Annotated in this window: 35 protein-coding genes and 1 pseudogene; 25 read left to right on the plus strand and 11 right to left on the minus strand. The window is 40.8% G+C overall.

The window, feature by feature from the left end:
* Positions 1-268: hypothetical protein (locus BV372_RS37015; RefSeq protein WP_143844949.1), on the minus strand; the 268-nt coding region annotated here is incomplete at its 3' end.
* A gap of 394 nt (positions 269-662) precedes the next feature.
* On the opposite strand from BV372_RS37015, the gene BV372_RS03095 reads away from it, so the two are divergent.
* The 10 genes and pseudogenes from BV372_RS03095 to BV372_RS03150 form a co-directional block, all read left to right on the plus strand.
* Positions 663-1,373 carry an NYN domain-containing protein gene (locus tag BV372_RS03095; protein ID WP_086683120.1) on the plus strand — a complete coding sequence of 237 codons (711 nt, stop codon included), beginning with the start codon at positions 663-665 and terminating at the stop codon, positions 1,371-1,373.
* 210 nt (positions 1,374-1,583) lie between these two features.
* Positions 1,584-2,294: a response regulator gene (locus BV372_RS03100; RefSeq protein WP_086683122.1), complete on the plus strand. Its 711-nt coding sequence runs from the start codon at positions 1,584-1,586 to the stop codon at positions 2,292-2,294.
* A 2-nt stretch (positions 2,295-2,296) separates the two neighbouring features.
* Positions 2,297-3,412 (plus strand): cell wall metabolism sensor histidine kinase WalK, encoded by a 1,116-nt coding sequence (locus BV372_RS03105; RefSeq protein WP_086683124.1) that lies wholly within the window; start codon positions 2,297-2,299, stop codon positions 3,410-3,412.
* Between the two features lie 184 nt (positions 3,413-3,596).
* On the plus strand, positions 3,597-3,944 hold the full coding sequence (locus tag BV372_RS03110) for a hypothetical protein (RefSeq protein WP_086683126.1): 348 nt from the start codon (positions 3,597-3,599) through the stop codon (positions 3,942-3,944).
* Positions 3,931-5,949, plus strand: a complete 2,019-nt coding sequence (locus BV372_RS03115) for an ATP-binding protein (protein ID WP_086683128.1) — start codon at positions 3,931-3,933, stop codon at positions 5,947-5,949. The genes BV372_RS03110 and BV372_RS03115 overlap by 14 nt, the downstream gene beginning before the upstream one ends.
* Before the next feature lie 10 nt (positions 5,950-5,959).
* Positions 5,960-9,346, plus strand: coding sequence for a PAS domain S-box protein (locus BV372_RS03120; RefSeq protein WP_086683130.1), 3,387 nt, complete (start codon positions 5,960-5,962; stop codon positions 9,344-9,346).
* Between the two features lie 63 nt (positions 9,347-9,409).
* Complete coding sequence (locus tag BV372_RS03125) at positions 9,410-9,787, plus strand: response regulator transcription factor (protein ID WP_086683132.1); 378 nt, start codon at positions 9,410-9,412, stop codon at positions 9,785-9,787.
* A 2,219-nt stretch (positions 9,788-12,006) separates the two neighbouring features.
* Complete coding sequence (locus BV372_RS03140) at positions 12,007-12,447, plus strand: hypothetical protein (RefSeq protein ID WP_086683137.1); 441 nt, start codon at positions 12,007-12,009, stop codon at positions 12,445-12,447.
* A 135-nt stretch (positions 12,448-12,582) separates the two neighbouring features.
* Positions 12,583-14,253, plus strand: coding sequence for an ABC transporter ATP-binding protein (locus tag BV372_RS03145; protein ID WP_086683140.1), 1,671 nt, complete (start codon positions 12,583-12,585; stop codon positions 14,251-14,253).
* 213 nt (positions 14,254-14,466) lie between these two features.
* A pseudogene (locus BV372_RS03150) lies at positions 14,467-14,763 on the plus strand (universal stress protein); the annotation flags it as partial.
* A 219-nt stretch (positions 14,764-14,982) separates the two neighbouring features.
* Here BV372_RS03150 and BV372_RS03155 read toward each other — a convergent pair.
* Positions 14,983-15,327, minus strand: a complete 345-nt coding sequence (locus BV372_RS03155) for a hypothetical protein (RefSeq protein ID WP_086683143.1) — start codon at positions 15,325-15,327, stop codon at positions 14,983-14,985.
* A 32-nt stretch (positions 15,328-15,359) separates the two neighbouring features.
* On the opposite strand from BV372_RS03155, the gene BV372_RS34990 reads away from it, so the two are divergent.
* The gene (locus tag BV372_RS34990) at positions 15,360-15,626 is read left to right on the plus strand and encodes a hypothetical protein (RefSeq protein ID WP_143844951.1); all 267 of its coding nucleotides are present in this window, start codon (positions 15,360-15,362) and stop codon (positions 15,624-15,626) included.
* Between the two features lie 242 nt (positions 15,627-15,868).
* On the opposite strand, the gene sppA is transcribed toward BV372_RS34990, so the two are convergent.
* Both sppA and fni read right to left on the minus strand, forming a co-directional pair.
* Positions 15,869-17,704, minus strand: a complete 1,836-nt coding sequence (gene sppA / locus BV372_RS03160) for a signal peptide peptidase SppA (protein WP_086683146.1) — start codon at positions 17,702-17,704, stop codon at positions 15,869-15,871.
* 415 nt (positions 17,705-18,119) lie between these two features.
* Positions 18,120-19,169: a type 2 isopentenyl-diphosphate Delta-isomerase gene (gene fni, locus BV372_RS03165; protein ID WP_086683149.1), complete on the minus strand. Its 1,050-nt coding sequence runs from the start codon at positions 19,167-19,169 to the stop codon at positions 18,120-18,122.
* Positions 19,170-19,181: 12 nt separating this feature from the next.
* Between fni and BV372_RS37370 the strand changes: the two genes are divergently transcribed.
* A complete protein-coding gene (locus tag BV372_RS37370) occupies positions 19,182-19,307 on the plus strand; it encodes a hypothetical protein (RefSeq protein ID WP_256973075.1) in 126 nt (41 codons plus the stop codon).
* A 34-nt stretch (positions 19,308-19,341) separates the two neighbouring features.
* On the opposite strand, the gene BV372_RS03170 is transcribed toward BV372_RS37370, so the two are convergent.
* Both BV372_RS03170 and BV372_RS03175 read right to left on the minus strand, forming a co-directional pair.
* Positions 19,342-24,072 (minus strand): ATP-binding protein, encoded by a 4,731-nt coding sequence (locus BV372_RS03170; RefSeq protein WP_086683152.1) that lies wholly within the window; start codon positions 24,070-24,072, stop codon positions 19,342-19,344.
* A gap of 467 nt (positions 24,073-24,539) precedes the next feature.
* Positions 24,540-24,830, minus strand: a complete 291-nt coding sequence (locus tag BV372_RS03175) for a CTB family bacteriocin (protein ID WP_086683155.1) — start codon at positions 24,828-24,830, stop codon at positions 24,540-24,542.
* Positions 24,831-25,210: 380 nt separating this feature from the next.
* On the opposite strand from BV372_RS03175, the gene BV372_RS03180 reads away from it, so the two are divergent.
* Positions 25,211-25,930: a Uma2 family endonuclease gene (locus BV372_RS03180; RefSeq protein WP_086683157.1), complete on the plus strand. Its 720-nt coding sequence runs from the start codon at positions 25,211-25,213 to the stop codon at positions 25,928-25,930.
* Between the two features lie 80 nt (positions 25,931-26,010).
* Here the strand turns inward: BV372_RS03180 and BV372_RS03185 are convergent, their stop codons facing one another.
* The gene (locus BV372_RS03185) at positions 26,011-27,129 is read right to left on the minus strand and encodes a ferrochelatase (RefSeq protein ID WP_086683161.1); all 1,119 of its coding nucleotides are present in this window, start codon (positions 27,127-27,129) and stop codon (positions 26,011-26,013) included.
* Between the two features lie 556 nt (positions 27,130-27,685).
* Here BV372_RS03185 and BV372_RS03190 point away from each other — a divergent pair.
* From BV372_RS03190 to BV372_RS03215, 6 genes are all read left to right on the plus strand, one after another.
* Entirely contained in the window at positions 27,686-31,141 is a 3,456-nt protein-coding gene (locus BV372_RS03190) for a hypothetical protein (RefSeq protein ID WP_218776674.1), read from the plus strand.
* Positions 31,138-33,246, plus strand: coding sequence for a hypothetical protein (locus BV372_RS03195; RefSeq protein ID WP_086683165.1), 2,109 nt, complete (start codon positions 31,138-31,140; stop codon positions 33,244-33,246). Before BV372_RS03190 ends, BV372_RS03195 begins: the two co-directional genes overlap by 4 nt.
* Positions 33,247-33,323: 77 nt before the next feature.
* The gene (locus tag BV372_RS03200) at positions 33,324-33,896 is read left to right on the plus strand and encodes a hypothetical protein (protein ID WP_086683168.1); all 573 of its coding nucleotides are present in this window, start codon (positions 33,324-33,326) and stop codon (positions 33,894-33,896) included.
* A 148-nt stretch (positions 33,897-34,044) separates the two neighbouring features.
* Entirely contained in the window at positions 34,045-35,307 is a 1,263-nt protein-coding gene (locus BV372_RS03205; RefSeq protein ID WP_086683171.1) for an MFS transporter, read from the plus strand.
* A gap of 134 nt (positions 35,308-35,441) precedes the next feature.
* On the plus strand, positions 35,442-37,337 hold the full coding sequence (ilvB, locus tag BV372_RS03210) for a biosynthetic-type acetolactate synthase large subunit (protein WP_086683174.1): 1,896 nt from the start codon (positions 35,442-35,444) through the stop codon (positions 37,335-37,337).
* A 233-nt stretch (positions 37,338-37,570) separates the two neighbouring features.
* The gene (locus BV372_RS03215) at positions 37,571-38,038 is read left to right on the plus strand and encodes a tellurite resistance TerB family protein (protein ID WP_086683177.1); all 468 of its coding nucleotides are present in this window, start codon (positions 37,571-37,573) and stop codon (positions 38,036-38,038) included.
* Between the two features lie 161 nt (positions 38,039-38,199).
* Here the strand turns inward: BV372_RS03215 and BV372_RS03220 are convergent, their stop codons facing one another.
* Entirely contained in the window at positions 38,200-38,667 is a 468-nt protein-coding gene (locus BV372_RS03220) for a hypothetical protein (RefSeq protein WP_086683180.1), read from the minus strand.
* A 1,026-nt stretch (positions 38,668-39,693) separates the two neighbouring features.
* On the opposite strand from BV372_RS03220, the gene BV372_RS35910 reads away from it, so the two are divergent.
* The 6 genes from BV372_RS35910 to BV372_RS03250 all read left to right on the plus strand — a co-directional run bounded on the left by BV372_RS35910 (position 39,694) and on the right by BV372_RS03250 (position 44,311).
* Entirely contained in the window at positions 39,694-39,831 is a 138-nt protein-coding gene (locus tag BV372_RS35910; RefSeq protein ID WP_179197961.1) for a hypothetical protein, read from the plus strand.
* A 320-nt stretch (positions 39,832-40,151) separates the two neighbouring features.
* Complete coding sequence (locus BV372_RS03225; protein WP_086683183.1) at positions 40,152-40,466, plus strand: S-layer protein; 315 nt, start codon at positions 40,152-40,154, stop codon at positions 40,464-40,466.
* Between the two features lie 1,028 nt (positions 40,467-41,494).
* Positions 41,495-41,749: an RNA-binding protein gene (locus BV372_RS03230; protein ID WP_086683187.1), complete on the plus strand. Its 255-nt coding sequence runs from the start codon at positions 41,495-41,497 to the stop codon at positions 41,747-41,749.
* A gap of 1,051 nt (positions 41,750-42,800) precedes the next feature.
* Positions 42,801-43,109: an RNA-binding protein gene (locus tag BV372_RS03240; RefSeq protein WP_086683192.1), complete on the plus strand. Its 309-nt coding sequence runs from the start codon at positions 42,801-42,803 to the stop codon at positions 43,107-43,109.
* A 240-nt stretch (positions 43,110-43,349) separates the two neighbouring features.
* On the plus strand, positions 43,350-43,682 hold the full coding sequence (gene trxA, locus BV372_RS03245; RefSeq protein WP_086683195.1) for a thioredoxin: 333 nt from the start codon (positions 43,350-43,352) through the stop codon (positions 43,680-43,682).
* A 119-nt stretch (positions 43,683-43,801) separates the two neighbouring features.
* Positions 43,802-44,311 (plus strand): hypothetical protein, encoded by a 510-nt coding sequence (locus tag BV372_RS03250; protein WP_086683198.1) that lies wholly within the window; start codon positions 43,802-43,804, stop codon positions 44,309-44,311.
* A gap of 26 nt (positions 44,312-44,337) precedes the next feature.
* Here BV372_RS03250 and BV372_RS03255 read toward each other — a convergent pair whose 3' ends face one another.
* The 3 genes from BV372_RS03255 to BV372_RS03265 form a co-directional block, all read right to left on the minus strand.
* The gene (locus BV372_RS03255) at positions 44,338-44,751 is read right to left on the minus strand and encodes a hypothetical protein (protein ID WP_086683201.1); all 414 of its coding nucleotides are present in this window, start codon (positions 44,749-44,751) and stop codon (positions 44,338-44,340) included.
* A gap of 192 nt (positions 44,752-44,943) precedes the next feature.
* Complete coding sequence (gene rpsU / locus BV372_RS03260) at positions 44,944-45,132, minus strand: 30S ribosomal protein S21 (protein ID WP_086683204.1); 189 nt, start codon at positions 45,130-45,132, stop codon at positions 44,944-44,946.
* Between the two features lie 119 nt (positions 45,133-45,251).
* Complete coding sequence (locus BV372_RS03265) at positions 45,252-45,551, minus strand: RNA-binding protein (protein WP_086683214.1); 300 nt, start codon at positions 45,549-45,551, stop codon at positions 45,252-45,254.
* Positions 45,552-45,594: the final 43 nt, after the last annotated feature.

A 45,594-nucleotide genomic window follows, 5' to 3' on the forward strand; every position in this document is an offset into this window, starting at 1 on the left:
TTGGTTTGTGTAGCCGCGAATTCCATTCGCCAGATGTTTCTTCCAAAGTGGGATGCTCCCAGGGCGTGTCATCAATTAAAGTGCTGACTACGAACGCCGATTCAGTAAGAAACTTCTTGGATAAGTCGATAAATACCACAATACAATTAATGAAGAAGAAAGAAGCAAAGTCTCCTTCTTTCTTTTTTTTGATACAGAGGTTTTCCTCCAGATTCAATACGATTTTATCTGTATTTATCTGGAGTTGAATTTTATTCTTGGTATACACAATTCACCTGTTCAATATACAAAAATCATTTTAAGTAAGCTTCTTTAAATATAGATGTACAATACAAATAAATGCCGATAGACCACTCAAGCGTTTACCCCAAAGGAATGTGAACGCATTGAATGCTGCATTTTCTGTGCAAAGCCAACAGTTAGCAGTATTGGGTTTATAGTGGTCTATTTAAATATATTGGGGATATTTCGATAAATCTGTCTCGATACCAGTCAAAAACTCAGGCTTTTCAATTTGAAATCTGCACAATCAACAGTAGTGCGGTTTATTAGCAGTAATTAACAGCATGGGATTTTTTGCTAGGCTAATAAATCAGCACAAAGTCTTTAGTGCTAATTTGCCCAATAACTCTTTGTGATCGAAAATCTAGAGGTATCAAACAATGGATATGAATACATTTACGAAAGAAAAAGATAAAGATAAACCCCTTAACGAGGTGACAGCTTGGCAAGGGCAACAGTTAATGAATCATAATAACGAATCAGAAGAAATTAAACAACAAGATTCTGCGGTATCAAGTTTACTTTTTCAAGGTATTCACCGTGGCAGAGTGGCTATTTTTATTGATGGAATAAACTTATTTCATGCAGCTTTGCAAATTGGTTTAGAAATTGATTATCTCAAATTACTTTGTTGTTTAACCGAAAATTCGCGGCTATTGCGTGCCTTTTTCTATACGGGAATTGATATCTCACGACCACCTGCTATTCGTCTACGTTCCCATGAAAAGCAACAAGGTTTTCTCTTCTGGATGCGTCGGAATGGCTATCGTGTAGTTACTAAAGAATTCCAACTTTCCGAGCATTATAAAAAACCTAATTTGAATGTAGAAATTGCTGTAGATATGATCAATTTATCTCCTTATTATGATACGGCGGTCTTAGTAAGTGGAGATGGAGATTTAGCTTATGCAGTGAATGCTGTTAGCAGCACAGGAGTCCGGGTAGAAGTTATCAGTTTACGGACAATAACCAGCGATAGCTTGATTGATGTAGCTGACTATTTTATTGACTTAGATAGCATTAAACAATACATCCAAAAGGATTCTAAGTTTGGCTACAATTATCGCACTCTATCAAATTCTGGTGTTTAAACTTCAATGCTATATTCATGAGATAGAGTACATAAATATCTTGAGAGTTAGTTATTACTAATTGCTCATTGGGTTGGTGTATACTCTGCAAGTAAAGTATTACAACTTACAAATAACTGTTAGTAGGCTACTGGCATACTATTAGCAAGTTTCTGGAGTAAAATTACAAGCCAGGAAATAACTCTGCGTATTCTGCTCCCCTTAATTGACATGGATATTTTAATTGTTGAGGATGAACCAGAAATTGCTCAATTAATCCAACTTTCTTTAGAAAAAGAAGGATTTATTTGCCGGATTAGCCGTGATGGTATAAATGCCTTGCGGATGTTTCAAGAGCTACCACCAGATTTAATCATTTTAGACTTAATGATCCCTGGTTTGGATGGGCTAGAGGTTTGTGCCAGAATTCGCCAGAAACCAGGTGCAAAAGACCCTTATATTTTGATGCTCACAGCTAAAGGTGAGGAAATCGATCGCGTGATTGGCTTATCCACTGGTGCTGATGATTACATGGTCAAGCCCTTCAGCCCTAGAGAATTAGTTGCGAGAGTGCGGGCCTTGTTACGGCGTAGTCTCCGCCAAGGTGGACAACATCAAGTTAATCGCAGCCAACACTTTATTGTAGATATAGACCAGCGCACTGCCAGTCGCCAGTTAGATTCTCAGCCACCAGAAATGTTGGACTTAACGACTTTAGAATTTAACTTGCTAAGTACCTTTGTGAGCAATCCTGGTCGAGTTTGGAACCGCACCCAACTAATTGACAAACTTTGGGGTGATAACTTTTTTGGTGATGAGCGCGTAGTTGATACTCACATAGCTAGGTTGCGTAAAAAAATTGAGCCTGATCCTGCTAATCCTACTTTTATTAAAACTGTGGTGGGAGTAGGCTATAAATTTGATGACTCAACTATGGCGTAAAGATTATGAAAAAAGGCTGGCGTTGGACAAAGTCCTTGCCTTTAGCATCGCGCCTATTATTCTCCCACTTGGTGGTGATGATAGTAGGGGTCTTTAGCCTGGTAATCATTAGTAAAATCTCTTCTCCCCGTTTCTTTGTGCTCCACTTAGAACGGCTAGAAAATGAAGGGTTGGATTTGATTGATATCCGCACTGAACTAGTACAAGGATTTGAGACCGCTTGGCAAAGAAGCACTCTCTGGTCGGTGATAGTTGGAACTACTGCTGCTGGCGGATTGAGTTACTGGGTATCGAAACGGATTATGCAGGGATTGACCGAGATGGAACAAATTACCCGACAGTTTGCGGCGGGTCATTTTGAAGCACGGCTCCCCATGTCTGATATTCCAGAAATTAACCAACTAGGTGCTAGTTTTAACCGCATGGCAGCCAGTATAGAAGGGGTGGAAGCGCGGCGACGGGAACTGATTGGAGACATGACCCATGAGTTACGAACACCTCTAACAGTTGTACGCGGTTACTTAGAGCAACTGGCTGATGGGGAAATTGAACCATCTCCTGATGTTTATCGACGGCTAGCAAAAGAAACTAAGCGCTTAGAGCGGTTAGTCAATGATTTGCAAGAACTATCTAAGGCAGAGGCTGGTTATTTAGCAATTAATATACAGCGCGTAAATTTACGCCCTTTGTTAGAGTCATTAGTAGAAAAATTTACAGACCAGTTATTAGAAGATGGCCCGGTTTTGCGTTTGGAATGTCCATCTTCATTGCCTTTTGTCTTGGCAGATTTGGATCGCACAGAACAGGTATTAGTGAATCTCCTTGGTAATGCCGTGCGTTACACTACCAAAGGCTCAATTACCATTCGTGTTTGGGCTGACTCATTCCAACTCTGGATTGTTGTTGTGGATACAGGTATTGGTATCGCTCCAGAAGAACTACCTCACGTATTTGAACGTTTTTGGCGTGCTGACTCATCCCGCGATCGCCATTCGGGGGGAACAGGTATTGGTTTAACTATTTCTAAGCGCTTAGTTGAACTACAAAGCGGTCAGATTCAAGTTGAAAGCCAGAAAGGATCGGGTAGTAAATTTCAATTTTCTTTGCCTTTGGCTTAATCGTTTGATCGCGTAACTGACCAATTTCGGATAAATTTTTGGCAAATTCGATTATCTATGCAGACAAGCAAGCTCTAACGCTGAATTTAAAGATTATTTGTTGCTGCTTAATTTTACCGTTACGCCCCCAAAGTTTCTGGGAAAACTAGTCTTAATTAATAAATTAGTATATTCCTAGACTTTTATGACAATTCCTCTGTTTTCCAGAGATGCTAGGCGAACGGATAGCTACGCTGAAGCAACTGTTCAGATTTCCGACTATCAAATCACTAAAGAAGTTGATTGGGCAGTTTGCAATTCTCACCAATTCCTTTTTGTCATCACACAGTCTACAGAAGCTTTTAATAGCGATCGCATGTCCCTAAAAAATGCACAGATCGATCAAAAGATAAGACAGCAACAAGTGCAAACAAAGATAATGTTCGCCTTAGAAAACTTAGTGGTAGGGGTAGCGGATGCAACTAATAACTCGATTAGTTTGAATCCGGTTATGCAACCTGCTCTAGATGAGGTGTTTCATGTCCGCAGTTAACCTCAGAAGGATTCTCAATAAAAAAGAATTGCCGTCTCTACTGCAAAATTTAGTCTCTCATCTCAACATCGCAATTAGTGTTGAACTGGTAGATGGTACGAAGCTGATCAGTATGGGACAGCAAACCTCAGGAAACCGCTATCCCATCGAGGTATCAGGAGAAATCATCGGTTGGGCTATTGGGGAAGAACAGGCAACTCTAGTAGCAGACTTGCTCTCATTTTTAGCAAAACAGGAAGCTGAAAAGAAAGAACTCGCTAAAGAACTACTGGAGAGATACCAGGAAATTGATTTGTTTGAGGATATTTCGACTCAACTGACAACAAGCTTGGATACACGACATATTGCCCAACTCGTGCTTCAGGAAATGAGTCAATTGATGGAATCGTCTGCGGGAATGATTCTACTCCTCAGTTCAGATGGAACTGCATTTGAAATCATTGGCGAATTTGGTCAGTTTTTTGACCAAAATCAGCCGGAACCAGGCAAGGGTATTATTGGCGACATTGTACAATCTGGCCGGGCAGAACTGGTCAATGATGTGCAAGCCGATCCGCGATTAAGAGGGCAGAAAAACATTAATGCTCTAATTTGTGTACCGTTAAGAGCAAAGGAGCGAGTACTGGGAGCGATCGCCATTGGAACGCCCAAAACTGATGCCTACAAGGCCGAACACCTCAAACTTGTAAGTATCTTTGCCTCGCAAACTGCGATCGCCATTGAAAAAGCTTTACTTTACGAGCAAAGCACTGATGCAACCGCCCAAGCAAAAGCCCAGACAGAAAAGCTTCAGCAAGCTCTGCATGATTTACAACTGGCACAAACCCAGTTAATTCAAAGTGAGAAAATGTCGAGTTTAGGGCAACTCATTGCCGGAGTTGCTCACGAAATCAACAACCCAGTGAATTTCATTTGCGGCAATTTAAAGTATGTTGCCGATTACTCCCAAGACTTGTTGCACCTGCTGCAAGAATATCAGAAATTTCTATCTGTGACTCCGCCAGATCTGGAATCAGAGCTAGACAGTATCGATTTGGAATTTATCATGGAGGATCTCCCCAAGCTGCTGGATTCGATGAAAGTAGGCAGCGATCGCATTGTGGAAATTGTCCAATCCCTGAAAAACTTCTCTCGCCATGATGAATCTCGAATGAAAGCAGTCAACATCCACGATGGCATCGATGGTACGTTGATGATTCTTCGCCATCGCCTGAAAGCAGCTATTCGCCGCCCGGAGATTGAAATCGTTAAAGACTATGCAGAACTTCCCCTAATTGAATGCTACCCGGGACAGTTGAATCAGGTGTTTATGAACATCTTGGTAAATGCTATTGATGCTTTAGAAGAGTCATCAGTTATTGGTGATTCGTCATTGGCAAACGAATCACCAATGACACTTCCGATGATTACCATTCGCACCGAAGTCCTCGACAACCAGCAGATTGTGATTCGGATTGCCGACAATGGTCCAGGGATGAAGGAGGAAGTAATCCGACGCATTTATGACCCTTTTTTCACCACAAAAGAAATTGGCAAAGGAACCGGGTTAGGCATGGCAATTAGCCACCAAATTGTTGTGGAAAAACACCAAGGAGTTCTTAAGTGTCGTTCTCAACTAGGTAAAGGCACAGAATTCTGGATTCAGATTCCGGTGAATTGTTCAATGGTGGAAGCTGTTGAAGAGCAGAGTAGTACGATTTCTGCCCCTGCGTTCCCCAAAGGGGTTGTCGAAGACATCGCTCCGCCAATTTCCACAACTGAGTCATCTCCCACTCCCGATGCAGACGGCTTCATTCCCTCAACAACTCCCATGCTCAAACCGACGGAGTTGCTACTGCGCCATACTCAACTGCTGCGACGACTTTCGCAGCAGAATCCAGAGGTTAGCACTGCATCACCCGCTCAAATTTACTACATGTTCCAACGCCACCCAATTTCTTTAAAACTTTACGCCACCTTATTGTCCTGGTTCTGTTGCCCTCACCCTAGCCAACTACACCACTAAGGAAATCATCATGTCTAGCCAAGAGGAATACAATCGTCAGCTATTGGAAAAATGCCCCGTTGGTCTGGTACTTTGCCGGATAGATGGAACGCTGATTGACATCAACCCCGCCTATGCTGCGATTTTGGGGCGTACTGTCCCGGAATCCCTAAATCTTAGTTACTGGCAGATGACTTCTGAAAATTATACAGTCAAGCAAGCCATACTCGAGAACCTAGAACGGACTGGTCGCTACGGGCCTTATGAGCAAGAATACATTCACAAAGACGGGCATTTAGTTCCAGTTAGGGTCTCCGGACAGATAATTGAGCAGGATGGGCAAAAACTGATCTGGTCAAGTGTCGAGGACATCAGCGACCTCAGACGTGCTCAACTAGAGCACCAACACTCCGAAAAAATTTTAAAACAGAGCGAAGCAAGATACCGCTCTCTGATCAAAACTAACACGCAAATTATCTGGGTTAGCACACCAGAAGGAATTTGCTTTGAACTTAAAGACTGGATAGCCTACACAGGGCAAACTTTAGCTGAAGCTGAGAACGGAGGCTGGATTGAGGCCGTTCATCCCGATGATCGTGGCTATACCGGAGAAGCTTGGAGTATTGCTGTAGCAAACCTGAGCCAATATCAAATCGAATACCGAATTCGTGGCAAGGATGGCAACTATCGCTACTTTTGGGTATGGGGTGCCCCTGTCATCGAAGAAGATGGCAGCGTTCGGGAGTGGATTGGCACCTGTACTGATATTCAAGATCGCAAGCTAGCAGAAGCTGAGAATCAGCGACTTAAAGAACGATATCGCTCTTTAGTGACTGCCACATCACAAATTGTCTGGGGGGCTACTCCCGAAGGATTGGGGATCAGCAGTGAAATGCTCACCTGGATCGCCTACACAGGTCAGACTGAAGAGGAAGTTGCTGGTTGGGGCTGGATCGATCCGATTCACCCTGACGATCGTCCCCATTCCTTTGAAGCCTGGAGTACGGCTGTAGCTAATCGAAGTATCTATGAAACCGAATATCGGCTACGTGGCAAAGATGGCACCTACCGCTACTTCTCGGTTTGTGGTGCCCCCGTTTTGGAAGAAGATGGCAGCATCCGCGAGTGGATTGGCACCTGTACTGATATTCACGAACGGCTAGCCGCGCTACGCGAACGCAAGTTGGCAGAAGCCGAAAATCAACGTTTATTAGATATGTTGAATCATTGCAGCGATGCCATCATTGTGCGTGACATGAGCGACAAAATTTTGTACTGGAATCAAGGTGCTGAAAGGCTCTACAGTTGGATGCGTGAAGAAGTTAAAGACCAATACATTTACAAATTTATCAAAAAAACCTTTCCCAAACCGAAGGAATTAATCGTAGCTGAGTTATTAGAACAAGGAAATTGGGAAGGAGAAGTACAACACCTCACCCATGATGGCATACAGATTACTGTACAGAGCCGCTGGACATTGCAACGAGACATCGATGGTCAGCCCAGCGCCATACTGGAAATCAATACTGATATTACTGCCCGTAAACAAGCAGAAATCGCTCTACGCCAACTAAATCAAGAACTGGAAGCCAGAGTTGCAGAACGAACTGCTGCTCTGCAAAATACTCTGGCAGAAGCGCAGGGTTTAAATGCTATTTTGGATAACTTAGCGGATGGTCTATTGGTGACAGATATCACCGGACAAATCACTCACTTCAATCCTGCCTTTATAGCTATGCATGGATTGACAGCCACCGCCATCAACGGGCATTACCGAGAACTGCCGATATCCGGTTTAGCCAATCTGATTGAACAAACCCAGTCTCATCCCCAAGAGGTGTTCGCTGCCGAAATTGCACTGGCAAAGGAACGTATTGGTCAGGCAGTAGCGACCGCTATCTTCAAGAAAGCGGTAGAGAACGAACCCGCCGCTTGCTTCGGTTCGGCGTTATTAATTCGGGATATAACGGCGGAAAAGGAAGTTGACAAGATGAAGACCGATTTCATTTCCACAGTTTCCCACGAACTGCGAACACCGCTAACTTCTGTCCTCGGTTTTGCCTCCATTATTAAAGAAAAGCTAGAAACTGATGTGTTTCCCATAATTTCTACCGAAGACCGCAAGCTTCAGAAAACGATCAAGCGGGTGGGTGATAATCTCACCATTATTGTGTCAGAAGCAGAACGGCTGACATCTTTGATTAACGATGTTTTAGACATCGCCAAGATGGAAGCAGGTAAGGTGGAATGGCAGATGCAACCCCTCGATCCCACCGAGTTACTGGATTGGGCAACCACTTCCACATCGGCGTTGTTTGAAACTAATGGCTTGCAGTTGGTCAGCGAGATTGAACCTGGACTGCCGCAAATAGTAGGCGATCGCAACCGTCTGTTGCAAGTCTTGATCAACTTGATTTCTAATGCCGTTAAGTTTACCAAATCTGGTTCTGTTACCTGTCGCATCAAACAAAGGAATGATGGTGTTTGCATCAGTGTCATCGACACAGGTATAGGCATTGCACCTGAAGACCAGCCCAAAGTGTTCGAGAAATTCCGTCAAGTTGGCGATACTCTTACCGACAAACCCAAAGGCACAGGCTTAGGATTGCCCATCTGCAAACAAATTGTCGATCATCATGGCGGTAGAATCTGGGTGGAGAGTGAACCAGGCAAAGGCAGCACATTCTCGTTCCTCATTCCCACCTACACCAGTGATCGCAAAGCCAGTACCAATCTGAATCTGGATGCGTTAGTCAAACAACTCAAAGAACACGTCATCACCACAAACACTGTACTGAACGAAAACCGTAAAACTATTCTGGTAGTTGATGATGATGTCAATATTCGGGAACTGCTCCGTCAACAACTGGAAAACGAAGGCTATAACGTTCGGGAAGCAAAAGACGGTATGGATGCAATTCATCAAATCAAAACAAACCGTCCAGATTTAATTCTCCTGGATGTGATGATGCCCCAAATCAACGGCTTCGACGTAGCAGCAGTCCTTAAAAACGATCCTCATACCGCAGATATTCCGATCATTATTCTGTCAATTATTGAAAATAAGGAACGGGGCTATCACATTGGTATCGATCGCTATCTCACCAAGCCCATCAACACAGAGCAACTCCGCAATGAAATTGGCTCACTGCTTTCTCAGGGTACTTCTAGTAAAAAGGTATTGGTTGTAGATAAAAATGCATCAACATTAAAAACCATATCGGATGTACTGCAAACTCAAGGATATAGCGTAATTGAAGCCTCCAATCCCCAGGAATGCATTAATAAAGCCCTCTCAGCCAAACCTGACATGATCATCATCGATTCTATCTTTTCTCAAGAAGCCGACTTGGTGAAAACTCTCAGGTTTGAGAAGGAGTTGGAGAATGTATTCTTTATTATGCTGTCCGATCGCTAATCTTTTGGGTACTAGAACAGAATTATTCTCATCCCTAATCCAAAATCCAAAATCCAAAATTGTATGACTCAGAAAATTCTGATTGTTGATGATGAACCAAATATCGTGACTTTGATGGAACAAGCTCTAGAAGCATTAGAAGATGAGGGAGTTGAACTCTTAACTGCCAGAAATGGAGAAGAAGCTCTTGAAACTATTAAAACTGAAAAACCAAACCTGGTTTTTCTCGATGTGATGATGCCTAAAATGAATGGTCTAGAAGTTTGCCAGACCGTTAAACACGGCCTGCAAATGACGGACGTTTACATCGTGATGTTAACAGCTAAGGGACAGGAATTTGATAAACAAAAAGGAATTGATGTTGGTGCGGATCTATATCTGACTAAACCATTTCGCCCAAAGGAAGTACTAGAAAAATCAATGCAGGTGTTGGGCTTTTGAAAGAGCTTCTGTTGGGACTTACAGCATAATAAAAATGCTAGAATCCAGAATTCAGAAGTAAAACAGGCTTGATGCTTGGGTTCGTGGTTGATGCTCTGTACTTAACTAACTTGAAATTCGCTGTAAAAAATGGGCGATCGCTCTTACACCCAAAATCAGCTGTTAGTTACCGAAGTCCCTCTGTTAAGAGCATTAGGGTAGAAGGATTGGCGGTTTTTTCCAAAATCAAAAATAGGCACCATGAGCTTAGTAGGATAGACTACCACAAATGCATTTGTGCAGTTTGCCTAGCTGATGACTCGTACAAATTGATACACATACAATAGATTGACACAAGGTAGTCATGGCTGTGTCATATCCAATTGCTAGCTTAAAAATCAGAAAAATATAGTTTTCCTAATGAATACTGAAATATGAAGGATAGTTTCACACTGAACTCTGATTCTGAGCTTAGTATAAGCCTGCTTTGCCTTGTAAGCAGCGGCTCTTGAGCGGACATATCACTGTAAATAATCACAGTCTTACACTATGTCTGTGTTCACCATGACACCAAATAACAGACAGACATTGCGTAATTGCTATACAAATACAAAAAACTAATTATTGATATGTCTACTTTTATCTTGGCTGCATTTTTGGTTAGCTTAGTAACTGTCTCTGGTTGTGCTGCGATCGCCTACCTCTTCCCTGACAATAATTCCCCAGACTAAGTAAATACACTGTGCAAGTACCAAAGAATTTATATACTTTTGAAACTAATTTCTACTAACTATGACCAGCTGCGATGGAGATGTCTATCAATATCTACTGTGCGGCAATTCCAACTCCTGATATCGGAGTGATATTTATTTGATTAAGTGAAATTACTAGTTTGCATATTTTCTGACTTAGCTTAATATTTATTTTATTGAGAAATATCTTTTTAATATCAGATTATAAAAACTAATACTTGTCTTTTTACTAGATGAGCGTTTCACCTTCAGGTCGCTATAAGGTAAGTAACAGGCTAATTAGGGATTTAGGATAACGAGCTATAGTAGCGTATTCTATCTATATGAAATCCGCTTATCGGTAACTAGTACCGCTACGCGAAATTAGTAATTTTTGATTTATAATTGCCTGTTCGTAAGGGTTTCAGACATTTTCAATGGATAATTTACTTACGCCTTGCTGTACTAGCTGAAGGAGTGTTTGCAGTGAGTCAGATACAATTAGCTGTAGTTATCAGTTACCTACTTATCTCGTGCTATTTTTTTGGTAGTTGGTTTGTATTTTCCCTTCGTCATCCTACCTCTTCTCCAGAAGATAAACTTTTATCTTTTGTAATGTTTTTGATTACTACTGTCTTCTGGCCGTTGATGATTCCCATATCTTGTTTAGAAATGCTAAAACAACGAAAAATGGAGTTGAGTACAGTGATTCCTCTGCTCTTAGCAATGTTCGCTTTTAGCATCTCATACTATTTGGGGGATAGATATTAGGTAAAATTGGCTTGAGCGATGAGAGATGAGTCAAGAAACAAAATACTGCAAGTATGTATAAGTATTGCATTAGCCGGATAAAGCTGGAATTAAGAGAAGATTAAACTATTATCTATCTCTTAAAAGCTTGTTGCAGTTCGCAGCAGTTTAATTGAGATCTAAAGCACTATAGTGTAGGCGATCGCAATTATTTTGTATTGTTTCTTTATATCAATTTTAAGTGAATAATATTTAAGAAAGACTAACTTAATTTATCTAAAAATAAGTTTTATATTACCTATTGTATAAAAATAAATTAACCCTTAGGATATTGACTGTCTTAGCAGTGATTGCAATGGCAAAATATTTAACATGGAGGCTAAATTTTGGAAGCACAATGGGGATTTAATGCCTTATCTAAATTTATTCAAGTTGAGATTTGGCTATTTCTTGTAGGCTTGATGTCCTCTATTTTTTTTCTCATAATCAAAAAGAAAATAAATCTGAGAGGATTATTGTATGACAAGACAGGTAATCACAAATATAGTCCAGAGCGATTGCAGCTATTGATATTTAGTTTGATATTCGTTGTTTACTACCTATTTGACGTTAGACATAACTTGAATTTATGCAAAGCTCCCAATGTTCCTTGTAGCCTGCCAAGAATCCGAACAGAATTTCTGTTTGCATTAGGAGGAAGTAACTTTGCTTATCTTTGGGCTAAGTTATCTTCAATTCTTAAAGAACGGAGGTCAGAGCGTGCTTAACATTAACGATATTTTTGTAATCCTGGCGCTGGTTATCGGTTGTGCTATTACTATTTTTGTGGCAGTTTTAGAAATATTCATTCTCATATTTATTTGGGAAGGGACTTGGAATTACAAGCCTGATAAGAGAAGAGGAATTAATCTTGATATGTTGATTAGTGAAAGCTCAGGTGATGCAAGCCTGGCACGCTTTCAACTGTTAATATTTACCTTTGTCATTTCAATGAGTTTAGTATTGATTATTACCAGTAATAAACCACCAGCGTTTCCAACCGCTATTCCAGATCAGATTTTGGGATTACTGGGTATCAGCAGTACTTCCTATGTATTGGGTAAAGCTCTGCAAACTCAAGTCAAAGCTCCTCCCATCGAGCCACCAGCAACTGAACCACCACCACTCCCACCAGAACAACACTCCGATCCTTATTCTTAGTCTTGGCGAGTCAAATAAACCAACAATTCCTGTATTAAGCAGGAGTATCAGTCCTGAAACTAATTTTGCTAATCTGCTAGACTAGCCTAAATTTGCAATTATAAAAACTAGTAGCTCAGGGCTGATAATTAATATATGAGTGAAGCCTTATTTAGTGTCGAAAATTTACGAGTTGCCTATCCTCAACCTAGTGGAGAAGAACTCACTTGGGCAGTTGACGATGTATTTTTCACACTGCAAGCAGGTGAAAGGATGGGATTGGTAGGAGAGTCAGGTTGTGGTAAATCAACCTTAGGACGCGCTGTTATGCGTTTGCTGCCGTCATCTAGCCGGATTGAAGGTCTAGTGACATTTCAGGGACAGAAAGTGTTTGATTTAACACCCCAGCAGATGCGGAAATTTCGTGGGGAAGTAGTGGCGCTGATTTTCCAAGATCCGATGACACGCCTCGATCCGTTGATGACCATTGGCAACCATTGTCTAGAAACACTTCAGGCACACTCACCAGAATTATCAGCACGACAAGCGAAAGAAAAAGCGATCGCCACTTTAGAAAAGGTGAAGATTCCTGCTAGTCGGTGGAACCAGTATCCCCATGAATTTAGCGGTGGAATGCGACAACGAGTTGCAATCGCCTTGGCTTTACTTCTCAACCCGAAGTTAATTGTTGCGGATGAACCAACTACCAGCTTAGATGTTACTGTTTCCGCCCAAATATTGCAGGAATTAACGCGTCTATGCGGTGAAGAAAACATGGGGTTGCTGTTGATCTCCCATGATTTGGCGATGGTTGCAGAGTACTGCGATCGCATTGGTGTAATGTACAAAGGCAAAATGGTAGAAATGGGTTCTACCCAATCAGTATTTCGCCAACCTCAACATGAATACACGCGATCGCTTTTACAAGCAGCGTTGCATATTCAAGCAGTAGATGAGAGTGGAGAATTAATCCTTGCCAATGATGGACAACACAATTTACCAAACCCTAAAGAACAATCGCCAATTTTGCGACTTACTGAACTCAAGCAGCATTACACAATAGAACCAAACTTTATTGAACGACTATTTAAAGGGCAAAGTCAGACAATTAAAGCCGTAGATGGTATTGACTTGGATCTGTATCCTGGAGAAATTCTCGGATTAGTGGGAGAATCAGGCTGTGGCAAAAGTACCCTTTCACGGACTATTTTGCAATTAATTCGTCCTACTGCTGGCAAAGTTGAGTTTTTGGGACAGGAATTAACTACTTTGTCACGCCAAGAAATTCGCTCTTCACGACGACAAATGCAGATGGTGTTTCAAGATCCCCACGCTTGTCTCAATCCAGCAATGACAGTCGGGCAAAGTATAGGCGATCCTTTATTAATTCACAATCTTGCCGATGCTGCTAAAGCAAAGGAAGAGGTATTGTCGATGTTGCAAAAAGTGGGTTTAACACCGCCAGAAATTTATTATCAGCGCTATCCTTCAGATTTATCTGGTGGACAACAGCAACGAGTAGCGATCGCCCGTGCTTTAATTACCCGTCCTAAACTGTTAATCTGCGATGAACCCGTGAGTATGTTAGATGCCAGCGTGCAGTCGCAAGTACTAGATTTAATGTTGCAATTAAAAGAAGAATTTGAGTTGACGTATTTGTTTATTACTCACGATCTCTGGTTAGCAAGATTTTTGTGCGATCGCATTGCAGTCATGAATGGGGGCAAAATTGTGGAACTTGGCCCCACAAAACGAATTTTTGTCAATCCTCAGCACCCTTACACAAAAACTCTACTAGCTGCTGCTCCCTTACTAGCACGAGCTTAGTCAATCAATTTTGAATTTGAGAACACACCACACAATCATCTATTTCTATTTTTATTCTGTATAAAGTTGTAGTTGTAGGGTGGGCAATGCCCACCATATCCGAGTTTTTGTGGGTAATGCCTACCCTTCAAGATGTTTTCATACCAATCGCAAAACTTACACACTTTTGTTAACGGATAGGGCTTCGGTTTTAATTGGTTCTTTGCTTGCTTAGTAGTACTTTTACATGTGAGCGATCGCAAAACACCCGCAAACTTGGTAGAAAAATTTGCCTCTCAATTGTCTGATATTGCTGCTAAAAGCCAGTTACAAGTTAAAACAAATATTCAGACAATTAAGGATGATGATATTGCTAGAGCGATCATTCAGGAAGCTCAGAAATTTGATTTAGCAGTGTTACGTTCTGTTCGTTATCGTACCGCAGGCGGATTAGCTGTTAGCCATGTGACAAACCAGGTAATTAGAGAATTGAAATGCTCAATTGTGTTGCTGGGCGAGCCTCACTCGTAATCAAGCAGTCAACGCAAGTAAGAAGAAGCCCTGAGTACCAACTGCTGAGTATTTAATCTGGATTACCAATTAATCGCTCTGGTAAATTGCGATCGCTTTTGGCTCAGTTGATGAGGACATAAACCGCAATCGCTCTACAAAATATTCATAGGTAGTCAGAAGCAAGGTGGAGTAGTTTCTGACTAGCTGAAAAAAAGGTGGATTTTTCTAATGATGAATCTATCCGGCGCTTTCGTCTAAATTCAGTTGCTCTTGCCAAGGTGAGGAAGGTAGTTGAACCAGCGATTTTACAGAACAGTTCTCCAGAAATATGGGAATTCGTCCACAGTTAGGACATTTCAACCCATCATCCTGCTGATTGTCAACTTTATTTTTTGGCCGAGGTTTTGAATTTTGCGGTGTCAAAAAAATCACTTCAATAGATAGCGCAGTCAAGCAGTTGCGACATTCACAAATCAATGTCTGCCCTATGTCGCTAGTTTGAGAGACTTTGAGGTGTTGAGTTGTATAAAATTTTTCCGGTTCTTCAGGCAAAAATTGCTCTTCGTCAAACTTGTTAGGCATGGTTTGGTTCTGGTTGCTTTAAGAGCATTTAGTTGAACTTTGAGGTGCTGGCACTACAGCATTTAACCTACAGTAAATCATTTTTTGGCGATCGCATCACTTGTTGTAAGATAGCTCACTTTTGGCTTCGACAGGTTACCTTCTCGCCGAGCAATGCAGCTAACAGCCCTACCAACCCCGCCGATAATGCAACTACATTTTTTCTCATCAGGCGATCGCTCTCAACAGCATCTAGCTTATTTGAATACACCTGTATCTTGATGTTTTACAAAATTAAACCCCTTTTTTACCACTGGTGATAAGCGATCGCATCTCAAGATAAAATACTCAAAGCCTAGCTATGCACTAATTTTAAAAATGTCGAAAAGTTTTTGCCAACTTGTGGAATCTAGGTTTTAACTTAATTTTCTGCCTAAAACGATAATTTGTGTGTCCCTCTCCGCATCGAAGAGGGGTTGGGGAAAGGTTCGTTGAACTTACCTAAATACAAATTTTTACAACCGAGTAATTTGCATAATTACAACAGGCAAGATCCCAACGCCTACTCAATTTTGAGGTTAAAGGGTAAGCGTGCGTAAACTCCTTGGGGATCGTTCATCTTTTGCAGCACTGCTAATTCCTGTTGCAGTTTTTGGAATTCAGCTGTGAGGGGATTAGATGGTTTGATTTCTGTTCCTTTGATCCCTAAAAGACTCCGCGTCTGTTCAGTTGCTTTGCCAAAAAAGCGCTCTTCAAAGCTGCTAGTTTGAGGATACTCTTTTACTTGCCAATCTTTTCCCAGCTTTGCTTGTTTAGCAGCATATTCTATAGCAGTACTCAAACCGCCAATTTCATCTACTAAACCAATTGCTTTGGCGGCTGTACCTGACCAAACTCTTCCTTGGGCAATCTCTGCAACTTTGGTTTCTGGGAGTTTGCGACCTTGAGATACTTTATTGAGAAACATATTGTAAATCCGATTAACACTACGCTGGTAAAGTGCTAACTCTTGGGGTGATTTTGGGCGAGAAACGGTTTGACTGTCAGCATAGCGTCCAGTTTTCACCGAATCCCAGGTAACACCATTATCGTTTGCTAACTTTTGACCGTTGAATAATAACCCAAATACACCAATAGAACCTGTAATTGTATTTGGTTCAGCAAAAATTCGGTTGGAGTCGCTAGAAATCCAGTAACCACCAGAGGCGGCGACATCTCCCATTGAAACTACAACTGGTTTTACTGCACGAGTGAGTCGTACTTCTCGTTGCATCACCTCAGCGGCTGTAGCGCTACCACCAGGACTGTTAACTCGCAAAATTACAGCCTTGACATTATCATCTTGTCGCAGTTTGCTGAAGATTTTAGCAAAGCGATCGCCTCCTATTTCGCCATCGTCGCCTTTGCCATCAACAATCTCGCCTTCAGCATAAACAACAGCTATTTGATTTTTTGATTTGCGTTCTACATCCAGGGATTTACCGGAAACTTGGGCGTAGTCGCTCAAGCTAATTTGGCGGAAGGTTTTATCATCTTTATCGCTAGCGGTTAACTTTTTCAGGTCACTAACCACCTCATCAACATAAGCTACCCGATCTACCAAACCGCTAGATTTTGCTTCTGGTGCTTCCAACACTGCTTGATTATCTGCGATCGCCTGCAACTTATCTGCGCCAATTTTGCGACTTGCTCCCACAGATGTGCGCCACTCTGCCCAAACATCATCTAACAATTTCTGCGTTTGTTCGCGGTTCTCTGGACTCAACTTTGTCAGGATAAACGGTTCGACTGCGCCTTTAAATTTTCCGACTCGCACAACCTGCACACCAATACCATATTTCTGCAATGCACCTGCCAAAAACATTGGTTGCGAACTTAAACCGTTGACTTCCATCATCCCCAGAGGATTGAGTACAACAGTATCTGCTACTGAACTGAGATAATATTCCCGTTCGTCCCAGTCCTTACCATAGGCTACAACCTTTTTCCCCGCAGCGCGAAACTTCTCTATTGCTTGCCGAATTTCTTTGATGGATGCATACCCTGCGCTGTTAGTTGTATTGGTGCGTGTTGCATCCAGATAAATACCCACAATTCGGGGATCGCGCCGCGCCTTTTCCAATGTATTCAGAACATTGCGGAGTGCCATTCTGTTTTCATCAACACCTGATAATGCCTTCTGAAAGAAGTCAGCAGACTGAGGTTCGCCATCGGTGATGTTCATTGATAAGTCAAACACCACAACGGACTTATCTTTTACTTCTGGCCCCGTATCTTTGGATGTAGCGGCCGCAAATAACAGCAATAATAGTCCAGTAGCTCCAATACCGCTGAAAATAATCAGTCCTAGTAAGCTGCCTAGTAAGCTGGCAAAAGTTTGTTGAAAAAAATTACGCATTTTAGTTAATAGTTAATAGTCAACAAAAAGGGAACAGGGAAGAGGTGAAGCAGTGCGGTCTTGGGGGTTTCCCCCATGAGCAACTGCTGAACCCGAAGGGGAACAGGAAACAGGGGATAGAAAATACACCAATTAAGGTTATTGAGGTAAAAGTTCCCCGCTTCTATTAGCGATAAGTTCAGGTGAGGTAAAAATCCCCTTCTGACATACCTCTGTGTTCCCTGTTGCTCGTTAATAGTTCCTTTGTTAATAGTCAGTCATTATTCGTGAGCAATCAGACTTTTGATGTTTTTGATATTTTTAGCTAATTTCTCATACTTCACGCCCCAATAGCCGAAAGCCTTTATATATTTCAGCTACGAAAATTTTCTGTTTCACCTAGCAAATTTGATTCTGTTTGTTAAACAATTAATAACTATTGTATGCGTTGTAAACTTCCAGAATGCTTTAATTGTTCTAAAGTTGCGTTACCAGTACAGAATAAAACTGTAGTGATTTCTGCAATTAATACCTCAACCAAATCAACAAGTGCTGCTTCCGATACCACTGCTGCTTGCAGAAATGGCATAGCTAAACCAGCGATATCTGCTCCCAAGGCGATCGCCATTGCTACATCCAGTCCATGACGCAACCCGCCTGAGGCAATTAACGGCACAGTCGGTGCGATCGCTCGAATAGTTGTAATACACTCTGCTGTTGGTAAACCCCAATCAGCAAACGTCTTCCCCAAACGGCGTTGCAAGTCATTATCCGCACGTTCGCTTTCTACTTTTGCCCAAGAAGTTCCTCCCGCACCCGCCACATCAATCGCCGTTACCCCAGCTGCAAGTAGTTTCTTTGCCATTACAGAGGAAATCCCATTTCCTACTTCCTTAGCAATTACTGGCACTGGTAATTTACAGCACAATTTATAAATCTTGTCAAGTAAACCCCTAAAATTAGTATCACCTTTAGATTGAATACATTCTTGTAAAGGGTTGAGATGCAAAATCAAGGCATCAGCTTCTAGAATCTCAACTACTCGCAGACATTCATCTAAACCATACTTATAGTTAAGCTGCACAGCACCCAAATTGGCTAATAAAAGAACATCGGGGGCATACTTGCGGATAGCAAAGGTATCAGCTACCTGGGGTTTTTCCACTGCTACGCGCTGAGAACCAACGCCCATTGCAATTTTATAGTCTTGGGCAACCTGCGCCAAACGCTGATTAATGATTCCTGCTTGTTCAGTACCCCCAGTCATGGAAGAGATTAACAAAGGTGCGCCTAGGCGTTTTGCCAAAAAATTTGTACTGATATCTATATCATTGCGATCTAGTTCTGGTAAGCAACAATGGGTGAAACGATAGCGCTCTAGTCCATTGGTTATTTGGTGACATTGAACATCTTCCTCTAGACAGATGCGAATATGCTCGGCTTTACGAGACTGGGTTTGTGCTGAGATGCTGTTGGGGATGTTCACTGGTATGTAGGAATGAAAGCGGTTGCGATCGCTATTGTTACAGGTTCAGGGATTCTGGGAAACGGTATATATCAGGTATTGGGTGTTGGGCATTGCGATGAGTTTCTATTTGAGGTTGGGTGTGGCATTGCTCAGTAAAACCCGGATATGGTGGGCAGTGCCTATCCTATTATCAATTTTTACCTACTAAGTCAGTAATGGCTTCAACAAGTCTAACAGGATCGACTGGTTTGGAAATATGCTTTTGAAAGCCTGCGGTAAGCGCTTGCTGATAGTCAATTTCTCCGGCATAAGCTGTCAGAGCGATCGCGCTAATCTGTCCTCCTTGTTCTGGCGGCAGAGATCTCACCTGTCGCATTAACATATATCCATCCATTTCTGGCATTCCAATATCGCTCAACAGTATGTCTGGCTGGAACTGAGTAAAAGCGCTGAGTGCCTCGTTAGCGGAGGCGACTGCTGTGATAGTTGCGCCATGCTGTTCTAGCAAGAAGGCAATAAATTCTCGTGTATCTGTGTCGTCATCCACGACTAAAATTTTTACATCCTTTAAATCTCGGGATGGCTGAGATTGTTGGGGATCTTGATGGGTCTGAGATTGATTGTGCATGAGTGGCAATCTCACCGTAAAGGTTGCACCCCGATCGACGCCTAGACTTTCTGCTTGGACTGTTCCACCATGCAATTCGACTAACTGACGGACGATCGCCAGTCCCAACCCCAACCCCCCAAATTTACGGGTTGTGGCTGCATCTGCCTGACGAAAGTAGTCAAATACATAGGGGAGGAAATCAGGCTCGATCCCCTTACCTGTATCGCTGACGGTAATTTGAGCAACAGAGCCAATTTGTTCGAGTCGAATGTCTACCCGCCCCCCTTCTGGCGTAAATTTGACGGCGTTGGAGAGGAGATTCCAGATTACTTGCTGCAATCGATTGGCATCACCGGAAACTTGCCTGATATTTGCTGCCAATGTCGTCTGTATTTGAATTGACTTGGCTTCAGCAGCCAGTCGCACCGTGTCCATTGCTGCTTTAATTGTCGAAACCAAATTCACAGGGCAGACATTGAGGTTAAGTTTACCTCGTAGAATCCGGGAAATATCCAGCAGGTCATCAATGAGATCGGCTTGTAATTTGGCATTGCGTTCAATCACAGCCAAGGCTTGATTCGTCTTGGCGGCATCCAGTTTTTGGGTTTGTAGTAACTTTGACCAGCCTAAGATGGGGTTAAGTGGCGATCGCAACTCGTGAGACAGTACTGCTAAAAATTCATCTTTGATACGATTTGCTTGCTGAGATGCTTCGTAGAGCCGAACATTGTCAATTGCTGAGGCTGCCATCTGAGCCAGTTGTACCAAAATCGCTTCGTCTTCTGCGGTGAATTCGCCCTCATATTTATCAGAAAGCTGAATCAAACCAAGATTTTTACCATTACGGCTGGTGAGAGGTACAGCTAGCCAACCACGCATTGGGGGATGTTTAGCTGCGGCCTTACTAAATTTGCACCAATTAGGATGTGCTTCTAGTTCAGCTTGAGTCAACCGCATCGGCTTTTGTGTGCGGCAAATTAACGTATAAATCCCTGAGCTATCAGGGTTCTCGTTGTAGTTGCGCCACTGGGCATATTTATCTGAAAGCGAGACTGTATGAATTCCTTGGGTCCAGTCATCATCAACCGTCATACTGGTGACGGACTGGTGTGCACCAATAATATCGCGGGTTTGGTCTGTAATTATTCGCAGTCTTTCGTTTAGTGATAGCGTCGAGTTGATACTCAGGGATGCCTCAGTCAACTTTTGTAACCGGGTTGTCTGCTGCTGCTCGCGCAAGAGTAACCTAGCACGTTCTGCCTCACTGCGTTTCCGTTCAGTGATATCCAGCACGATCGCGATCGTGGACTGGGGTTTGCCTAATGTATCACAGATGGCTGCTACACTACTGCTCACCCATACTAGGGAACCATCTTTGCGGATGTAACGTTTTTCGATTGTGAAGTCATTTCCTGACGTAGCCAAGCTGTGAAAAAGCTCTCTTTGCAAAGGCAAATCATCGGGATGAATAATTTCTTCTAGGTGCTTTTGGAATAATTCTGAGTTTGAATAGGCAACTATGTCGCAATACTGCTGGTTCACCAGGAGGAACCGACCTGTTAAATCTGTTTGCGCAATGCCCACTGCTGCTTGGTTGACGATCGCCCGGAATCGCTCCTCACTGGCACTGAGTGCTTCCTCTGCTCGTTTGCGTGCCGTAATGTCTCGAAAATAAACGGCAACACCGTCTGGGGATGGGTAAGCGTGGATTTCTAGCCACTTACCCATCGGTTGAACAAACTCTTCAAAGACAACGGAAACCTTGTCTTTAACAGCATAGTGAAGTTTCTGGTAGCCCAAACTTCCTACTAATTCGGGAAACACTTCTTGCCATACCTGCTTACCGAGCAATTCTTCCCGGGATTTTTGCAATAGTCTTGTAGCTTGTTCATTAAAGTAGGTGTAGCGCCACTGGCGATCGAAGGCTACAAAAGCATCGGTAATACTTTCTAAAATGTTGCTGATTTGACTGCGGGCTGCTTCTGTTTGAATTCGTAAGTCTTGCTCCCGCCGCACTGCTTCTTGACGCATCTGAGCCATCTTCAGATTTGCCTCGACCCGAGCCAGCAACTCCCTTGCCGAAAACGGCTTGATTAGATAATCGTCGGCTCCTGCTTCTAGTCCTTCAATACGGGAATCTTCTCCAGCACGGGCAGAAAGTAGAATAATCGGCATTTGTCTGGTATTAGGGTCAGCCCGTAGCTCCTGTAACAAACCTAAACCATCTAGCCTAGGCATCATAATATCAGTCAGTACGAGATCGGGCAGATGCTGACGCACAGCAGTTAAAGCTGCTAACCCATCCGATACCACCTCTACCTCATACCCTTGAGTTAACAGCAAGCGCTGCACATATTCGCGCATATCAGCGTTATCGTCAGCCAGCAGGATACGGGCAGTGGAAGACGCCGAGACAGGGAGGCTGGGAGACGCAAAGAAAGTATTAAAAACATTCCCCGTGTCCCCATATGCCTGCGTCCCCGTGTCCTCTTGAGGTAGCCAGCGCAACGCTTCTTCGATGTAGGCAGCTGCATCTATTGCAGTTGATGCCAATGGACGAATTGTCTTAATGCGAGCGCTTGGTAAATGAGCCGACCCTGTAGGAATTGATACTTTAAAGCTACTACCTTGGTTGACAATACTGGTGACTTTGATAGTACCGCCATGCAGTTGCACTAGTTCTTGAACTAAGGAAAGACCAATTCCCGATCCTTCATAAGTCCGTCCCTTAGCCCCCTGTACCCGATGAAACCGCTCAAACAAATGGGGTATTTCTTCAGGGGGAATACCTGTACCTGTATCTCGCACCTCCAGTTCAACATCTTTACTGCCATAACGCAAGGCAACGGTGATATCTCCCGCAAAAGTGAACTTAAAAGCGTTAGAAAGCAAGTTCAGAACAATTTTTTCCCACATTTCCCGGTCTACATACACGGGTTCAGGTACTGGGGGGCAGTCTACCACAAGGCGCATACCTGCCCGTTCGATGGCGGATCTAAATACTCCTGCCAAGTCTGTTGTCAACATTGCCAAGTCTGTTGGTTCATAGACCGCTTGGACGCGACCTGCCTCAATCCGGGAAAAGTCCAGCAGTGTATTAACCAGCTTCAGCAACCGCAGGGAGTTACGATGTACAATTTCCAGTTGTTCGCGATCGCTTGGTAAGGGCCCAGAAGAATCGGCTAGGATATCCTCCAAGGGGCCGAGCATCAAGGTGAGCGGAGTACGGAATTCGTGGCTGACATTGCTAAAGAAAACAGTTTTTGCTCGATCTAGTTCTGCTAATGCTTCACTGCGCTTGCGCTCTTCTTCGTATGCTTGGGCGTTGGCAATGCTAGCTCCAATCTGAGATGAAACTAAATCGATAAATCTTTGATAGTTGTCATCAAAGATCCTAAACGGGTTCAAGCCAGCAATCAAGATACCAGCTTTTCCTGTCTGTCCCGATGGTGCGATCGGTACAGCCACCGCTTGGTGCGGAGGACGCTTCCAAGCGCCTGTTGGCAGGTTGGCAAAAGACGCTTCCAAATTAGAAACCAGGCATGGCTTCTGGGTTTTGATGATTTCCGCAAAGGGCCAAACTGAATCGGCATCAATATCGACTTTTTGCGGAACTGCTGCATTGTCTGGTTCGATACCGCAAGTCCCAGTTAACAAAACGCACTGTTGATCTGGATCGACCAGATAAATCATCGCAAAAGGTAGATCGTAAGGGTTAGTTACCAAACAACTCGCACTTAAAGAGCAGGCTGTATCAAATGTGCGCGCGTCTGCTGTCCTAGCCGCTAATTCCCGCAGTAGTGCCAACTGACGTTCGCTAATAATTCGCTGCGTGTCGTCTGAGTTGGCACAAATAATGCCACCTGTACCGCCTTGATCGTTAGGAACTGGGCTATATGAAAATGTATAATATGTTTCCTCTGGGTAGCCGTTGCGCTCCATGATTAATAGCAGCGCTTCATCGTAAGTGCCCTCATTCTGCAACAGCGCTGATTCTGCACGCGGTCCAACCTGATCCCAAATTTCCCGCCACACATAGGCAGCTGGCTGTCCTAGGGCAGAAGGATGTTTGCCACCAACAATCGCTTTGTAAGCGTCATTGTAAAGGTTAATGAGTTCTGAACCCCACCAGACAAACATCGGTTGGCGGGATGTCAACATAATTCGCACGCAAGTCTTGAGGCTCTGCGGCCATGCTGATACTGGACCCAAAGACGTTTGTGACCAATCGAAAGATTGCATGAGCATTCCCATTTCTCCACCACCAGCAAAAATGTCTTCGATGGTAGTGGCTTTCTTCTCTTGAGTCACAAGTCTCAACTCCTCATGCTCGAAAATATTTATTTTGCAGATCCTGAGTGCGATCGCTCATTGGTATAGTAACCCTTAAATTTGCTCCAATGTTCAGAATAAAAGTTTTATTAGTCAGGTTTTCCAGCGTTTCTCTGGAATGAAACCGCTAGCTTAACTGCGAACTTTACTTGTGACAGTTCGAGGCGCTATGAGGTCTGGCGAAATAACTCCGCGAATCTCGCTGTTTGATTGGGGAGATAAAGCGCGGCTAACTTTGCTTTTATAGGCCAGACTTTACCACGTGCTATATTGCTCGTTGTATCTGCCAGAAGATACATAAATTTACAAAAAATCCCCTAAAGTTTGGGGTATAGCATCAAATATATGTAGGGGCACAGCATCAGTAAGTTGAGTTACTTAACCCAGACATTATGGATGCCCTGCCCTTATCAGAAATTATATTGTCTACTTCTTGATTCCTGCCTTTATCTTCTGCCAAACAGCCTAGCAAAGCCTGAAAAGAAGCTCATAACATCGCTAACCGATTCAAAGCCCAAACCAATCACTTGAAACGCAGCAGAAGATATAGAAGAAGATCTAAAAATAGAATTGCTGCCAAAACCCCTTCGCCTTGAACTTGTTCGCACAGATGACAACATATCTCTCTGCTCAAACATCGACCCTGATAAGAAAATATCAATTCCACCCGAAACTTTGTCGAGTTCTTCGTTTGATAATTCAACGGGAGCGTTATTTATATCTTTCTCATTAGACATGATTTTTTCCTTATCAATAGCTATTGATACTTAGATATCTCTCTTGGGCGAGAACTTATGCCGTATTGCCTTACATCATGAAAAAAATTATCAGGATAAAGGCTGGGGAAAGCTTTGCAGTTACTTTCAGTAAATTGCAAAGTTTTCCTGACCAAGAACTAATACCAAAAATTTGTAACTTGAGATACAACTTACCGCTTAACTACCTTAACTATTAGGTTAAAATATATTAGATTTACTTATAGTAAAGCGATAATTATTTCTTGGTATTAACGAGATCAAATATAGATACAATCACCTGGTTGAGATTTCCGTTTAACAGCTTTGGCAAAACTTTGCGATTTACTAAAATATACTAATAAAACTTTAAAAGTGGCTTTATGACCACCACTATTCCTAACTCTCCTAAATCGGAAATTATTTACCCCAGCAGCGATGGAGAACCTGTGGCGGAAACTTACGACCATCTATATGCAATTTTAACTACACTAGAAGTTCTCAGACAGTATCTTCAAGGTCGTCGCGCCACAGTTTTAGCCAATCAATTCTTGTATTATGCACAAAGTTTCCCAAAATTGCGAGTTGCACCTGATGTCATGGTTATCTATGACGTTGAACCAGGGGGACGCGATAACTACAAAATTTGGGAAGAACAACAAGTGCCAAAAGTGATTTTTGAAATCACCTCTAAAGGGACTCAGGAAGAGGACAAAAACACTAAGAAAAATCTTTATGAAGGACTAGAAGTACAGGAGTATTGGTTATTTGACCCGAAGGGAGAATGGATTGAACAGAAGTTGCAAGGGTATCGGCTGCGAGGAGATATTTATGAGCCAATTACCGATAGTTGCAGCCAACAACTACAATTACGTCTTGCTGTAGAAGGAAAACTAATTGGCTTTTATCGCTTAGATAACGGAGAAAAATTGTTAGTGGCGGATGAGTTGGTTGAAGCACTCAGACAAGAGACTCACAAACGTATAGAGGCTGAAAGACAGGCAGAACAGGAACGTCAACGTGCAGAACAAGAACGTCAACGCGCCACGGAACTCGAGTCGCTACTTTCTCGTTATCGAGAACAGTTTGGCGAATTGCCATAACTGCAAAGACAGTGCCAATGTCACGCTAACAGCACTCATCAGGAAAATGTAGGGCAGCATTACCTACCCTACATTCTCACTTAATGATGATGATGGTGATGGTGATGCCCATCTAGTTGGGGGTTAACCGTGATTGCTTCTTCTGACCTCAACTCACTAATATGAGACTCTGCCCATTGTGCTACCATTGCCAAAAATTCTGGATGGTCATTAACGCAAGGCATTTGTACATAATCCACATCAGGATGCTTTTTCTCTACAGCATGGATAATGTGGTGTACATCCAATAGAGTTTCGTGATTTTCTGTAGCAAAACCAATTGGCATAAAAATTACTACTTTGGCACCCAATTGAATCAGGTTATTAGCAGCTTGCTCAGCGTTAGGTAGAGTCCATTCAATTAGGGGTGTGTCATGGTTGAGCCAACCTACCGAAATTAAAGGATAGCGGTTAATCAACTTTTCCCGTACCAATTCATATAATGCTTGACTTTCGGCAATCCCTGAGGTGAATCCTTTCGCTTTGTGAGGACAACCATGATTCATCAGGATAATGCCGATTTGAGAAGGTAGGTAAGTTGCTGCTAAGTCAGCATTAATTTTCTCCTCTACTATATGAGCCATCAAATCAATGTAGGCTGGCTCGTTGTAGAAAGAAGGAATGTAACGCATTCCTTTTACCCAATGTTCATCACCCTCAGCCAACTCGGCTAAAGCATTATTCACCTGCTCGATCGCAATCCCACTAGTAAAGATAGAATCAACCACTAGTAGGGGATAGATTAAGATTTTGTCGAAGCCTTGGTTTTTAATCTCTGCCAAAACTTGTTTAGGTAAAAAAGGCGCGCAGAAGTTAAAAGCCTTGAAAACTTGAACGCCCTCACCCCACTTTTCTTGTAAAAGCTTCTCAATCCCAGCGCGTTGCTTTTCAAAGATGGCGTTATGTGGGGAAATAAAATCGTGGTGTGTGTGTCCCCACTCATGACGGTCAAATAACGCCAAAAGCTTGGCTAGCGGCGGGTAAATCCAAGTTGGGACTGGGGCAAATTTTGCTGTCAGTAGATTTAAAGCCTGTTCGTTATAGTTAGCGAAATCTTCGTAGCTTTCGACTTCGCCGTAGCCCATGAGCAATACGGCTACTCGGTCTTGACGTGATGATTGCTCGTGGGTGTGTTGTACTTTTTCCGGCGTGGCTACCACAGTGAGTTCCTCAATATAACCAGAATGGAGAGATTAAGTATCAAAGAAATAACTGAATTATTCCTCTGCTTAGTAAACTTATATCCCATCCGGGGGGATAGGATAATTACAATCATCATAACGAGACATGGCATTACATACCCCTACCATTAGGATGTAGACAAAAAAATTTACTTAACTGTAGATATGTAGATTCAAAGTAGTGTAATCAATAGCACAGAACTGCCTTACGATCACTATAATTGCAGATCACCCTTCCTGGCTGACGGTACTTGTCTTGAGGCTGAAACAGTATATTGTTACACTTAGCTACTCCATCAGCTTAACAGGCCTCAAGATGGGTTGGGATAGCTCTAAGTTATATACAATTTGCAATAATTGCACATTCTTAACCCAAACACCTCTGAAAGAAGTTGAGTTTTGTTACTTTTTTCAGAGGTGTACTCATTGCAGAAATAAAATTTTTCGATGTAACGCTGAGAAGTTTCATTCTCATAGATTAATTATTAGTTGGCTAATCATCTTAGGTTTTAACTTTACTAAGCTCATCAGGTATATGGAAAAAATCTTAAAAGAATACTGTAAACAAGCTAATTCTGGACTGCTTCTATTGAGTATGCCGACTGGTTTTGGCAAAACGTACAATGTCCTAAACTTTATTTATTCTAATTATCAAGAATTTGCTGCTCAACATAGAAAAATTATTTTTATTACTAACCTCAAGAAGAACCTACCAGTAGATGAACTACAAGAGCGTTTTATTCAAGATGGTAAAGGACATGAATTCAACAAATATGTTCTTCGCATTGATTCTAACGTTGATACAGTTATTGATAATCTTCTAGAAAATGATAACAAAATACCTGAACAGTTTAAAACAGAAATTTATAAGCGTTTAAAATCTCGAATAATAACGTGCCAAAATAGGTCACTTCCAAAAGAAGTTCAATTGATGCTAAGAACCGAAATTCGGAAAGAAATAGAGCCAGCATTCCGAAAAAATATTAAAAAAATCTTGAAAGAAAGTTTTAACAATAAAAAAGCCCGTTTGTTAGCCATACAGAATCAACAAGACTATCAATGGATTGGCAATTTATATCCCGCAGTATTTACAGATGAAAAAACTGTTTTATTTATGAGTATGGATAAGTTTATTGCTCAAAACACGACACTGGTTGAGCAATCATATTACTTCACTGAAAGGTTGATTGATAAATCTCTGATTTTTATTGATGAGTTTGATACTACGAAAGATGCTGTCCTCAACAATATTATTCAAACAGGCTTGCGCCATAGAGTAGATCTTCTTGATTTATTCTTGAATATTCATAACCACCTTATGCAAAACGAATTTCCTGAAAGGCTGCTTCAGGAATCTGGATGGCTCAAGAAAAAATCGTCCAGAAAAGATTGGTTATCTCCACGACAAAAGATTGAATCATTTCGAGATAAAGCTAGTTACATATTTAAAACATATCAATTACAACATATCTGTAAATCTCATGATGACTTTTTGACAAAGACAAGAAACTTTCTGTTCTATGACTACCAATTCCATAATGTACTAAATCGTCATCAGCTTATCAAGATTATTGAAGATATAGAAAACCGTACAAATTGGATTAAGTCTTTTGATATTAAAACAACAGAATCTGGTGTAGACATACAAGAGTTGCTGAGTAAGATTACCGGATTTCTAACCTATTTTCAGACAGGAATTAAGTATTTAGCTAATAATTATCGACGTTTAAAAGAAGAAAATAAAAGTAATCAGGAAGGCTTTCCGCTCGAATCGGCCATTAAAACAGTTCTGAATAATTTTCTCCTTGACGAGCAAGATGTCGCATTTTTGACCAATAAAATTTTAGAAGACGATTTGCAGTATGGCTTGCAAGCTGACAAAGGAACAATCCAAAGTCAGATTTTCTATGATACAGGCTTTCGGTATCACGATATCGTCGATAGTGATGAGCATGATACATTATCGAAGATATATATGTTCAACTTTAGCCGTACACCCGAATCTTTTTTGGCGGGAGTTTGCTCACAGGCTATGGTCGTTGGCATTTCTGCAACTGCTGGACTTTATACAAACATTGGCAATTACGATCTAGAGTATCTCAAATCCCGTTTAGGAGATTCATTTATAAGTCTTAAAGAAGATGCTCTTATTAAGCTCAAAAACGCATATTTTAAAGCAACTCAAGGATACGATCAAGTAGTTATAAAAACCGAATTTATTGGAACAGACTCACAGCAGGAAGCAATCAAACAGCTTGAAGAACTTTTGCGTGACCGAGAAGCAGCACAAGCTTTATGGAACGAACTTAGCCATCAAATAACTAATGATGATGATAAGAAGAGTATTGAATTTTCATTTTGCCGTTATGTCAGGGCGTTAACTGCATGGAAATATTTTCTAGATCATTCTGATTGTCATGCCTTTCTTTGTCTCTTCAGTAAATTACCAAAGCCTGCCGATCCGAAGTTCGATCTGGATATATTGTATAAATACGCGAAATACTTATTGGATGACAACAAAGATGTCATTGATGGTAGTGTAGAAGATACGATTTTCTTACTTAGTGGAGATAAGTTTGAAGAAAATAAACAGAAACTTCTGAATGATCTGAAAGCTCACAAACGCAGATTCATCATCTCTGCCTACCAAACAATCGGAGTTGGACAAAATTTACAATTTCCTATCCCTTGTGAATTAGAGGCAATACACATTAACAACTTGCCAAAGCATTCGGATATGGATATTAATGGCATTTATCTAGATAGCCCAACAAATCTACTAGTTAATATTTATAGGAATAATATCGAAGATGATGATTTTATAAAATACATTTTTCAATTAGAATTCCTGCGGGAAAATGGAGCTTTTTCACTTAACACATTTAAGACCAAGTTAGATACAGCATTTCAGAGATACATAGGAAGATATCAGTCTAAGCAAAAGGCTGAAGACTTCATCAGCTTATATAATACAGGTGCTTATTCACTCTTCTTGAATAAAACAATTATCCAAGCAATAGGTCGAATATGTCGAACTAATATGAAGGCTCCAAAAATCCATATTATTGCTGATGCTTCAATCCAAAAACATTTAACTGGTTTTGCTTTACCAAAAGATGTAATTCCTGTTCGTGAATATGCTGCTCTTTTAAAATCAGCAGGTGAATCGATGCGCCCATCTGAAGATTTAAGAGAAGTGCAAAACCGAGCATCTAATAGAAGTAATCAGAATTCTGCCACCATACGCCGCCAACTGAATAACCCGTGGACACTTAAGAGTATTCAAACATGGCAGGATCTGAGAGAGCAAACTCTTCGTCAACCCGCTATTGAAAAAGAGTCAGAATGCAATCCTAACTGGAATAGTATTTACCTGCAATTACCAAAACCTGCCGATTCATATTATTTTTCACATGAAAATGATTATGATGAGATTGAAGTTTTCTTTTCTGATGGGTACGGGAAAAAAGAAGTTAAAGAAGTGAGTGAACGAAGTGCCCGTCTTTCCGAGTTAATGAAAATTGATGTACTACATAAATTGTTTATTGATTCTGGCTGGGCAACAGCATTTCCTAAATCTAAACTTATGCTAACACCCCCGATGTTCAACAATATTTATAAAGGGGCGTTAGGTGAAGTATGCGGAAAACATATTTTTCAAAACTTCTTAAATATTCATTTGCTAGAACTGGATGTGAATGAATTTGAGTGTTTTGACTTTAAAACAGAACAGAAAGTTTATATAGACTTCAAGTTATGGAACGATCAAGTTGCAGTTGCATCTGAGGAATTACTTGATAAAATCATGGAAAAAATGGCGTTTGTCGGAGCAGAAAGGGTTTTTGTCATCAACATTCTTGGTACTTCAAACACACCTTTTCGCCCGATTTCGTCATTTGGCGGGAAAATTGTCGAAGTTCCTTATCTCTGTAAAAATGGTAAAATCGATAATTCAGCAATTAATTTTATTCAGGATGAATTTTGTAAATGAGCATTATCACAAACAGACTAAAGATAGATTTTCATATTGATACTATTGAACGAGACTTTGTTTTTATTCGCTTAAAACGAGAAAAAAATGGTAAATGGTGGGGGGCGGAAGAACTAGACTGCATTATTGGTGACGATTATAAAGCTATGGCAGTTGGGTATGCTCAATATGCCTATGCTATGTTTGAAAAAAAATCAAATAATACTTATGAATTACTTCAAAAACTGAGAACCGATCCTAAATTTGCTAGTGTATCTGCAATTGAAGTAAAGCCCCACGCTGTTTATAACGGAAATGATGAGTGCATATGTGAGGTAACACTTGCCCGATTATTAATGAATTCTCTAGGTTCATCACGCTCAAGATTTAAGGATTTACATTTCTCAAATCTCACCGGTACATTACTGAAAGTGCCAGCATTAACAGATAAGCTTTATGATCCAATTGGTGTAGCTGAAATAACTCTTAGTCGTGTCGATAGTAAAAAAAACGAATTCTTACTGAATGTTAGTGTAGCTAGTTATCGCAAAAAAGTTTCTATCTTAAAAGAATACAAAGGTGCAGAATTAAAAAAGATTCTTAAAAGACCTGAATATATCTTCCATAGTGGTACAGCATCTCTTAGAAGGTGGCTTCCTTCTGACGGGAAAGAGACAGATGCTACTAAGTCTTATATAAAATGCAGTATCCAAGGAAAAAGGCGTCATACTAATTTTATTGAATTTGGAAGTATTAAAGACTTTGAAAACAGCCGAGTCGGCATTTTGCATCAAGTTTTCAAAAGTATTCAAGAACATTTATCTGAATATATGAGCGTTGATTTTGCCAATATTGAAATTGACGACAGCGTTGAACTGACGAACACCTTGCTTAAAAAGCCACAACAGCTTCATTCAGTACTTGATGGGCAACCAATAAACATAATAGACATAGTTAAGGATGAAGATTCTGCTGAGTTAGCAAAAAGTTTGAAAGCATCGCTTCTTCCTTACATTACTGATGAAAAGCTAATTACTTTTGGTAAACAAGATAAGAAAGGCGCTCTCAATTTTAGAATTATACATGATGCCGACTTTTACGAAAGAATGAGGCAGGATGACGAATATCTTGCTTCTACAGATATATTTCAACGGCAACATCTTACCATTGAATCAGCTAGAAATGCCTTTGATACTATTGTTAAAACAAGTATTAAAGAACTGCTTATAAAGCGGGATATTAGCATTAAAAAATTAAATCTTTTTGATTGGTCTAAACTTGAATTGAAAGGAGTTTGGACTTTTGCTGCTTGGGATGAAGAAGCAAGTCATGTTATTTTTATGGAAATTCAGCCAAATGGGAATTTTGAATTTCATAAAATTGATGAACAAACTCTATTCAATTGGGAAAAATTTGATAAATATAAAGAATTAATGACCGAGAGTGAGTCTGAAGATAAAATTAAAACCTTGGAAGGTCTTGTTATTTCTGATACTGGTGATATAAATCAGATATTCCGTACTGATGAAATCACCATTCCCGATCTTTCCAAAATTGAAGCTATTATCAACGAAGTCGAAACAAAGCTTCCTGAAGATAAGCGAACTGGAAATGCTTTGGCAGAGCTGCTTCAAGAATTTATGACTGAAGTTTCTACGAAAGATAACGATAAACTTATATTATTCGGTGAAGAATTACGCATATTAGGTAACAATGAACTAGATAAAAGCAGTTTCCGAAAACTGATAAATAGCTATTTAGGAAAAAGCTCAAATGTTACCGATGCATTACGCAATTATCTTCTGAACAGATATGATATTAGGCTAATTTTTTCAAAGCACAAGGAAAACCTCGAAGATTTATTTAATGCTTCTCTCCATATAAATTATTTTGGCGAAACTGAAAAAGAAGCATATTATTTTGTGGGAGATAGAAATGTAAAAGATTATTCTTTCAAGGATGCTTGCCATCTTCGTAAAATCGTTGCAGTGAATGACTCAAAACTGATATTTAGACAACTCCTTAAAACTATGGATGTTGATTTTGTCCGTACAGGGCAAAGTACCGTAGTCCCTTTTCCATTTAAGTACATTAGAGAGTATAAGAATTTCGACGTTGCTCTATAAGTATATAAGTTGTATTTATAACTAGTAGGGACTTAGCAATGCTAACCCCTAGTGTTGACCCAGAGACTAAAGTATAGATGAACATCATCATTTGCCCTGGAATCCACGATCCAGCGTTAACTGAAAGTTTTATCTCAGAGTGCTTAAATTTAAATATTGATAGCCCAAGTGCTAAAGAAGCAGTAAATATACTAGTCTACCCAGAACAGGGTGTACTGACCCTATCGCCATTGCATATTTTACAATTTCTACACGATCGCTTGGGTAATGAGTTAGAATCGCCCGTGATCTTCATTAGTTTTAGCGCAGGTGTAGTCGGAGCGATGCTCGCTGCGAATTCGTGGCGACTCTTAGGAGGTAAAGTCATAGCTTTTATTGCTATAGATGGATGGGGGGTGCCACTATGGGGTGATTTTCCCATTCATCGAATGAGTCATGATTATTTCACCCATTGGAGTTCATCTTTACTGGGTGGTGGGAAGAATAACTTTTATGCAGAGCCAGCTGTTGAGCATTTATGCATGTGGCGATCGCCTCAAACCGTCCAAGGTTTTTGGGTAGACCTATCCGAGGAATTTTACCCCAAAAGCGATCGCTTGAGTGCATCTGAATTCTTACGCCTGCTGTTAAAGCGCTATGAAGAAAAATAGTCCGGAAATTAAAGTTGGCAAGCAGGAGTGAGAAATAGGGAAGATTTTAAAATGGAGTGATGAGCGTAGTTTCGCCCAACTCTCCAATTCCCAAATCCCACACTCCCCAACTACCCATCTACCCTAGTCACTATCTCTTAAGTATCTAATGTTTCCAACGGAACCTGCTGCTGTTAATAACGGGTTTGGCGCACTGCTGAAAAACCGTGGTTTTATGCTCCTGTGGATTGGGCAACTGGTTTCCCAGTTAGCAGATAAGGTGTTCTTCGTTTTGATGATTGCCTTACTGGAAAATTACCCACCGCCACCAGGATTGGCAGAGAATTCGATGTACTCAACTTTGATGGTGGCCTTTACAGTACCAGCCGTTTTATTTGGTTCTGCGGGTGGCATTTTTGTTGATCGCTTTCCCAAAAAGCTGATTATGGTTGGTTCTGATGTGGTGCGTGGATGCTTAACTTTATTAATTCCGTTTTTACCACGTGAATTTTTAATTCTTTTGATACTCACCTTTGCCATCTCCACAGTGACGCAGTTTTTCGCTCCCGCTGAACAAGCTGCCATTCCCCTACTGGTGCGGCGTGAAAATTTAATGGCAGCGAATGCACTATTTAGCAGCACAATGATGGGTGCTTTAATAATTGGCTTTGCCATAGGAGAGCCATTGTTGAGTTGGGCGAAGAGTTTGCTGGGAGAAGAATACGGTCAAGAGTTGGTAGTTAGCACACTATATCTTTTATCGGGTGCCATTATGCAGCCGATTAATTTTAAAGAAGACAAACCTACTGTTGAGCATCGGGGATCAAATCACCTGTGGTCTGAATTTACAGAGAGTTTGCGCTATCTCAAGAAAAACCGTCTGGTGTTAAATGCCATGTTGCAACTCGTAACTCTATATTGCGTATTTGCAGCTTTAACAGTACTGACAATCAGATTAGCGGCAGACTTTGGCTTAAAAGAGAAACAGTTTGGCTTTTTCTTGGCAGCAGCTGGGGTAGGGATGGTATTGGGTGCGGGAATTTTAGGACACTGGGGCGTAAAATTGCATCGCAAGCCTTTACCCTTAATCGGATTTTTGATGATGGCGCTGGTGTTAGGAGTGTTTACTTTTACCCACAATTTATTATTGGCGCTAGGACTCTGTGCACTATTAGGTGTAGGTGCTTCCTTAATTGGCGTGCCGATGCAAACTTTAATTCAACAACAAGCACCTCCCAACATGCACGGTAAAGTTTTTGGCTTTCAAAATCATGCCGTCAATATTGCGCTTTCCTTACCTTTGGCAATTACTGGCCCATTAACTGATATTCTAGGGTTGCGGATTGTACTTGTAGCTATGAGCCTGATAGTCGCTGCTGTGGGCGTTTGGGCTTGGCAAAATACCCGCCGGGTATTGCAAGATGTAATTTAGCGATACAAAGTCTTAGCTGAACCTAAATATTAAATATAGAAATTTCCGTAAGGATTTAATTAAACTTTTCTATTAAAATGAAATCTTAACTACAGAATTCAAGCATTAACTTAGCTATTCTCAGAGGTTTGACAGTGCGATCGCCAACCCGAATCAGTCCCCCCCAAACCGAGAATCACATCCAGCCTAATACGACTATCCAAACCGTCGTAGTAAGCCCTAAAAGGGCATCCGGCGGTTTTGCTCTCCTTGACAGCCTCCAGCGCCACGGTGTTGAGTATATTTTTGGTTATCCCGGTGGAGCAATTCTGCCCATTTATGATGACCTTTATAAAGTGGAAGCAACTAGTGGCATTAAGCACATTCTTGTGAGACACGAACAAGGTGCATCTCATGCTGCTGATGGTTATGCCCGCGCTACAGGTAAGGTAGGAGTGTGCTTTGGTACTTCGGGTCCAGGGGCGACTAACTTGGTAACAGGTATCGCCACCGCCTACATGGACTCGATTCCGATGATTGTGGTCACAGGACAAGTAGCACGAGCGTCTATTGGTACGGATGCATTTCAAGAAACTGATATTTATGGAATTACCTTGCCAATTGTCAAACACTCTTATGTAGTGCGCGACCCGAACGATATGGCACGGATTGTGGCCGAAGCGTTCCACATTGCTAGCACAGGACGCCCAGGACCAGTTTTAATTGATGTTCCTAAAGATGTCGCTTTAGAAGAATTTGACTATGTGCCTGTGGAACCAGGTTCTGTAAAATTACCTGGCTATCGTCCTACAGTCAAAGGCAATCCAAGGCAGATCAACGCCGCCATCCAGTTAATCAGCGAAAGTAGCAGACCGCTATTGTATATCGGTGGCGGTGCGATCGCGTCTGGGGCACACGAAGAAGTTAAAGAACTAGCTGAGTTATTTAATATTCCCGTCACTACAACTTTGATGGGTATCGGTGTGTTTGACGAACATCATCCCCTAGCCTTGGGTATGTTGGGGATGCATGGCACCGCTTACGCCAACTTTGCTGTGACTGATTGTGACTTGTTGATCTGCGTCGGCGCGAGATTTGATGACCGGGTGACCGGGAAGTTGGATGAATTTGCCTCCAAAGCAAAGGTAATTCACATCGACATCGATCCCGCAGAGGTTGGCAAAAACCGCGTCCCAGAAGTGCCCATCGTTGGTGACGTGCGGAATGTGTTAGTTGACTTGTTGCGTCGTTGCAAGCAAACAGGTACCAAGGCTAAACCTAACCAAAATCAAGAGTGGTTGAGCCTGATTAATCGCTGGCGCGAAGATTACCCCTTGATAGTGCCTCAGCATTCTGACAGTATTTCACCCCAAGAGGTAATTGTCGAAATTGGTCGCCAAGCACCCCACGCTTTCTACACCACCGATGTCGGTCAACATCAAATGTGGGCAGCACAATTCCTCAAAAATGGTCCGCGGCGCTGGATTTCCAGTGCTGGTTTAGGAACGATGGGTTTTGGCGTGCCTGCGGCAATGGGTGCGAAAGTGGCGTTTCCCGATGAAGAAGTTATTTGTATCAGTGGCGATGCCAGTTTTCAAATGTGTTTGCAAGAATTGGGTACACTTGCACAATATGGCATAAATGTCAAGACTTTAATTCTCAATAACGGCTGGCAGGGGATGGTGCGCCAGTGGCAGCAAGCCTTCTACGGTGAGCGTTACTCCTGCTCCAACATGGAAGTAGGAATGCCAGATATTGAGTTTTTGGCCAAAGCTTATGGTATCAAAGGCATGGTGATTAGCAAACGGGAAGAACTCCAAGATGCGATCGCCGAAATGCTGGCACACAATGGCCCAGTAGTTGTAGATGTGCGCGTTACCAGAGATGAAAACTGCTATCCAATGGTAGCTCCAGGCAAGAGTAACGCCCAAATGATTGGCTTACCCAAGCAACTGCCAACAACTGCTACAGAACCAGTTTATTGTAGCCACTGCGGCACTAAAAACCTTCCCAACCATAATTTCTGTTCTGAGTGTGGCACGAAACTATGAAGAGTTCTGAATACCGACTGCTGAGTATTTTTTACTTTACTCAGCACTAAACTCGGTAAATTTTTGGTTTTAGAAAGTTAGATACGCAGGGGATTGTATCCTCTGCGTTTTTTTGTGCGGAGAAATTGCAGTAAAAATCACAGATGTGTGTTTTTCTTGATTTTTTTGGGAATCCTAAATCTCAGGAAAAAAGATTGCTTTCCCATCAATCACGGAACCTTTAAAGGATAATTATGTTTCAGCGTAAGTTGCCCAACAGACGTAGCAGCAGTTCAGTCGCCTTAGAACCAGAAGTAGCGATCGCAGTTATTGGACTGTTTTCCGCAGCATCTGATGATGAAGGTGTTAGCAGAACCGAAGAATTTGCTTTGAGTGAAATGCTAGCTGGTATTTCTCAATTTGAAGATTTCTCTGAGAAAGACTTTGAAAAATTGACAGAGAAAGTTTATACCTTGCTAGAGGAAGAAGAACCAGAAGATGTCATCGAGCAAGCGATAGCTTCTTTACCAGATGAAGAATCTCGAGAAGCAGCCTACATTACCGCGCTGTTGGTAGTCGGGATTGACGGTGAAGTACCCGACAGCGAACAGGATTATATATCTGAGCTTCAGGACGCCTTGAATATTACAAACAGGCGCGCACAACAGATTATAGACCACATCTTTGGAGAAGATGATGAAGAGGAGTACGAAGAAGAATAACTCTTTTTGTACTTAATTCCCGATATTGTAAGCTGGGTTACTTGATATCGGGCAAAACGTTTATGTATAACAATTGCAGAATCAATAAAATTTATGGCTCATGATAGCGTTGAAATTGCTACTCATGAGCTTTTTGTTGGAAAACCTGCCTCTTGCTGATGCTAAGGTGAAGAAATCTCTTCAAAAGGCTTGAGATCTGGAGCCACCCAACTTTGACGAGCTTCCCAAGACATAATTAACTCATGACTGTAGTATTCGTAGAATAAAGTTTTTTGCTCTCCATAAGTAGAGATGAAGTCATTGATCAATGCTGAGATAGAGGCGTTGTGATTGGTAACAGCGAGGAAACGACAGGCGATCGCAATCCAAAACAGAGTCAAAGTTTCATGATACCCACTATTAATGGTAGTTGCGATACCGTTGCACTGGTTGTAATGTTGAATCCCTGTACGGATACGTGCGATCGCTTCTGCTTTAGAGCATATAGATAAATACCACACAGCAATAGTGAGATGAGCAGCGTGGTTCCAGCCACTTCGAGCTAACGTACAAGCTTCAAATTGCTGGACTAACCTAATTACATCCTTATCAGTTTGGTAGAAGTCAGTTTTAGGCTTGTTTTGTTGCATGACAATTTTGAATTTGAAGTAGAAGGCAGTCCTAATAAAAAAGTTTCTTCCTTGAAATGATTTCTATACTAACAGATGCTGTTCAGTGCGCTCTATTGTCGGGTCGTCTAGGGTACAAAAAAAGTATTTGATGATAGTAAGCTAATGTGCCTTTAAGTTGCATAATTCGTAGCATCAGAAAGACGCGGGTACGCGGAGACTGAGAGACGCAAAGATGCAGTTTGAATGATTATTAGCTTATCGTCAAAGATTGGGGTCATAAGTAAGTAAGTCGGCGTAAAAATTTCAACGTATGTCCACCGCGAGTGTAACGAAGTGAAACGTAGACAAGAAGTGGCTTCCCGTAGGGTAGCAATTGCAAGAGTTTTGTGATTCGTAGATTCTGTTACATAGTTCGGTTTATTTGTGTCGGCTTACTTAGTACGTGCAGCGATACCTGAGGTGATGAATTAGTCTATTCTCAATATATTTATCACCTAGTTCAAGCTCAATATTTAAGAATCAGCCTCAGTACTGCATAGATTATTACAATACAAGTTGCCTGTCACAATAAAGCCAGCGTTAAGAATCTTCTCAAAATAGTGATAGTTAGTTTTGTTAACAATAAACCATGAGAAAATATATTGAGGTTAACAAATATTTTTTTATAACTTTAGGTAGTGATGGCAGCGGGGAAAGCATTAATTGATTTAAAAGTCAGTTAGTTATTCTCTACAAGTGAACAGACCCAGGCGAATTTTCTCCAAAATAAACTTCTCTTGAATTAGTGCAGGCTCAATTAATAGAGTTTAGTAAATCAAAGATAAAAATTGGAGGTTATAAAATGGCTTTTCGGAAGAATGCTGGCACCAATTTATGGCAAAAAGTACAACAGGATTCAGTAAGTTGGGGATCTCTAACGCTATGGATCAGTGGGTTAGTTGTACTGTTAATAACTTTGGGATTGTTTTCTAACATTTTAGATTAACTATAGGAATGCGGTTTGATTTTTGAAAAAATTCTGTAAACTTGAAACTTAATTGTAGGGTGGGCAAGCGCCCAACGCCAGATGCTAAGAAACCGGAAACCCGTCCAACGCACTGGCTCCTCAAAGGGGTGAACCCCACACAGAACTGTCCTCCTCTTGGCGGTAGCCTGCGGCAAGCCGCTACGCCTGTGCAATAATTTTCATAAGTCAAATAGGATTACTGGGCAGTCATTGCTCTTAAAATTGGCTGTAATGGCTAAACAGCAAAGTCTTGTCTGAGAATTAGATAAAATCAAATCTGCGTTAAATAAAAAGGTAAGGAAGCAGTAAAAAACTAAGATGTTTAGATACATTGTTATCTCTGCTTCTTTCTCCTTTTCCTTCTAATTCTAAGTTGTAAACTAGTTTTGTTAGGATGGCCCTGTAACTTCCAATTAGTAAAAATTTTTTATAAAATTCAGTGGATTACCTTCTTTAAAGAATTACACTAAAGATATATACATCCATACTTCATTTGATGAACATAAAAATTCTGCTATCAGTCTTATTACTAGGCACTATTGGTTTAGTTAATCCTGTTAAAGCTCAAGAGCCTAGCAATAGTGAAACAGTTAAATCTAATCCAGTTATCAATGCTTGTGTTCAAAACAAAGCAGAGACTTTACCAAATACTTTTAGCGATGTACCATCTGACCATTGGGCTTTCAAAGCAGTTATGACTATGCACTATTGCGGAGCCTTCCGGCAAGCTACACCACCTGCTTTATTTCAGCAACTAAAACCCACTGAAAATCTACAGAAACCACCGAAAGAACAGCAATCTCAACAATAGAGAATAAATAATAAAAATATGGGAAAAGTTGGGCTACCAAGTAAATCTCTGTCCATAGTTCCTAGAATTAAGGTTAGCGCTCAATAAATCCATAAATTAGCCAATTCGGTGCAAGTAGCAAACCACAAGCTACAAGCGTAGAAGGTGGGGTATAACTTCTTCGGCAAAGCGAGTCATTTCTCTCACAATAGAGATTGAATTGCAGCATGAATTTATCAATATTTGCATTAACAAAAGCTGCGATCCTAGTGCTGGTGACAACTAATAGTATCGTAGCTACCAACTAAGCCGACGGTTGTACCCCCAAAATCGAAGTCAAGGATACGGAAAAAATATAAAGAAATATAACGAATAAAATTTTTAGTAGTATATGTACTATTCTTAAAATGTTAATACTACGTTAAATTTGTATTACGTCACTAGGATTAAGGGTAAAGCGTTCCTAGACAATAATTCACTTTTTTAGCTTTAATTAGAAGCCACAATCATTTAAGAGCACAGCTTACAAAGATATCTACTAGTGGTTATAACGACCTGTAGAGTTCCAAAAATCTCATTCCATATTCAACTGTTATGTTTAGATCAACGAGAAATATTCTCGGCTATGTGAATAAGCCGGTGACAGCTTCCCGAATCTAAATCTCTACACTGTATTTATGAAGTGGAAAAAACTTGTGGATTCAACTACAAATTTCTGTTGTTTCTAGTTAAACTGTAAACTTCAAAATACTTTGTTGAGCAAAAATTGTAGAAATTAAAAATTCTACTAAACTTTGTAAATTCTCTATTGCCCATTCTAAGAACAAGTAAGTCTACCAGATTTGTGTAAGTGAGTCTTATTTTTTGCTTTTGATAAAGGCTAAAGCTGGAAATGCAATCTACTACAGACTCATACCGATTTAACTATGTTTCAATTTTAAAACTATGTTATTATTAACTTACCGAGAAATATTTTTGGTCAAGTGACTGACTATATAGACGCCTCTCCAAATTTAAATCTCTACATTCTGTTAATTCGGAGATATTCTATGTCAGTTTATATTGGTAATCTATCCCATGAAATTGAAGATGAGGATATCAGACAGGTCTTTCTAATGTATGGGGCTGTTAGGAGAATTCTAGTATCTACAAACCAAAAATCTGGTGAGAAGAGAGGATTTGCAGTTGTAGAAATGGAAACAGATACTGAAGAGGTAGCAGCAATTAATGGATTAAGAGGTACTGAATGGATGGGTTATAGCCTCAAAGTTAATAGGGCTAAGACCGTTGTAGACGTAGCTTAATCGTACCTGTAATGCATATATTACAATGAAGCGTTGAAATTCTCGTGGTGGTTATATACATTTACTCTGCTGCTAACAAAAATGTCTAATATTTTCCTTGTTGCCTTAAAATAATATTAGGCAAGCTACGCCATGATTTTTTGACCGCAGAATATGGAGAATTTGACTGCTTAACCTAGCACGAGAACATGAGATCGAAGGTAATACAAGGTAACCGATAAGCTAAAACATACAAAAAACATCCCAACAACAAAGGAGAAAACACACCCAAAAAGATATGTCAGTTTAAATCAACAAAATGTAGTAGTGAGTAAAAATTGAAAATTAAAGCGTTAGATGTTAAAGCTGGCGATCGCATCATTGCGTACTACAAGAACAAAAGGCAAATCTGCAAGGTTAAACAAATTTTAGATCTAGGGCAGACAAGTGTCACACTTTCAGTTTTCACAAGTGAGCATTATCGCGGCTGCTTGGTCTCATGCGTAGTCCGGTTCCAGGGGGATGCTTTAGTTGAATTAGTCACCTAAAAATTATATCCAACTGCAAAAAAAATTTTGCAATGATTGGATTTGTCTTTATTATTTTAATTGCAGCTTTTTCAAGGCAAGCATTCCTCGATTTGTAGAGAAACTTGAGAATTCGATGTAAATTTTTGGACATTATCGGATCAAGCTTGGTTCATCTAGAGCCTATAATTAAATTTATCTGGTGGTGATTATGGTAATTTTCTAAGAACGTCTGGCTTTAAAATTAAAAAGTACCTAAATAATCAACTTTGTCTAAATGAATGTTTACATTGCAGTCAGGCTTTTACAGCCTGGCTCCAAAAAGCATTATTACCCTTAATTAGATATAAATGGCTCACATGAATTTATATAAAGTTTTTTCCCGTCTTCCCCAAAAAGTTAATTACTTATGTCATAATAGAAACTGAGAATTAATTCGGTTAACAGCGTTTGTTTTTAGTATTGAAAGGCTTTTTGTTTTTGGTATTTACAAACTTTTCTCCGAAATCTAAATCTCTACACATTTATAATTTCGGAGACAATCTATGTCAGTTTATGTAGGCAATCTTTCTTACGAAGTTACAGAAGAGAGCTTAAATGCCGTGTTTGCAGAATATGGTTCTGTCAAGCGGGTTCAGCTACCTACCGATCGGGAAACAGGTCGTGTGCGCGGCTTTGGTTTTGTGGAAATGGGTACCGATGCTGAAGAAACTGCCGCCATTGAGGCTCTTGATGGAGCAGAGTGGATGGGACGAGACCTAAAAGTGAATAAGGCTAAGCCCAAAGAAGATAGAGGAGGTTCTTTTGGCGGTGGTGGTAACCGTGGTAATTACGGTGGGCGTAACCGTTACTAAGCTTTACTGGTGTAGCTATTTGACCTCACCCGTTAGTTTAACAAATTAACTTGATGTATTAGCGGCTCAGGCATTTCTGCTTGAGCCTTTTTGCTACATAATTTGGATAACGTAGAAGCTTTTTATTAATAAACTCTTTTTCACCAATTTGTAGGTACAATAATTGAATCTTCGTTGGCTATAATGTCGTCGAAAATTTATTGTTTTGGAAATTTTAGTTTAATACTGAGGAATTAAAAAATGTCTACTAATACTGATGTTGTTTCTTATATTCAAGAAAGTGAATTTGAGACTCTTTTAAGTGAAGAAAAAGTTGTTGTAGTTGACTTTACTGCTACTTGGTGTGGACCTTGTCGCCTGATCAGTCCATTAATGGATCAACTCGCCCAAGAATACAAAGGTCGCGCTAAAGTCGTTAAGGTAGACGTGGATAGCAACAAACCGATGTTCAAAAAATTCGGTCTTCGCAGTATTCCAGCGGTTTTAATTTTTAAGGATGCTGAGTTAGCAGAAACTATTGTAGGAGTTTCTCCTTACGAGCAATTCAGCAGTGCTGTTCTTAAGCTTCTTTAGCTTATTTTCGGGGAGATTCTTAGTTCTCCCATTTTTTTGGGAGGTACTAAGCCATCATTCCATTGCCCCTGAAAATTCTTCTATACATACAATCTACACAATAATCAGGTGTAGTAACCATGACCCCAGAAGCCAAACACATTGTTAGCGAACTTAGGCGTGAATTCTACTCTCTGTTCGCTACTGCTATGAGAACGCCAGTGCTTATAACTGGTACATCTTATAGTAGTAATTCCCCTATTGCATCATGGATAGATAATAGGCAGCAACTGAATTATGTAAATATATATGCTTATACAGCACCTGACGAATTTAACCCATTGCGCCCGTTCGTTCTTCGATTGGCTATTAATAAAAGTGCTCTTCAATTCATGATGGGAAAAAAGTGGCAACAATATCGAGGACTCAATCTGGTATGGGACTTTGAGTTAACTGTATTACCAAGAGAAATTTTAGACTTTCTTCCTTGGATAGTTAGCTTAGTTGAAGCTCACGATCAAGTTGCACCTTTGCTACTACAGTCACCACCTCATCCATTTGAATTAAAAATGCCAGCAGTCGGGTTATGTAATAATGCATGGACTCTTGAAGCCTGCATCCTAACAAAAATGATGCAGCCAGCTTTTTAGTTAATGCGATCAAACACAACTAATTATTACTGCAAGTTTTCTGTGCGTACATCTTCCTTAATATCTACTGAGCCGTTGCCATCAACACTTATTCCTTCTTTCGTAAAATACTTTAAAGTTGAAGCTAAAGCTAGTTGAGAAGCTACTTGATAAGCTACTTCTTTCGGAATTTCCTTTTGTTGGTTCAACAACTCAACAAAGCTTTCAAAATCACGCATCACGCAATATCTGTGTAATGCAGATTTTTTTTCTATTAAGTTGAATTTTTCGTCAATCTTCCCTTTTGCTTCTTTTTCTGCCTCAGAAATTGAATTAACAAATCCACCGGTATGACACAATTCACCAGAAATTTTATAATAATAAGCTTTTCCGCTTAATGATTCCTCTTCAATATGAATTGAATGAAACTTGTATTCAATTTTGTATTTTTTAGATTCCATAAACAGATGACATCACATGATTAACTATAAATAATCTTGAATTTGTAAGATTATTTTGTTAAGCGCTCCAACGATAACTTTCCCACACATGGGTAGTGTGAAGGATTTCTGACTTTATCACGTTAAGGTTGCAATTTTTAATCTGCTTCTTAAGTAGTTATAATGGTAGAGAAATGGTACAAATGCTTAGACTCATTTACGGAAATTTCCCTTACGCTGTCTGTGCCTTGCAACTTCCTTACGCTTACGTTTTTGCTCTGGCGTTTCAAAATGGCGATTTTTCTTCATATCTGGAAAAATACTAGCCTTGGAAACTTTTCGCTTAAAACGACGCAGAGCCGATTCAATTCCTTCATTATCATCTACTATTATTTGGGTCATACTCTGTCCTCGCTTAATTATTACTGGCTAGTATTAACCTATCCAGTAAATCTGAGAAAAAAGGACAGACTCATTGTCTGCCCTTAAGACGTTAGAGTTTAAATTTTTGAGTTCAAAGTTTAGTAGCGGTTCCGAAAGCTTGAGTTACCTCGATTTCCGCCAAATGAACCTCTATCTTCTCTCGGCTTAGCTTTGTTCACTTTCAGGTTACGTCCCATCCACTCAGCACCATCAAGGGACTCAATTGCAGATGCTGAGGAAGCATCTGTACTCATTTCTACAAAAGCAAAGCCACGTACACGACCTGTTTCACGGTCAGTAGGTAGAGAAACCTGCTTTATAGAACCATATTTTGCAAAAACAGTATTTAGAGTCTCTTGTGTAACTTCATATGAAAGGTTACCAAAAGTGTTGAATATTAAGAAAAATCGGATAAAAACAGCCCAAAATATGTTAAATTTT

Origin of the sequence: Nostoc sp. T09, from assembly GCF_002154695.1 — a bacterium.
GTDB lineage: Bacteria > Cyanobacteriota > Cyanobacteriia > Cyanobacteriales > Nostocaceae > Aulosira.

What these genes read in the sequence shown, in the direction of transcription:
- BV372_RS03120 (WP_086683130.1), top strand. Translation starts at nt 5,960, where the DNA reads ATGTCTAGCCAAGAGGAATACAATCGTCAGCTATTGGAAAAATGCCCC.
- BV372_RS03255 (WP_086683201.1), bottom strand. Translation starts at nt 44,751, where the DNA reads ATGGAATCTAAAAAATACAAAATTGAATACAAGTTTCATTCAATTCAT.
- BV372_RS03215 (WP_086683177.1), top strand. Translation starts at nt 37,571, where the DNA reads ATGTTTCAGCGTAAGTTGCCCAACAGACGTAGCAGCAGTTCAGTCGCC.
- BV372_RS03110 (WP_086683126.1), top strand. Translation starts at nt 3,597, where the DNA reads ATGACAATTCCTCTGTTTTCCAGAGATGCTAGGCGAACGGATAGCTAC.
- BV372_RS03100 (WP_086683122.1), top strand. Translation starts at nt 1,584, where the DNA reads ATGGATATTTTAATTGTTGAGGATGAACCAGAAATTGCTCAATTAATC.
- BV372_RS03180 (WP_086683157.1), top strand. Translation starts at nt 25,211, where the DNA reads ATGACCACCACTATTCCTAACTCTCCTAAATCGGAAATTATTTACCCC.
- BV372_RS03155 (WP_086683143.1), bottom strand. Translation starts at nt 15,327, where the DNA reads ATGCCTAACAAGTTTGACGAAGAGCAATTTTTGCCTGAAGAACCGGAA.
- trxA (WP_086683195.1), top strand. Translation starts at nt 43,350, where the DNA reads ATGTCTACTAATACTGATGTTGTTTCTTATATTCAAGAAAGTGAATTT.
- BV372_RS03195 (WP_086683165.1), top strand. Translation starts at nt 31,138, where the DNA reads ATGAGCATTATCACAAACAGACTAAAGATAGATTTTCATATTGATACT.
- BV372_RS03200 (WP_086683168.1), top strand. Translation starts at nt 33,324, where the DNA reads ATGAACATCATCATTTGCCCTGGAATCCACGATCCAGCGTTAACTGAA.
- BV372_RS03175 (WP_086683155.1), bottom strand. Translation starts at nt 24,830, where the DNA reads ATGTCTAATGAGAAAGATATAAATAACGCTCCCGTTGAATTATCAAAC.
- BV372_RS37370 (WP_256973075.1), top strand. Translation starts at nt 19,182, where the DNA reads ATGAAAGCGGTTGCGATCGCTATTGTTACAGGTTCAGGGATTCTGGGA.
- BV372_RS03240 (WP_086683192.1), top strand. Translation starts at nt 42,801, where the DNA reads ATGTCAGTTTATGTAGGCAATCTTTCTTACGAAGTTACAGAAGAGAGC.
- sppA (WP_086683146.1), bottom strand. Translation starts at nt 17,704, where the DNA reads ATGCGTAATTTTTTTCAACAAACTTTTGCCAGCTTACTAGGCAGCTTA.
- BV372_RS03125 (WP_086683132.1), top strand. Translation starts at nt 9,410, where the DNA reads ATGACTCAGAAAATTCTGATTGTTGATGATGAACCAAATATCGTGACT.
- BV372_RS03225 (WP_086683183.1), top strand. Translation starts at nt 40,152, where the DNA reads ATGAACATAAAAATTCTGCTATCAGTCTTATTACTAGGCACTATTGGT.
- rpsU (WP_086683204.1), bottom strand. Translation starts at nt 45,132, where the DNA reads ATGACCCAAATAATAGTAGATGATAATGAAGGAATTGAATCGGCTCTG.
- BV372_RS03145 (WP_086683140.1), top strand. Translation starts at nt 12,583, where the DNA reads ATGAGTGAAGCCTTATTTAGTGTCGAAAATTTACGAGTTGCCTATCCT.
- BV372_RS03220 (WP_086683180.1), bottom strand. Translation starts at nt 38,667, where the DNA reads ATGCAACAAAACAAGCCTAAAACTGACTTCTACCAAACTGATAAGGAT.
- BV372_RS03230 (WP_086683187.1), top strand. Translation starts at nt 41,495, where the DNA reads ATGTCAGTTTATATTGGTAATCTATCCCATGAAATTGAAGATGAGGAT.
- BV372_RS03190 (WP_218776674.1), top strand. Translation starts at nt 27,686, where the DNA reads ATGGAAAAAATCTTAAAAGAATACTGTAAACAAGCTAATTCTGGACTG.
- BV372_RS03115 (WP_086683128.1), top strand. Translation starts at nt 3,931, where the DNA reads ATGTCCGCAGTTAACCTCAGAAGGATTCTCAATAAAAAAGAATTGCCG.
- BV372_RS03205 (WP_086683171.1), top strand. Translation starts at nt 34,045, where the DNA reads ATGTTTCCAACGGAACCTGCTGCTGTTAATAACGGGTTTGGCGCACTG.
- BV372_RS03250 (WP_086683198.1), top strand. Translation starts at nt 43,802, where the DNA reads ATGACCCCAGAAGCCAAACACATTGTTAGCGAACTTAGGCGTGAATTC.
- BV372_RS03095 (WP_086683120.1), top strand. Translation starts at nt 663, where the DNA reads ATGGATATGAATACATTTACGAAAGAAAAAGATAAAGATAAACCCCTT.